This is a genomic window from Providencia rettgeri (assembly GCF_023205015.1).
Classification (GTDB): domain Bacteria; phylum Pseudomonadota; class Gammaproteobacteria; order Enterobacterales; family Enterobacteriaceae; genus Providencia; species Providencia rettgeri_E.
On the sequence record NZ_CP096258.1, the window covers coordinates 2,710,559 to 2,768,229 of the forward strand.

A 57,671-nucleotide genomic window follows, 5' to 3' on the forward strand; every position below is an offset into this window, starting at 1 on the left:
GTGATTAACACATTGATTTTATTTGAACACGGGCAATAACACATTGATCACAAACAAGTGATTCAGAAATAAACGGACAAAAAGAATATAAAAAAACGGCAATCCCAAAATAATTGGAATTGCCGTCAGTACACTAAATCGATTAAATATTATGCTTAATGTAATAAGTTGAATCGATTAAGTTAATTACCTTCTTCGTTGATATCCACCAATTCACTTACTGGGGTTGCAACATAAGGGATTTTTTTGTTTTCAATCGCATCGAATACCGTAAGAACAAAATCTTTTTGCTCATCTGCATTCTTATACAACCAATACTGAATATCAGGTAAACGTGGCAACCCATCAGTTTCATTCAAGATGCGTAAATCCGCATTTTGCATTTCCATAGGCCTTGCTGTTACCCCAACTTCTGCATTTACCGCTGCGCGAACAGCAGGTAAAGAAGCGGCTTCATACGCCACATGCCATGACAAACCTGCGTCATCAAGTGCACTTGTACAAAGTTTACGATATGGGTTAGTTTCGTCCATAACCACTAATGGGACAGGCTCATTAGGACGTAATTGAAAATCTGGTGCACTATGCCACAAAACAGGCACTGTTCTTAAAGCCGTTTTGGGATGATGGCTAATTCTTGCCGTTGTTAAAGCAAGGTCTATCTCATGGTTATCGAGCATTGACTCAATAAACTGAGCCCGTTTAATACGCACCTCAACCGCAATTCTTGGGTAAACAGACGCGATACGATTAAGCAGGAAAGGTAATAAGATATCGACGGTGTCATCAGATGCACCAATACGCAATTCACCATCTGCGTCATTATAAGTTAATGATGCTGTTGCATCATCATTGGCACGCAGTATTTGCCTTGCGTAACCCAGTAATTGTAATCCATGTGCAGTGAGCAACTTATTTCGCCCATGACGAGCAAAAAGCTCACGGCCAACTAATTGCTCTAAGCGTTGCATTTGCTGGCTCACAGCAGATTGTGTTCGACAAACAGCTGCAGCCGCAGCTGCGAATGTGTTAAGATCAGCGACAGCAACGAAAGTACGTAGCAAATCAAGATCTAGGTTCATGATGGGACGATTGGAATTTATCATCGTTCATTCTCTTATATAATTTTATGTTACCTGGTGTTTCTGCTCTCCTCCATGAGAATCAGCGAGTTTATAGCGACTACTAAGCAAGTGCATTTCTAATCCATAGATCTGCAATAACTTCTCATTATTTTACTTTTTTGCACCCTGCTCGTTATTCATTGATAATAAGCCATGTGTACAAATAGCATACTTCCAAAAATCAAATAATCTTAATAAAAAGGCGAGGTTTTACTAAAAACAAGCTAAACGTGCTTTATAAGATTCGCCTAAATAGTAACATATTTAATGTAATCGCAATTATTTTAATGTAAGCACATTATAAAATTCGTTTCACTATTTTATAATAGATATAAATATCAAATAGTTAAAATTTTAAGCAGCACTTTTCGTTAAAAAAAAACACCTCGAAACAATCAATATTACTAACAAAAACACACTAATTATTATAAAAAAAGGCCATTACAGCAAAAAAACCATGTCTGATTTAACCATTCAATGCTTAATATTACATTTTGATACAATTTTTCCTTCTTCAGCATTTTTATGCTTTTTTTTCTTTTTATACTCCAAAACATCAAAGAATATTAAAATTATAGTTCAACTAAACGCACATTTTAAGAACTAATAACCTACTTAAGCGATATAATAAGATACCAAACATTACATTTACGCGTAAACCAACCTTTTACACCAAAAATAACCTTGCATCTTCAAAAGCTTCTGAGGGAAGAGTACAGTAAAGGAATAAAGTCGGTTCGACCAATATAACCCTTAGGGGAATGAGATAACTATGAATAATCTAACTAAATCCAGTAAGCTCGATAATGTTTGCTATGACATTCGTGGGCCCGTATTAAAAGAAGCTAAGCGCCTAGAAGAAGAAGGCAACAAAGTCCTCAAACTCAATATTGGTAACCCGGCCCCGTTTGGTTTTGAAGCCCCGGATGAAATCCTAGTCGATGTCTTACGTAATCTGCCAAGCTCTCAAGGCTATTGTGATTCCAAAGGGCTCTATTCTGCACGTAAAGCTATCGTCCAGCACTACCAAGCTCGTGGTATTCACGAAATGACGGTAGAAGATGTTTACATTGGTAATGGTGTATCTGAACTTATCGTCCAAGCAATGCAAGCACTGCTTAATAATGGCGATGAAATGTTAGTGCCTGCCCCTGATTATCCACTATGGACTGCTGCAGTTTCCCTTTCTGGTGGGAAAGCCGTTCATTATATGTGTGATGAGCAGCAAGGTTGGATGCCTGATATTGAAGATATTCGTAAAAAGATCACCCCAAGAACACGTGGTATTGTAGTTATCAACCCAAATAACCCTACTGGTGCGGTCTACAGTAAAGATCTATTAATGGAAATTGTCGAATTGGCTCGTCAGCACAACCTTATTATTTATGCTGATGAAATTTATGATAAAATTCTTTATGATGATGCCGTACATCACTCGATTGCAGCCCTCGCCCCTGATTTATTAACCATCACCTTTAATGGTTTATCTAAAACGTATCGCGTCGCTGGCTTCCGCCAAGGTTGGATGGTATTAAACGGCCCGAAAAAACATGCTAAAAGCTATATTGAAGGTTTAGAAATGCTGGCCTCGATGCGCCTGTGTGCTAACGTTCCAATGCAGCATGCTATTCAAACTGCACTTGGCGGCTATCAAAGCATTAGCGAATTCATTCAGCCGGGTGGGCGTTTATACGAGCAACGTAATCGTGCATGGGAATTGATCAACCAAATACCGGGCGTTTCATGCGTCAAACCGCAAGGTGCTCTCTATATGTTCCCGAAAATAGATATTAAACGATTTAATATCTATGACGACCAGAAAATGATTTTAGACCTGTTATTACAAGAAAAAGTGCTATTAGTTCAGGGGACCGCATTTAATTGGCCTGAACCCGACCATTTTAGAATTGTCACATTACCTTATGCGGACGACCTTGAAATGGCGATTAGCAAATTTGGCCGTTTCCTTGAAGGTTATCGCCAATAAAATTAGCGTCAATATATAAAATAAAAGCCTCCTATTCTGGAGGCTTTTAATATTCTAAATCTAGCCATCATTAATAGACTGTATTATTCTGATGATTAAAGAATGGAAATAAAATAAATTGCCACCAGGAAAAAACCCAATAATATAAATGGAAAATATTTCATACTGCCTCTTTATTTCTGGATTGAACATTCATTATATTTTTTTGATTATATAATTCAACACAATTAAAATATCAGTTAACTTACAATCTAAATTAGATGTTATTATTAAGATAATCTTAGTTTGATTGATAAATGTTAAAATATAATCTTTGAATAGTAACTTATTAAAAAACAATAAATTTATATCACAGTCACATTATTTCCGTTATAATTTTTGTTGTTTGCAGACACCATAAAAGAGGACTTATGAGCTACTTTTTCGCCCACCTAGCTAGAATGAAGTTAATCCACCGCTGGCCGTTAATGCGCAATGTCCGAATCGAGAATGTCTCTGAACATAGCCTTCAAGTAGCCATGGTGGCCCATGCGCTCGCAATCATTAAAAACCGTAAATTCTCAGGGAATGTCAATGCCGAAAAAATCGCATTGTATGCGATGTACCATGATGCTAGCGAAGTGATTACCGGTGACCTACCAACACCGATTAAATATCATAATCAGCAAATTGCCCATGAATACAAAAAAATAGAGAAATTCGCTCAGCAAAAGCTATTAGATATGCTCCCAGAGGAGTTACAAGAGGATTTTAAAGCGCTGCTGATAGAAGACATACAATCAGAAGAAGAGCATTTTATTGTTAAGCAAGCGGATACGCTGTGTGCCTACTTAAAATGTTTAGAAGAGCTATCCGCAGGCAACAGTGAATTTAAGTTAGCCAAAAGGCGCCTAGAAAAAATGTTAGCGGAAAGAAATAGCCCAGAAATGGAATACTTTATGAAAGTCTTTGTGCCTAGCTTTACACTTTCATTAGATGAAATTAGCAATTAGTAACTATTATAACATGTAGGAATACACTTCTATTCCTACATACATTCATTAGACCAATACTAATGGTGTACTACAGCCTGATGATGATGGGAATGCCACGTAAAGTGTTTTTGCTTCGCCATTAACACCTAATATAACTTTGTTATTATCACTTTCAGATAATGAACAATAGAACCGATTTTGGCTTTTATAGGTTTTGCCACTTTCTGTCGTCATTTTCACCCGCCAATAATCATAATTTTCTGCTATTCCATTAAGATGTGGAAATGATAACGCATGATAAACTTTTGTTTTATCAGCAATGTCCACGATAGTCTTTGAAACACTATATTGTTCTTTTCTATTCAATATACCTGATAAGAAATGAATAATTTCAACTGATACTAATCGCTCTCCCCAATAATTTTCAAAATCACAAATACCCAATTTAAATCTATATAAATCCGTATGTTTATCTTGTTGCATTTTAAATAACCTCTTTTTTATATTTCACAGAGTCAGTTTTAGTCAACTGTAAAAAATATTAGCCATTTATTCCTATTGAATAAAAAAATTCATTAAGAATAACTTGATGCTATCAAAAGAAGTTTTTTTTCCAATCTTAATTGGAGTAATAAATTAATATTTTATAACGCACTCTATAACTGATTAAATAACTCAGTTATAGAGCCGATGTTTATATCGTATTTTAAATTTAGAAAGGAAATAAAATGGGAATGACTGCAATACTAATGAACATCACAATAATGGTAAAAGGCACTCCAATTTTCAGAAAATCAGAAAACTTATAACCACCAGGACCAAGAACTAAGGTATTCACGGGGGAAGACACTGGCGTCATAAAAGCAGCTGATGCCGCAATACCAACAACCATGGCAAATGGCAGCGGTGAAACCTCCATTTGACGTGCTGCGGCAATTGCAATTGGCGCCATCAATACCGCTGTTGCAGTGTTGGAAATAAACAAACCAATCGTGGCGCAAAGAATAAATAAACACAGCAACATAACATGCGGCCCTAACCCCCCAGCTATCTTCATTAATGCATCAACCGCAAGTGCTATCCCGCCCGTTTCTTGCAATGCGAGCGCAAAAGGCATCATCCCAACAATCAATATAATACTCGGCCAGTGAATGGATTTATACGCGCTTTCCATGTCGATACAGCGAAATTTTCCCATAAGCAAACAGGCAATCAGCGCAGCAATAAAATTAGGAATTTCATTGGTCACCATCATCGCGACCATGAGCGCCAAACAAAATAAAGCATGAGGAGCTTGAGAGGCGGCAGGTGCAACAGCCTCGACTTCAGCAGCGAGATTCAGGACAATAAAGTTACGCGGCTTTGTTGATAAAATCCGAATTAATTTCCAGTCACCAATGACTAATAAAATATCCCCCAGCCTAAGCGGTTCATCAACTAACTTTCCATCCAATGCTTTACCATCACGGCGAATACCAACAACGTTCAAACCATAACGAGTACGAAATTTAATATCCTTTAACGATTTACCCAATAGTTCGGAATCTGGGTTCATCGATACTTCAGCCATGCCTACGTCTCGTGATTGCTCTGAAAAATAATCACCTCGTAAAATCATGGGTTCAAGGAGTTGTTCGCTACAAAACTGACGTAAGTCGTCATCACTCACAGAAATATCAATTAATAAGACATCTCGCTCGCGTAACTCCGTTCCCCCCGTAGCGCTGACCATTACACGACGAAATTTACGCCAACGTTCTATCCCTACCACGTTAGCTTCGTAACGAGAACGAAGATGCAGCTCATCAAGAGTATGGCCAATAAGTGGGGAACCTTTGCGGATAGCAAGACGGCGAGCTCTGCCCGTCAGCTTGTAATCTCGAATTAAATCACGGAAAGTACGCTGATATTTAACTGGTTGTTTATCAGTTTCATTACTGCCTAGCCAACGCCTTGTCAGCCACATGTAGGCGATACCCGCAAATAAAATTAAAATACCAATCGGGGTAATAGAGAAAAATTGAAAGCCTTTGATCCCTTCTCGTACCAATTCACTGTTCACCACCATATTAGGTGGCGTTGCTACCAATGTCATCATCCCACTGATTAACCCGGCAAAGCCTAATGGCATCATTAACCGGCTAGGGGATGTTTTCATGCGTGATGCGACACTTAAAACGACGGGGATAAAAATAGCCACCACCCCCGTAGAGCTCATAAAAGCCCCTAGCCCAGCGACGGTAAGCATTAAGAAAACTAACATTTTGCTTTCGCTGCTTCCTGCAACGCGAACAAGCCAGTCTCCCATTTGATAGGCTATCCCTGTGCGAACAAGGCCATCACCGATGACAAATAATGCGGCAATTAGCAAGACGTTAGGGTCAGCAAAACCGGCGGTAGCTTGTTCTAGCGTTAAAGTATCGCTCAATACAAACGCGACAATGACAAGTAACGCTACCACATCCATACGGATCTTATTTGTGGTAAATAAAACTATCGCAATTAATAGGAGGGTCAAGACCCACAGCAATTCTCCGTTCAAAATATCCCCTTTCGACGAAAAAAAACATTGCTAAGAATTTTATTCAGTTAAGCATGTTTTACGGAGAATTTCTTTGATTAAATCACCATTAGGTCAAATTAGACACGAAAAGTTCATAATCACCATTATTGTCAGGCCCCGTAACGGAGATTTGTGCTAATGAACTCACAATTACTTGGATTTCATCACGACGTGGCATGCCTTCTGGCGCATGGACTGCGACCACTTGGCAGCCTGCCGTTAATGCAGAATGGATGCCAGCCTGCGCATCTTCAAAGACAATGCAGGATTTTGCAGGAAGAGAAAGTGCTTGAGCCCCAAGTAAAAACGGCTCGGGATCAGGCTTCCCATTTGTGACTTTCTCAAATGTCACCCAGTGCTTAGGTTCTGGTAGGCCTGCCGCTTGCTGACGACCATGTGCAATTGGCACTGTGCCAGAGGTAACAATGGCCCACGGAGCCCCGATTTCATTTAAACGTGATAGCAAAGCAATAGCGCCGGGCAAAGCAACAACGCCCTCCACATCTTCACTTTCCATTTTTTCTAACCAGCGAAAATACCCCATAATTTCTTCATCATTTGCATCGGGCAGAAAATGACGCAAGCTGGTTAATGCAGGTTTTCCATGAATAAAGTTAATGATTTCTTCAGGGCTTTTCCCTATTCGCTCACCAAATTTACACCAGCAACGCTCAACTACTGCCAGCGAATCCGCCAATGTGCCATCCAAATCAAATAGAAACCCTTTTGCCTTTAATTTCACATCTACCCCTTTAATTTTGCAATTCGCATAACATAAAAAGTTGAATCGATTCTAGCCCACTAGTTAACGCTAAATAGACGCCCATACGCAACCTCAATATTAAAAATAGTTAAGAATTGAGCCTAAGACGTAAACTTGAATGCACGAGGGCTGTTGATCTTTGTGTTTTTTGAATGATTTGAACGACATGTTGATTTCTGTTGTATTTGCTTTTTTACGAAATCATTGTGAAGCGTCTATATTATTCCGAAAACATACAAATTTACAGTTTGCTAAAGTACCTTTCGATATTAATCACTAGTAATTGCGCAGTACCTAGTTAAATACACTATCAAATTAGACCGTTAATTTCATTGATAGTGAAATTAGTTGACGATTTTCATTTTAATTATTTTAAATCAATGCATTACATCAAGCCTATCAGCTGTAATATTTAGTAACATAGTTTATTTCTATGTACATTAGAACTTACTGGGCTTATCGTGGTTTAGTCTGTTTTTTGTCCGATGATTATTCTGTTTTTGCTTATTCAGGGTGTTTTTGTTAGCATTATATAGCGATATTTCAACCAGTTTACGCTAAGTCACTTATCCTAGAGAGATACGTAAGTAGTACGTGTATTTACACGCTATTCATCTGCTTTTATCATCCTTAACTCAAATCTTACCGTGCGCACGGGCTGAGATGACGGAAATTAATCGATAATTATGTCGACTTAACCCAATTTGTCATTCTGGATAAAGGATATCGCTATGCCAACTCCATGTTATATTTCCATTGAAGGAAAAACCCAAGGCAACATCACTGCCGGTGCATTTACTGCGGATTCTGTGGGCAACATCTATGTACAAGGTCATGAAGACCAAATGTTAGTGCAAGAGTTTTCTCACGTCGTGACTGTGCCGACTGACCCACAATCCGGCCAGCCTTCCGGCCAACGTGCGCACAAGCCGTTCCGTTTCACCGTGGCGTTAAACAAAGCCGTTCCGCTGCTGTATAACGCATTAGCGTCTGGCGAAATGTTGCCGAAAGTGGAACTGAAATGGTACCGCACATCCGTTGAAGGCAAGCAAGAGCATTTCTTCACCACCACACTGACCGATGCGACTATCGTTAATATCGATTGCCAAATGCCACACTGCCAAGACCCGGCGAAAGCGGATTTCACGCAGTTAATCGAAGTCTCTCTGTCTTACCGTAAAATCGATTGGGAACATACGGTTGCAGGCACATCCGGTGCCGATGACTGGCGTGCGCCGCTCGAAGCGTAATTGACAATAGCCTGTTCTAATGCGTGAGTGATGACTCTTGTGTGGCTCGCGCATTTTACGTGGGAGGGTTTGCATGGCAAGAACTACTGTGCAAGGAAAAAAAGTCGGGTTACATCAAGACAAAACGACCACAGGAGCAACCTGCCTAGCCAGTATCTCAACGGTTACCAATGATGGCACTCGTGTATTATGGGTTGGTGATAAAGCCACACGTTGCCCACACTGTAAAAAAGAGGGGACGTTGGTAACGGGAGAGGAAAGCATGATATTACACGGACGTCGTGTTGTTGTTGAAGGTTCGATTGTGCAATGTGGCTGTCCCTACGGGGCTAATCGCTTGGTGTGTTGAGTTTTTTCTGTTGAATTTATAAAGGTATTTCGGTATGGATGGATTGGTTTTTACCTGTCAATTTAAAGGTGTGCCACCCGATACGTTTGCGGTGACTGAGTTTCAACTGACAGAGCACTTGTCGGAGTTGTTCACCTTATCGCTAACCGCTGTCAGCGCGCTTCCTTCCATTCCGTTTGATGACATGTTGGGGTTTGCTTGTTCATTAACTGTGACGCGCAATGGTAAACCAGTACGCACTGTACGCGGGTTACTCGCCAGCGCAGAGCAACAAAATACGGACGGTAATCGAACGTGGTATCATTTTATTATTCGTCCTGAAATTTGGGTCATGTCATTAGGGCAAAATAGTCGCATTTTTCGTCGGATGACCGTGCCGGATTTGCTTCAACAGTTGTTGTCAGAATCGCACATTAAAGCAAGTTGCAAGTTTTACGCAAAAACGCCTTACCCGCAACGCGATTACATCACGCAGAAACGCGAATCCAACTACCAATTTTTTTGTCGTTTAGCCGCCGAGGAAGGGATTAGTTTTTGGTTTGAGGATACAGGACGAGAGCCACGGCTGTTTTACAGCGATTCTCATTTAGGGATGACGTCGGGAATTGATTTGGTGTATAACCCCCAGTACGATACCGATACCCAAGACCATACTGCCTATCACTGGCGCTATCGCGAGTCGTTGCTATCTGGCAAAACCCTCTATAAGGATTACAATCCTGAGCGCCCCTCTTACCCATTAGAACATGAATTAAAAGGGGATATCCATGGTCAGCACCCCTTTTACGAAAGTTATGGACGTTTTCAAACCCAAGAGGATGCAGACCGCTTTACGGCGCTTCGTCATGAAGGGAGTCAGCAATTCCGTTGTGTTGGCAGTGCGACCACTAACTGCTTTGCTTTGATGCCGGGCAAAATTTTCTCGTTGTCATCCCACCCTAGCCTTGATATGAACCGCCCTTGGCAAGTGGTGTCGGTTTCTCATCACGGAGTCCAACCTTTAGCAGATAACAGTGGTGGCGAAGGTACGACTTTATCCAATCAACTGACTTTTATTCCGAGTGAGCTAGATTGGCGCCCACCGTTTATTCATAAACCCACCGCTGATGGGGATGAATTGGCGACTGTGGTTGGGCCGGATGGGGAAGAAATTTACACGAACAAAGACGGGGCAGTGAAAATCTATTTTCACTGGGACCGATATCGTGAACCTGATTTAAGCAGCTCTTGCTGGGTACGTGTCGCACAAGGTTGGAATGGGGATGGATATGGGTTTATGGCGATACCCAGAATCGGTCAGGAAGTGCTTGTCAGCTATCTAAATGGGGATATTGATAGGCCGATTATCACGGGATGTACTTATAATGGGCGCAATGTGCCACCGTTAAATCTCCCCAATGAGATGACCCGTACCACGTTTAAAACGAAAACCCACAAAGGGGATGGTTTTAACGAATTGCGTTTTGAAGACAGAGCCGGCCAAGAGGAAATTTATTTCCATGCCCAGCGCGACATGAATGTGCACATTGAACACGATACGCATTGGCATGTTCAGCATGACGCTAAACATCGTATTGATAATGACCGTTTTACAGAAATTGCGGGCAATGAGCACTTAGTCCTTAAAGGCAGCCAAAAAGAAAATATTACAGGCAGCGCCTCTTTGCATATCGAAGGTGACCAGCAGACACAAGTTGACGGGAAAACGGTGCATGAAAGCAGCCAGCAAACTCATTTAGTCAGCGGAGGGAAAATCATACTGGAAGCAAATACGGAAATCACATTGAAAGTGGGTGGCAGTTTTATTCGTATTACCCCCGGCACGATATTTACCTCTAGCGATATGGTGGTCGGCGGTGGCAGTGCAGGTAGTGGCGCCCCAGTTGCGTTGGAATTGCCAGACGGCGTCGCGCCGTTTGAACAGCCACCGTACCCCGTCAAAAAATACTGTGCGATGGCGGCGCAGCAAGCGGGGGGATTAACCGTGAAGCCGAATGAGGACGAGTAATGCCACAGACACTGATGCAACAGCAGACACTCACACAAACATCAATTTCGACCCCATGCTCAACCTGGTTATCCTGGTTAACGGCTACCCCACAAAATGATGTGTATTTTTTGATTAATACCCTATCTGACCCCAATCCGATTAAACGGTTCTATGCCCATGATTGGATTGAGGAAGCCTTCCCGATTTACCACGGAACGGCATTGGCACATTTGGCTGAGGTGAGTCCTTGGCTCGTGAAAGTAAAACGGTCAAAATTATTTCACCTCGGTAAAATGTTAGACAGTGAGCCATTCAGCGACCCCAGTTGGGGCTGGGCGTATCAAAGTCAATTGGATTGGCGTACCCAAATCACCCACTGGCAAAAATACCAGTTCGCTTGGATGGGGGAGGAGAAAATCATTTTTCGCTTCTTTGATGCTCGCATTGCGCGTACGTTGTTACCTAAATTAGGCCGAGGCGACTGGGCATTACTGATGATGCCCGTTGAGAACTGCTTTATTGAAGAGAGTGAAACGAAGGTGATTTATTCACGCCCTCCATATGCAGAGCCGTTCATTAGCCCTGCTGATTATATTCTCAGTGAAGCGTTGATTAAGGTCTGGCGAAATTCAGAACAAGCCTATCTGAATGTGATTGATAATTTTTATATTCAATTTTGGGAAAACCATCCGACCTTAGCTGACCCGTTAGATGAGCCCGAAGGACGGCTAATAGGGCTTATCCGTGAATGGATGGACGAGTGTCAACAAAAGCGCTTAGACACCGCGTATCTCTTTGATGATTTATTTTTGCGTTACCTTGATGAACATGGCTATTTACCCGACATGACAAGGAGTGCCAATGCCGTATCAGTATAATGATCCCTATTGTGCAGATTGTTCTAAGCGCAAGGCATGGATTGAATGCGTGCTGGTTGATGAATTTAACCAACCGTTAGCAGAAATGGCGTATACTTTAAAAGTCCGCAACGGTGTCATTAGAAAAGGTGTTACTGATGCGCAAGGGTATTTGAGGCAAGAAGACTTACCCCGTACGGTGGCAACATTGACCATTGAGTCTCAAAAACTCACCGATGAAATGGAAAAGCGCCCACTGAGAACACTTCGAGGGGAGGATCACTCGACCGTCAAACCGGATGCACTATTACAAGGCTATTCCTATCGGTATGCGGTTATCGGGGAATTATGCGATAAAGCCCCGGATATCGATAAATGGGAATCTGCTCGTTTTGGGCTGCCGTATTATCATTTTCCCAAAGAAGACGAATTTAATGGGTTGAAATTCATGGGAGAAGATTTTAATCAGCGTCATATGATAGAAGTCTGTCCATTTAGAGCATGGTCGCTAATTCTCAATCACTCCCCAAACTATAATATGGTCAATGCTTATAATTTAGGGTTAATGTCATTGCTCGTGTATAAAGATGAGACCATGGTTGACCCAGATGAAGAAGAAAACATGCGGGAATTTATCAACACACCGGATACCACCACGTCTTTTTTCTATCAACAGTGTTTTGATTTATCGACCGCCCCTATCATGGCGGACTTTCACGATTATCCTGCTATTGTGACAGATGTTCCTTTTAAAGAGCGCTATCGCCCTGCAATTTACTTAGACCTTCAACAAGTGAAAGACGCACCCAAGTTTGAACATGACACCCAAATGTTTTTTGTGGAAAACGACACGCAAATTATTGCCGCATGGCGAGGTACCGCTGGTGTAAGAGACGCGCTCACCGATGCAACGTATCGGCCCATTCCCTGCCCGAAAAGCATTCTTTCCGCCGAAAACGCCAAAGTACATAAAGGTTTTTTAGATGCCTACCAATGTGTTGAAAAATATTTCAGTACGCAAATTGAAAAAATTCAAAATATATCAATTCACAAAAAATTATTTATTACCGGTCATAGTTTAGGGGGCGCACTCGCGTTATTGCACGCCAGCGAATTAAGAAACAATAATCCGCTCTTATACACCTATGGTAGCCCGCGTGTTTTTACGGGCAGTGGCGTTAACGCTTTAACATCCGTCACTCATTTTAGGCATGTCAATGATGCGGATACCGTTACCAGTGTACCATTCGATACCAATATGGATAACTGGCTATTTAATCTCTATGGTCCATTGGGCACTGTTTTTGGGTTTGGCTGGACGCTGGCAACATCACCAACTATTCCACTGCAAAAAGCACTCCCTGATATGGGGGAGGTTTATTTCCACCACGGCAACACCGTCAGCTTCTTTGAAGCCAGACAAATCGGTGAAGATCCAAAACATCCCGTCGGGGATGGAGCTGGTACCGTTCGCGCCCGTTGGCGTATGAATGGCAACTACAAATTTTACTTAGTCCCTGATATTGCCAATAAATTAAATGGTCAGTTAGAACAAGACCAAAAAAATTACATTCATGCCATCAAAGCAGACCGGACTCTTATCGATGAAATATTCCCTAAAGGTAACAACCCATCGTTAGACACGATTATGACCATGGCAACCGACCACTTTATGGCCAGTAAATACCAAATGATTATGAATAATCAGTTATTGAGTGTGTTAGAGCCCACAAAAACGCCTAAGTTAAGCGCTTCAAAACAGCGATTTGAAGAACTTATTCATCATAAAGATGCTTATCCGTTAAACGCGCAGCGTAATACGACATTTATCGCGCTTGAAAACGCCCTTAAGAATGAGGTTAAACGAAGTACAGAAAAAGATGATGTATTGAAACAGGCACTTGAACGCTATAAGGATAAAACGCATGAAATTTAAAGTGAATAAAACGGTATTGACTACATTGCTCGGCCTATTTTTTTTACACGGCTGTGCAGCCAATAACAGTGCGTTTTCTCCCCCATTAGGCGGCGAAAATATTCATTTTACCGCCACTGTGCCTAACGAATTAGAAGCCTTACCCATTTCAGCCACTTATCGTTCTGAGACGTGTCGTAAAGAACGGCGAAACTCAAGCATGAAAACCTATACCATTCCCGGATTTCATCATGCCAACTACCCACTGACTATTGGGCAATCAAACCAAGTCGAAACGCTCGTTCCTAAGTCAGGGGGCAGCCAATGCAATTGGAAACTCAGTAATATTAAATTTGAAGTCAAACTCAAAGACCCATCAAAAATTGATCCGTTAATATCAAAAAACTTTGGTATGGAAGCAACGTTTGTACTTGATAACAATGCACCAGCGACTTTTGATGGCGGCTATGAAAAAAAATCGGGGAATTTCAATGAAATATTAACGTTATTCCCTATGATTAGTCAAAGATATCCCAATGAAAACATAAAACAATTTTGGTTAATTGCAAAATATGAAACCATGACGTATAAAGTAAAAGAAGCTAAAGAAATCAACATTAATATCGATTATAAATCTGATTTAAAAAGTTATTGGTATGGGATTAAAAATAAAGGTGACTCTATGGCTACCCTTATTTACCCTAATGGTAAACAAGAAAAAACCAGAGAAATTTTACCCGAATATGAAAAACTGCTTGAAATATCAGAATCCATGATTAAAGAATAAACAAACTAACCGCTATTTTCTATCGATCCAAATTTAAAATATCACTTTTAATTAGGGGAATAGGATATGCCATGATAGAGCCACTATGTAAGGATAAGCCAGAAATTCATCATAAAGATGATTATCCGTTAAACGCGCAGCGTAATACGACGTTTATCGCGCTTGAAAACGCCCTTAAGAATGAGGTTAAACAAAGTACAGAAAAAGATGATGTATTGAAACAGGCACTTGAACGCTATAAGGATAAAACGCATGAAATTTAAAGCGAATAAAACGGTATTGGTTATGCTGCTCGGCCTGTTTTTTTTACATGGCTGTGCAGCCAATAACAGTACGTTTTCACCCCCATTAGACGGTGAAAGCATTCATTTCACCGCCACCGTACCTAGTGAACTAGAGGCCTTACCCATTTTAGCTACCTATCGTTCTGAAATCTGCCGCAAAGAAAACCGAACCTCCAATATGGAGGTCTACACGGTTCCGGGATACTATCGTAAGCAATACCCCCTAACGATGAATGCTTCGAATCAACTGGAAGCGAATATCCCTCAGTCTGGTTGAGGAAAATGTGATTGGAAACTCAGCAATTTTGTTTTTGAAGTCACACTTAAAGATCCGTCAAAAATTGATCCTTTAATATCAGATAATTTAGGTAAAAAAGTTAGCTTTGTATTAGACAATAACTCGCCAGCCACATTTGATGGAGGTTATGAACAAAAATCAGGGGATTTTAATGAAACATTAACACTATTCCCTTTAATTACAGAAAGTTTTATTGGTGGTCACGAGAAGTCATTCTGGCTAATCGCAAAATACGAAACCATGACCTATAAAGTAAAAAACACCAAGAATATCAATGTTAATGTTGATTACAAATCCGACATAAAAACTTATCGGATAGGAATTAAAAATAAAGATAATAATGAAATTGCAACTTTTATTTACTCAAATGGCGAAAAAGAAAAAACCAGATGGCTTTTTCCTGAATACAAAAAATTGATCGCGATATCAGAATCTATGACACAAAAATAAAAAACTAACTGCTATTTTCTGTCGTTTCAAATTTTAAATATCACTTTTAATTTGGGGAATAGGATATGCCATGATAGAGCCACTATGTAAGGATAAGCCAGAAATTCATCATAAAGATGCTTATCCGTCTCATATTACGATGGGGGTTGGGGTGTCGAGTGGTAACGCAGATAACCTTTACAATAATATTGTTATCGGTTATCCCATCACAGTGTGCAACCCCTTGAATATTTGGCTTCACAGCAAACAAAATTTAATGCAGCGTTTGAGGCAGCTTTGCAAGATGCGTTAGCCTGTACGGCACTGCGTGATGGAGAGCTTGTGCTGAGCTTTGAAGTCGAAGCGGGTATTTTTGCAGGTGATCCTCTGGGGCAATCTATTCCATCCATTTATTGGTACTACTTGGTGGATCGTCTGAAAGGCGAAATTGCGCCATTGCGTTACCGAAACGGTGATCCTAATGATAAACTTTATGGCTGTATTGATGAGGAAGGCACCGAATGACGAGTTTATATACGGCAACAAAGCACCCAGAGCAATTAGAAACCACGCCATTGATTGAAGAAAGTCATCACTACGATGATCCGTTGGAGCCTCAAAAGCTGGTATTTTTAGATACGGTCAATAAACAGCGTTGTGTGATTAACTCCCCACAGCGGAATAGCCAACTTACTAATACGATCCCATTTTTTATCGTACTTTTAGTAATGGCTTGTTATACACTCTGGGGCTTTATGGATAGACACTCATCTAAAATGTATACATTTCAGGATACAATTAATTATAACAAAAGCATTTATGACTCATATAATGAACAAGGTAGCAGCCCTCCAAAATATTTAGATAAATATGTTCCATACTTTAACAAAGAAAAAATAAGCATATGGACCTATATTAAAGCATATTATTCTGGTGAACTTAGCCGTAATAGCCAAGCGGAAATATTTTTAATAATCGGCTGGCTAATTTTTTTCCCCGGTTTTTTGTGGCTATTGGGTTATCTCTCTTTCTTCACTCCTCCGGTTTACCTTATTGCGGATAGGCAAAGAGGAATACTGTATAGCTATGGGATGGGGAAAGTACGTTTAACGCGCTATGAAGATGCACAATTCGGCTATGCAGGTAAAATGCTGGCGATTAAACTGTATGGCATTGATGAAAAAACAGGGCAATTGAAAACCATACTTTACAAGCCAAATGTTTCCCATTACTCCAGTTTCCTGACCAGCACCGACAGTGAAAACCATCGTTTTATCACGTTTCTCAATGCTTATATGCAAGAGGGGCGAGATGCCGTTTCGTCTGTCGATTACCAAGCTCGTAAACCCTTTTTGTTTTTTGGTAAAAACCCACTTCCTACTGATTTTGAGCAACAGGTCGAACAGATTTTAGCAAAGCTTGATCAGGAGAAAAAACGCAATGCGTAGTCTTGTGAATGGCAGAAAACTCATTTTAAAAAGTGATACGACGAATACTGGTGGCACGGTTCTAACGGCTTCTTCTCTCGCCAAGCAAACCCAAGGAATCGCCTGTGTGGGCGACTCTGTTTATTGTCCTTCATGTAAAAAAACAGGGACTATCGTTGAAGGCGATAGCTTAATGAAAATTAATGGTATCCCTGTTGCATTAGAAGGTCACAAAGTCGCTTGTGGATGTTCTGGGGGCTGTGTACTTGTTGCTGTAGGCTAAATGTTAATGTGTTTTAACTTGCTCATATAGCTCGCATATCAGTATCACGTGTTGCTGCTTTACTAATGACAAGCAAATATGCTCTAAATATTCACGCTGTAGCTAGGCGACTAGAGAAGATATCTCGGGGAACATACAAATGTATGTGTCCCGCGTCGCCGAATGTAGTCAACAACACTACAGCGCGAAGAATGACGAGTACTAAGCGTTGAAGATTTGAGATATCTCTACTGCTGATAAATGATACTGCCTTGGACATGCATGCCAAATCGCTAACATACGATTATATTTTTCCCACATTGGTGTTTGTGAGTTAAACCCATGCGTTCCGCTGTCAAAGTGGGTATAACGCCCTTCTGTGTTGACCATAAAACGGACATAGCTCAGATAACGCGCTTCTGTTGCGGCATCAAAGCCTAAAAATTGCACACGGCGGCCATCAATGTCTTCTTTGTTAGCCATGTTGCTATAAGAGACTTGCAGCGCATGGTACATTTCCATGATATCAATAACCGTACGGCAGGTGTCTTCACTTAAATGACCAAAGTCTCTGTCTAACTCACGCATTTGTAAACCGAAACCACGTTCAATAATGGTTTGTAAGCGGCGATAACGTTCTGCATTATCGGGGTCAAGCATGGTCATCATTTTATATTGATTAGATAAGATCAAGCGTTGTGCGTTAGTCATTTCCATCAGGGTTCTCCCACTAAAAAGTATGGCTTATCTTCGCATTCAACATCAATCATAGACAGTGAAAACATCGCTTTTATTGATCTAAACACGTTTTTTGCATTACTTATTGTTAAATCTACCTTTTAATGGAAATCATTCCTTAGATATCTTCCAAAAAGGAACGGTCCAACTGCTTAAACGCACGTTTTAGCAAATCAGCTAACGCCATATAATCAGGTTGCTGTTCAACCGGTGCCATGACAATACCCGCTTCGGTAAATTTATCACGGATCTCGTGAAACCAGCTCAACAAGCTCGATGGCAGAGGCGTCGCCGCACGTTTTCCTAACCACCATAAACCTTGCATTGGCAAGCTACAGGCAAACAGTGCCGTAGCAATGGCGGGACCAAGTTGCCCACCTAACGCGATTTGCCATGCTAATGTGAAAATTGCAATGGGCGGCATAAAACGAATACCAAAGCGAACCGCCTTGTTAATGCGAATTTCGGGGAAGATTGGCGACAGTTTTTTCTCCATAGGAAAAGTCTTCAGATAGTGGTTACCTAATCTAAAGCGTTTAAAAAAACCGGGCGGTGTACTTTGCAATGTACTCATGAAACGTTTCCTATCGACTTCTTAAAAACTGGGGCAATAATTTATAAATTGCACGATAGTAAAATGATAGCACATTTAAGATAACGAAATTATTTCATTACATTTACCTTAAGTTAAGTCACTTTACTCAATATCAGCTATTCTAATAGCAATGTAACCCTGTGCTATAATACCACTTTATACGTCACTTATGATTTTAATCAATCAAAGCGCCTATTTTTAAAAAAAACGTATAAAATATAAAATAATTTTAGTAGAATCTACCGCATTTAGAATTGCTGTTGCATTTGTTACTTTTTAGCTTTATCCATCTTCAAAACAGAAGATAGACAACAGTTATATATATTGGGGTTATTGGTCGTTATTTCAACACTAGGTGCAAAGGTTTACTTTTATAGGCTTTTGCTGAAAAAAATAGCGTCTGTTTTATCAACTCCATAGGGATCTCACGATCTTTAACTTTTTCGCCTTTAACATGATATCAATCATGATGTTTCAGGTCATAAATACGCTAGGCTTTAGCTGTATATTTTTAATCTGAGTCTTTTCATGTTGTTTAAAAGGCTTCACAACAACAATTAACGATAGGTATTTCCATGTCAAGTAAGCTGGTACTGGTTCTAAACTGCGGTAGCTCCTCACTGAAATTCGCCATCATCGACCCAACTAATGGCGATGAATTTTTATCTGGATTAGCTGAGTGCTTTAACCTCCCGGAAGCCCGTATTAAGTGGAAAATGGATGGTGCTAAGAAAGAAGCGCCTTTAGGTGCTGGTGCAGCGCATAGCGAAGCATTGGATTTCATTGTTAACACTATTCTTGCTGAAAAACCTGAGCTATCAGAGCAAATCACCTCCATCGGTCACCGTATTGTTCATGGTGGTGAGAAATTTACCTCTTCTGTATTAATCACAGATGATGTGATTGAAGGCATCGAAGCGGCTATTCCATTCGCGCCATTGCATAACCCTGCTCATCTCATCGGTATTGAAGAAGCAAGAAAATCCTTCCCGCATCTGATCAACAAAAATGTCGCTGTCTTTGATACCGCATTCCATCAGACCATGCCGCAGGAAGCTTATCTGTATGCATTGCCATACGAATTATATTCAGAGCATAGTATCCGCCGTTATGGTGCGCACGGTACAAGCCATTACTATGTTTCCCGTGAAGCTGCGAAAAAGCTCAACAAATCGGTTGATGAGCTAAATGTTATCACTTGTCACTTAGGCAACGGTGGTTCTGTTACTGCTATTGTTAATGGTAAATGTGTAGATACGTCAATGGGCTTAACGCCATTAGAAGGTCTGGTAATGGGAACTCGTAGTGGTGATATCGACCCTGCAATTATTTTCCATTTACATGATTCTTTAGGCATGAGCGTTGATCAAATCAACAAAATGCTAACCAAAGAGTCTGGTTTATTAGGTTTAACTGGCGTAACTAGCGACTGCCGCTACGTTGAAGACAACTACGGCACTAAAGAAGATGCCACTCGCGCAATGGATGTTTTCTGCCACCGTTTAGCAAAATACGTTGGTGCATACAGTGCACTGATGGAAGGCCGTCTTGACGCTATCATCTTCACAGGTGGTATTGGTGAAAACTCAGCGCAAGTTCGTGAAATTACTTTGAAGAAACTGGCTATCCTTGGTTTCGAATATGACCATGAACGTAACTTGGCAGCACGCTTCGGTAAAGAAGGTTTAATCACCACCGATAACAGCCGCCCTGCTCTGGTTATCGCAACCAATGAAGAGTTGGTTATCGCCCAAGATACTGCGCGTTTAACCGCATAAGCAACTTCTACCGCCAGCAACCTGCTGGCGGTATCGTTTTGTCATTAGAGTAACCGAAATAAAGAGGTTCCCGTGTCCCGTACAATTATGTTAATACCTACTGGCACCAGCGTTGGCTTAACTAGCGTTAGCCTAGGTGTCGTTCGCTCAATGGAACAAAAAGGTGTTCAATTAAGCGTTTTCAAACCTATCGCACAGCCACGCGTCTCTGGCAATAAAGACCAAACCACTGAAGTCCTGCGCTCTCATTCAAGTATTACCACCATTGTTGAGCCCCTAACAATGGAATACGTTGAATCGCTACTGACCTCTTCCAAAAAAGATGTGTTAATGGAAGAAATTGTCGCTCGCTATCATGACCACACAAAAAATGCGGAAGTAATTTTAATTGAAGGTTTAGTGCCAACGCGTAAACATTCATTTGCTCAATCATTAAACTATGAAATTGCTAAAACATTAGGCGCAGAAATTGTTTTCGTCACTGCACCAGGCAACAGCTCAATCACGCAAATGCAAGAGCGTTTAGAGTTAGTACGCAACGAGTTTGGTGGCCAACGTAATAAAAATATTATTGGTGTTATTATCAACAAGGTGAATGCACCTGTTGATGAGCAAGGTCGTACTCGCCCTGACCTGTCTGAAATCTTTGATGATTCAACGAAAGCGACGGTGGCTAACCTCGATACTAAGCAACTTTCTGCACTAAATCTGCCTGTTCTTGCATCCATTCCGTGGAACTTTGATTTAATTGCCACTCGTGCAATTGACATGGCAAAACACTTAGGTGCGGAAGTTGTTAACGAAGGTGAAATTAAAACTCGCCGTGTTAAATCTGTTACCTTCTGCGCACGTAGTATCCCGCACATGCTTGAGCACTTCCGCCCTGGCTCATTATTAGTGACCTCCGCAGATCGCCCTGATGTGTTAGTTTCTGCATCATTAGCAGCAATGAATGGTGTTGAAATCGGTGCGGTTCTACTAACAGGTGGCTACAACATTGATCCGCCTATTCGCCAACTGTGTGAACAAGCATTCGAAACAGGCCTACCTGTGTTTATGGTGAAAAGCAATACATGGCAAACATCACTGAATCTGCAAAGCTTTAGCTTAGAAGTTCCTGCTGATGACCATGAACGTATTGAAAAAATCCAAAACTACGTGGCCCGTCATATTAGTAGCGATTGGATCGAATCACTGGTTGCAGACTCTGAGCGCCCTAACCGCCTATCACCACCTGCTTTCCGTTATCAGTTAACTGAATTAGCACGTAAAGCTGGCAAACGTATCGTTCTTCCTGAAGGCGACGAGCCACGCACCGTTAAAGCTGCATCTATCTGTGCAGAACGCGGCATCGCAACTTGTGTACTGTTAGGTAACCCAGAAGATATTCGTCGCGTTGCGGCAGCACAAGGTATTGAGCTCGGTACGGGCATTGAAATTGTCGACCCAGTTAAAGTACGCGAAGAGTACGTTGCTCGCCTCGTTGAATTACGCAAGAACAAAGGAATGACCGAGGTTGTTGCTCGAGAGCAACTAGAAGATAACGTCGTATTAGGTACATTAATGCTAGAAAAAGGCGAAGTTGATGGCTTAGTTTCTGGTGCTGTTCATACGACTGCAAATACTATTCGTCCACCGCTGCAATTAATTAAAACAGCACCGGGCAGCTCATTAGTTTCTTCCGTCTTCTTTATGCTATTGCCTGAACAAGTGTTTGTTTATGGTGACTGCGCTATCAACCCAGACCCAACTGCAGAGCAACTATCAGAAATCGCTATCCAATCTGCTGATTCTGCAAAAGCGTTCGGTATTGACCCACGCGTTGCGATGATCTCTTATTCTACTGGTGATTCAGGTGCAGGTAGTGACGTTGAAAAAGTGCGTGAAGCAACACGTTTAGCGAAAGAAAAACGCCCAGACTTAATCATCGATGGCCCATTACAATATGATGCGGCAGTGATGGCTGACGTTGCTAAATCTAAAGCGCCTAACTCGCCAGTTGCAGGTAAAGCGACCGTATTTATCTTCCCTGACTTGAATACCGGTAATACCACTTATAAAGCAGTACAACGTTCTGCTGACTTGGTATCTATTGGTCCAATGCTGCAAGGTATGCGTAAGCCTGTCAATGACTTATCTCGTGGTGCATTAGTTGATGATATCGTTTATACGGTTGCATTAACCGCAATCCAAGCAGTACAAAACGAAAACGCATAATTTATCTCTTTATGCTAAAAAGCGCTCAATAGAGCGCTTTTTTTTATATTTGAAATCAATGGCACAAATAAACAAATTAATTACCATTAAAACTATCATCAAGTTTATTAGTCGCATTTTTTATTAACTATATCAAATTTACCGATGATAGCATTCGCACAAATTTTTTGTGTCACATGATAGCGATGGTAATAATATGAATCACCTAACTAAAAATCTTATAATCATAATCGGGACTTTATTCCTAGCGTCTTGCTCCAGTCGCCTTCCGTCTTCATCAGAACAATCAAATTTTTTGAGTAACTATGAGCGTTTATCTGAAGTCAAAACGCCGTCTGGCAATATAATCAAAGCATGGCGTTCAGACCAACTAAATATAACCCAAAAGAATAAACTTATTTTTACCCCAATAAAATTTAAGCCTCTTAATGAACACAATAAAATAAATGAAAAATTCGCAACGGTTCTACTTAATTACACGAATCAACAGGTCAAAAAAGAGTTAGAAAAGCACTTTGAATTAACTCAAACACCAGGGCCTAATACATTACAATTTTCAGGTGTCATTACCTCTGTTAGCGCAACTGCCGAAGAACTCAAACCCTATGAAGTTTTACCTGTCATGTTAGTGATAGCTGGAACCCAACTTGCGGTAGGAAGCCGAGATGCTGACACGAATATTTATTTCGAATGGAAAGTCACTGACTCACAAACTGAATTACCTTTGTATGAAGCCATTAGGAAAAACAGTGGGAACCAATTAAGCAATACAGAGCAGGTGATTACCTTAGAAGATTTAAAGGACGCTGTTGATATTATCGCGGATGAAGTTGTTCCAAACGCATAATATGCCATTACGGATGGTAAATTAAATTACCATCCGTAATTTAATAGACTATCTTTTACGCGTAAATAATGAAACTACCACTGCAACAATAATATTCAGAATAAATGCCGCAATACCGATATTCATGAAACTTAAACTTTCCCCCAACCAAGGGAACAGTTGTGCTAACGAAATTTTCTCGATATAAGTTACCGCAAGGAATAAAACCCCCGCAGAAATCCCACAAATCGCCCCTGCTGGTGTCATTGGATTTTGTTGTTTAAAGCTCATCAATAACGCAGGGAAAAACTGTGCGACAATATTTACCCCGAGTAACATAATCGCTACGAGAGTATCGTTACTGTGGAAAATAAAATACAAGCTGACTAACGCAACAACTGGCACCATAAAACGCGCATAAACACCCGACTGGCGTTTTTCTTCACTTACACCCATCGCTTTTTGCACAACGCCGGCTAACATATTGGAGGTGGTTAGCAACAACATCGACCCTGGGACTAATGCGGTTAACATCCCTGCTGCACCGATAAAACCGACCACAATCGGTGAGAAGGTGCTTTTAGATATCTCAAACAGCGATAAATCCACCGCGGCCCCTTCAAGATGCGGAATTTGCAATATAGACGCATAACCGACAAAAAAAGCAAATAGCATAATCAAACTATAAGCTGGGATCAGAATACTATTACGTTTCAGTGATTTTTCATCCTTTGCAGTAAACACTGCGGCCATATAATGTGGCCAACAGAAATAGGCAACCACAGATAAGAATATTGTGGAAATATACCAAGGAATATTTAACCCTGTTTCGGAGAAGGTTAAAAAGCTTGGCATCGCCGTATCTATCGCTTTAAACATCTCCCCAAAACTACCGTAATAATGTAGTGGGATATAAATACCGATAAACACCACCACAATTAAAATCATTAAATCTTTCAGGGCAGATGTCCAAGCAGAACCATGAATACCTGAAATCATCACAAACAGCGTCACAGCAATAATTCCAATCCAGATGGCAATATCTGCAGGAATTGCGCCATAAGATGCTTGAGAAACAATAATACCTAACCCTTTGAGCTGCAAAACGAATAAAGGCACCATCGCAGCAATAGAAATTAAGCTAATTAAGAACCCTAAACCTGGGCTTTGATATTTCTTGGTAAACAATTCAGAAATCGTTCTGACATCATTATCTTTAGCAAAGCGCCATACTCTTGGATGTACCCAATATAAAAAGATCCCCATAAACGCATTGACTGCTAAGGTATATAGGATTGCAGGGCCTTTTCCGTAAGCCCAACCGCTCCCTCCGAGGAAGGTAAAGGTGGTATATATTTCCCCTGCACTGAGTAAAAAAACCAGCAGAGCCCCGTAGCTACGACCACCGACAGACCACCCTTCGTGATCCATCGTTTTTCCTTTTTTAGCGCGAATAGCTAAATAAATACTAAAAAAGAAAAATGCAGTGATGATAATTAATGCGGAACTCATGATGTTTCCTTAGTATTTTTATTATCTAATACATTGATTAGTAACATCACCAAAGCTGTAACAATCACCCATGCGACAATCCAAAACATTAAAAATGGCAAGCCCATCACAAAAGGCTCGACTTGGTTAACGAAATAAATGCCCACGGTTAATGCTAGAATTGGGAAAATAACTAAATAATGATACCACTTCATAGAAAATTCCTTATTCCATTACCCTAAAGAAACCAATTCACGGGGTAGATGACTTAGCATTTCAACGCCATCTTCAGTGATGAGTAGCATATCTTCAATCATAATACCGCCCACACCAATCCCGTAATATGGCGTTTCTAAACTCATAACCATCCCGGCTCGAAATACTTCTGTCGTTGCAGCACTCACAAATGGGGCTTCTTCTAACCCGACAAACACCCCATCACCATGGCCTAGGTGCCCACGGTTATAATAAGGCAATCCCGAGGAACGAATAAGTGCCATGGTTTCATTAAAAACATCACTTAATGCGACACCGGGTGCAACTCGGCTTAACATATATTGATGGCCTTTTAAAATGGTTTGATAAATAGCAGCGACTTTTTCATCCGGTTTACCAACCACAAATGTGCGTGCAATATCCGCGCCATAGCCAGCCACATCAACGCCACAGTCAAATTTAATTACATCGCCTTCTTTTGCCGGTTGGTCATCTGGGATCAATTTTGGGGAAAAATCACTGCCAACTGAAATTAAATGGAAACGGCTATAGTTCGTTTCTGGAAATTCCATCACTTTCGCTTTAAAAGCTGCAGTTAATTCTGCTGAAGTACAGCCAACTCGAATTAATTTACTCGCAGCAGCGATACCGGCTTCTGTAATTTGTGCAGACTTTCTGAGGTGAGCAATTTCCCACTCACTTTTAATCATGCGTAATTCATTAAATAGAGGTGAAGAGTCAACCAAATTTAGCCCAGGGATAACCTTATCCAGCCATACTTTCCCAGTATGGGTAATTTGGTTTAATTCAATCGCAACTGGTTTCCCATAAACGCCCGCATCTGACAGCGCCTCTTTCAGTATATTAAAAATCGTTTCTATTGGGCTATTAATTGGCCTTGCCTTCATTACTTTGCCATTTTCAGGATTGTAAGGGTCATCTACATCCACCCAAATTGGAAATGTTTTAATCTTTGCATTAGGCATTTGAAGTGATAAATTCGCCGCTTCAAATTCATTCATAATAACCAATGATTCAATAGAAGGATCACGGAAAATAACTGCGATAGCAGAGCCGGTTTGCCTGAAAGTATACATAAAGAAGCTCGCAAAACCGGTTAAGTGATAAAAATTATCACCCACTGTTGCGATTAATGCTTCAATCCCTTCACGCTCCATAATCTCACGGGCTTTATGAGTTACGTTCTCAAGGTGTTGTTGTTTCAAAAAAGTATTCTGTTTATCAATTGTCATTTTTATTCTCTCGAAGCGTCTATCTACATCACGCAATGCATCATATCGCAAACGATAAATGTTAAGATCTGTCACATTATATCTAGTGTAGAAATGAATACATCGTTTAACATGCAAGTTATTTATAACTAATAGTTATATATTAGCCTGAAATTAACTTTGCTAGAGATTTGATTTTAGGGAAAATAAAGAAAAGGACTAAATAAATTAGCCCTTTAATCATTTAAATCTGAGTAGTTATGAGTTTTCAGCACAAGTGATGGTTTTTTCTAACTCATTATTACGTGTTAACCATAAAGAAAGCGCTTTAAGTGAATCTGGCGTAAATTCGTCACAACGTGCGCTGATCTCTTTCGGAGTCAACCAACTGACCTCAGCCACTTCAGTTTCTTGTAAAGCGAATGGGCCATGGCTTACACAACTAAACAACCCGCCCCATACACGACAATGCGCATCTTCAAAATAAAAATGGCCATGTTCAGCAAAAGGAACACCTGCAATACCCAGCTCTTCTTCCGCTTCGCGCTTTGCAGAATCAAGGATATTTTCACCTTTTGTCACGACGCCTCCTGCTGTTGCATCAAGGAAACCGGGGTGAAAATCTTTAATATCTGTGCGTCGTTGAACCAGTATTTTTCCCATTCCATCATGGACAACGATGTAAGTTGCACGATGGCGTAGGTTTTCTGCTCGCATTTGGCTACGTGTTGCCTGAGCAATCACCGTATTGTCTTCATCAACAATATCGACCCACTCAACGACTTCGGTTGGTTGTTCCATCCTGTAAACCTTTTATTTTTAAGCTAAAACTGCTTATATCATTAGACTGATTATTATTGTGCGCCAAACAATAATAATCTGCATTGATCCACAACTATAGAAACGATCCTAGCTGAATTTGTGATGGGTTGCCATCATAAAAAAGCACTTCTTTCTTTATTACAATGCTAATGAGAGCCAGTTTCTTTAAGGTACTCCAAGCAAATCATACAAATTGTGTTCACAAATGCTATAGTTAAATCATAACTAAGCAACAACGCTGCGGTTTGAGTATATTGACAAGGGGTATCCCCTAAATAGTTCAAATTGCAGCTAGGCGCTAAGAGATGGCATCCTTAGGAGCATACACAAGTATGTGACTAAGGTGACAGAACGTAAGCAACAACGCTGCGGTTTGAAATATGACGGGGATAGCGATGAAGATACTCATAACAGGCGGCACCGGGCTAATCGGAACACCACTTATCCAAAAACTGATCTCTCTAGAGCATCAGGTTACTGTATTAAGCCGCTCTCCACAAAAAGTTTATAGCCATTTTTGCAAGGCTGTTGAGTGCTGGACGACTCTCAATGACCAAACTCACTTAAATGAATTTGATGCTGTCATTAACCTTGCTGGCGAACCCATCGCGGAAAAACGCTGGACAGAGGAACAGAAAAAATTGCTGTGTGACAGCCGCTGGAAATTAACTCAACAGCTTAGTGAATTAATTACGGCCAGTGAAACACCACCTAGCGTATTTTTATCAGGTTCAGCCGTTGGGTATTATGGCAACCAAGGCCAATCAGTCGTCACAGAAGACGAACAGCCCCACGATGAATTTACTCACCAACTCACACAGCATTGGGAAGCTTTAGCCGCTAATGCGCAATCAGAAAAAACACGCGTTTGTTTATTACGCACCGGCTTAGTGTTATCAGCGAATGGCGGTTTACTTGCCAAAATTCTCCCCATTTTTAAAATGGGTGCGGGTGGCCCAATTGGTGACGGGAAACAATACATGCCATGGATACATATCAACGATATGGTGCGTGCGATTTGTTTTCTATTAGACACCCCAACGCTATCAGGTCCCTTTAATATGACCTCACCTTATCCGGTTCATAATGACTTATTTTCTGCCACATTAGGTGATGTTCTCAATCGCCCTTCATTTGTGCGAACACCCGCTTTTGTGATTAAAGCCATTATGGGGGAATCTGCAGCACTGGTCTTGGGTGGCCAACAGGCGATCCCCAAACGATTAGAAGAGGCAGGCTTTCAATTTGAACATATCGAATTAAAAGAAGCGCTTACTGACTTGCTTCTTCCACAGGCTGATCAGTAGATATTATTTCGCCCCCTGCCAACGGTGAAATAGGTCTTGTTCCAGTTCGATATCAAACTGATCAAGAATGCGATTCACCGTTTGGTCAATAATATTTTGGATTGTTTCAGGTTGGTGATAAAACGCAGGCATTGGGGGCATGATCACGGCTCCTATTTCTGCAGCTTGAACCATTAGTTTCAAATGCCCAACGTGCAATGGCGTTTCACGGACACCTAAGAGTAATTTTTTACCTTCTTTCAGCACTACGTCCGCAGCTCTAGTGACCAACGTATCTGTATAACTATGAACAATGCCTGATAACGTCTTCATGGTACAAGGCATGATCACCATACCTGCGGTACGGAACGAGCCCGAAGAGATTGCAGCTGCGATATCACGGCTATCATAGTTATGGTCAGCGAGCTGTTGAACCTGTTTGACACTGTAATCTGTTTCTAATGCTAATGTTTGGCGGGCAGCCGCACTCATCACCAAATGGGTTTCTACCTCTTTGACAGGTTTCAACACTTCAAGCAAGCGGACACCATAAATCGCCCCACTTGCCCCGGTTAACCCAATGATCAGTTTTTTCATTTCGCTGCCCTATTCACGATAACTCACCGTATTATATACAAATCACACTAGAATGGCAGACACCAACGACGCTGTAGCTCTAGCTATGACGAATTTTTTGGCTATCAGCCGCAATCCCAATTATACACGACCCGACTAAAATCACGTTTTTTCAAATCATCAGGGTGAATAAAGAAATTACCCACACCGATATCCCCCCAGAGGATGTCAACTTCATGGTCGCTATCTATTTGTAGGAGTAATTCATATTGTTGAATTTCTTCCTCATACGTCCTCGGATCAGTTTGGGTAAAAAATGGATAACCGCCAATACAGTGAGCACCTGACGCGAATGCATCACTATAAGGTTCAACCCATTCGTCGTAAAAATCTTCACCTTCAAATTGGTCTTCATAATCGTAGAGGTTATCGACCCCTAAAATTTTCTGACCAAATTGGAAATCATCGATACTGATGTACTGTTCCGCGAGCACATATTCAATACGGCATTGACAGTCTACCGGTGTATAATAATCATCGTTGTGTGCCGCAATAACCTCAGAGAAATCTTGGGTTAATTGGTTTGGGTCTTCAATAATATCCTCCCAATAAACGACTCTGAAGTCCTCTTGGTTTTGTCTATCATCGAAATCTGCACCATATAAATCATCACCACCAATAAAAAACTGCAAAATACCTTTTTCTGGGTAATTTTCAAGTTTGGGCATTTGTGCAAAATTAATTTGCGCCAACAACTTTAAAGGCGTTCCTTCACTATTGGTTGGGTATTTTTCATTCAAAGGCAAGTATGGCATACCACCGACTCGGCTCTCCCATAACACATAATTATCAACGGGGGTTAAGGCCATTTTTACAAACTGTTTTTTAGTGGCTTTAATTTTATCTGCGAAAGGTTTAATCACATCAGGAAGGGAATTGAAGTCGACCATATAGCATTCCAAATAGACAGTTAATGTCCCTCTAGACTACTCGATTTTTACGTATTTTAAATCAGATATAACTGTAACTTATTCTTTCGTTTCAAGTCATAGTTAAAAACTATAACTCATTTTCTAAATAGTTTCGGTTACAGCTAGGCGGCGAATGAAGCTATCCCAAGGAGCATACAAAAGTATGTGACTTGGGTAGCTGAATAAAGCCAACAACGCTGTAGCCTACACTATGACGAAAATTGACGAAAATTTAGCCTTCGTTGTAAATCTCCAGATCCTCGACTTCACTCTGATCTTTGAGCTTTAACTCATCGTCTTTACGTAAATTCTCTAGGTAGTCTAAATAACTTTGGTCGATATCTTTTGTCACATAAATACCATCAAATACTGAGCATTCAAACTCCGTGATTTCCGGGTTTTCTTCTTTGACAGCATCCACCAAATCACTTAAATCTTGGAATATTAGGCCATCTGCACCGATAAGCTTGCGGATTTCATCCACTTCACGACCGTGTGCAATCAATTCATTAGCATTTGGCATATCAATACCATATACGTTCGGGAAACGCACTTCGGGTGCCGCTGAGGCAAAGTAAACATTTTTTGCTCCAGCTTCGCGTGCTAGCTCAACAATTTGCTCTGATGTTGTTCCGCGCACAATTGAGTCATCGATGAGTAAGACGTTTTTATCACGAAACTCTGCACGATTCGCATTAAGTTTACGACGCACGGATTTACGACGCTCTTGCTGACCCGGCATGATAAATGTACGGCCTACATAACGGTTTTTCACAAAACCTTGGCGGTAGGGTTTATCAAGAATATGTGCGATTTCTAGCGCAATATCACACGATGTTTCTGGGATAGGGATCACCACATCGATATTTAAATCTTCCCATTCACGGGCAATTTTGGCGCCCAGTTTTTGTCCCATACGTAATCTTGCGTTATATACCGACACTTTATCAATAAAAGAGTCTTGGCGTGCAAAGTAGACATACTCAAAGATACATGGGGTTAATTGTGGGTTGTCAGAACATTGGCGTGTAAATAATTGCCCTTTTTCTGTCACATATACCGCCTCACCCGGAGCCACATCGCGTAAAAATTCGAAGCCTAAAGTGTCGAGTGCAACACTTTCTGAAGCGACCATGTATTCGTGCTCACCACTTTCAGTAATGCGGCGCCCTAGTACTAATGGGCGAATTCCATGAGGGTCACGGAAGGCTAACATGCCATGGCCAATAATTAATGCCACGCATGCATATGCACCGCGTATTTTTTTATGCATGGCAGACACTGCGCTGAAAACATTGTCTGGCTCAAGAGGGAAATGATCAAACCTATCCAACTCATGCGCTAATACGTTCAGTAATATCTCAGAATCAGAGGTGGTGTTAACATGGCGGCGAGCGGTTTCAAATAAGCTTCGCGTTAATTCGTGCGCATTTGTCAGATTACCATTATGTGCAAGGGTAATACCAAAAGGTGAGTTTACATAGAAAGGCTGTGCTTCTGATGCACTCGAACTGCCTGCTGTAGGATAACGAACATGGCCCAACCCCATACAACCTTGTAGTCTGAGCATATGTCGGGTTTCAAAGACGTCTTTTACAAGGCCATTCGCTTTACGTAAACGAATATTATTTTTGCCATCAATTGTGGCAATACCTGCTGCATCTTGCCCACGATGCTGAAGCACCGTGAGAGCATCATAAATTGATTGGTTTACCGGTGTAACACCGGCGATACCGACAATACCGCACATTTAGTCTTTCCTCATCAGCCAGACGGAGAAATGTTCTCCGGTAGGAAACTTGACGCATTTTGCAGGTAGTCAAAAAACCACCTGATTATATGACTGAACTGCGGAATAAGTTCCGAACGTTGCCAATCCTCACTTTGAGGTAATGGTGTAAATGTATCGAGAAAAAACAGCAATGCCGAAACAATCAGTACACCACGCAACGCGCCGAAGCAGATCCCCAGAACCCGATCTGTGCCTGATAACCCGGTTTTTTGTACTAACGAGCTAATCACATAGTTCACCACCGCGCCAACAATTAATGTGGCAATAAACAGTGCGGCGATAGCAATGCCATTCCTAACCAGTACATCCTCAAAGCGAGTAAAATAGCCCGCTAAATAAGGGTAGAATGTACTCGCAACAAAAAAAGCACAGCCCCATGTAACCAATGAGAGCGCCTCTCGTACAAACCCACGGATCAAGCTAACTAGTGCCGAGAAGCCAATAATGGCGATAATTGTGTAATCTATCCAGACCATATTTTATTCCAAAATTCGCACTCACGACATCAGCGAAGTGCATTCTAACAGAAAACGAAAACGTTTGCGTAACCATTTTTCTATCAAATTTAAAAAAATAGCGGCGAAAAGAAAAAATCATAATCGCCGCAGTAAGTTACTAAATCCCCTTACCTTTTAGGGATTATTGAAATTCTATTTTAAGGTTTATAGCTTTGAATTATTCCTTTTGTTCCCGTAATCTTGTTCAATTCAGGTAAAGCTGCTTCTAAGCGCTGCCTTGAGGCTTCTGGCCCTACGTAAATACGTGTGAGTTTATTATTCACCGGTTTTGCGGGAACCGTATACACTTGGTAACCAGACAACCTTAGTTTAGCGACTATCTCCTCAACTTTACTTGCATTGTTCAATGCAATCACTTGCACCACAAATGCTTTGCCCTGCGGCTGAGGTTTTGGCTCGGGCTTAGGTTCTGGCTTGACTGGCTCAACGACGCTCGGTGCAGGGACTGTTGCCGATGGCCGTGTTTCAACCCGTTCATTTTGCTGCTGCGTAATGGCTTCTGACAACATGGCTTCAGAAGCCCCTTCTGAAGAAGCGGTGGTTGTCGTACTCACAATAGGCGCTATTGCCTCAATATCTTCTTCATCACCCGGTTTAGGGATAATAGGAATGGCCGCAAATTCATTTTCATTGTATTTCTTATCGCCATCAAGCAGAGCAGGAAGCACAATGACCCCCACTGCAACAAGCACAATGGCGCCAGCAAGTCGATTCTGAAATTTACTAGCCACCGGCACTATCCTTCTTGATTTTCCAATAACATCATGACGTGAGCGACGGTATGAAATGACCCGCACACCACAATCACATCTTGCTCGTTCGCATCGATGCAAGCTTGTTGCCACGCTTTTTCTACGCTGTCAAACTGGTTAGCCGCTGGTAAATATTGACTAAGTTCGGCCACATCGGCTCCCCTAAACTCAGTGAGTGGCGCGAGGTACCAGTCGGTGACTTGTTGAGACAAGCACTCAAGCGTCCCTTTGATATCTTTATCGCCTAGCATCCCAACCACCGCGCGAATGCGACGGTTTTTAGTTTCTGGTAAGGTAGCTAATTTACTGACTAAGTACCCAGCTGCATGTGGGTTATGAGCGACATCCAATATCATTAACGGTTTTTCACCGATAATTTGGAACCGTCCCGGTAATTGAGCCGATTTCAAGCCTTGATGAATAGCGGGTTCAGTCACTATCTGGGCAATATCAGTGTCAATTTCCAGTAAGCAACTCACCACACCCAGCGCTGTTGCTGCGTTCGCTAAAGGTACATTAGGTAACGGTAAATTATGCCATTCACGCTGTGAACCTTTCCATGACCAACTATTCGCTTGTTCACTGTATTGCCAATCTGTACCTCGGCGAAATAGCTGTGTACCAAGCAGCTCAGCCACTTCGCCAATTGAGGCTGGCATGTCCGGCTCACCGACCACTGCATAGTGACCTTTGCGGAAAATACCGGCTTTTTCATAACCAATATGTTCACGGTCTGCACCTAGCCAATCTGTATGGTCTAAGGCAATACTGGTGATCGCCGCAATATCCGCATCAACGACATTGGTCGCATCTAACCGACCGCCTAAACCGACTTCTAAAATCACAATATCGAGTTTAGCTTGCTTAAATAATTGTAAAGCCGCCAAGGTACCGTATTCAAAATAGGTCAGCGAAATATCTGCACGTTGTGCTTCAATTATGGCAAACGCCTCACAAAAATCAGACTCAGGGAGCTCCTGGCCTTGAATACGAACGCGTTCGGTATAACGAATAAGGTGCGGTGAACTGTAAACCCCAACCTTTAACCCAGAAGCCATAAAAATGGACTCTAGTGTATGGCACGTTGTTCCTTTGCCGTTGGTTCCAGTGACTGTGATAACTTTGGGAGCAGGTTGCGTTAGGTTCATTTTCCTAGCAACTTGACCGACTCGATCCAACCCCATATCAATATTTTGGCTATGTAAGTCGGTGAGATAAGAAAGCCAAGCCTCCAAAGGAGACTTGGCGTTAGGAATGATTAGATTACTCATCATCTTTTTTATGCTTTTCAGAATCCTTTTTTGGCTCTTGGGCATCTAGTTCATCAACGGCATCAATATCGATTTCAACCGTTTCCGCTACAATGATAGGTGTCTCATTAAAGCTCGGTTTATTGGTTAACATCGCCAATATTTCAGCTAAACGGTCACGCATCTCAGGGCGGCGAACTATCATATCAATCGCGCCTTTCTCAAGTAAGAATTCACTGCGTTGGAAGCCTTGTGGTAATTTTTCACGAACCGTTTGTTCGATAACACGCGGCCCAGCAAAACCGATTAATGCTTTCGGCTCTGCCACGTTAATATCACCTAACATCGCTAAACTAGCAGACACTCCCCCCATGGTTGGGTCGGTCAATACTGAAATGTAAGGTAAACCACGTTCTTGCATTTTTGCTAATGCGGCACTGGTTTTTGCCATCTGCATCAATGATAACAAGGCTTCTTGCATACGAGCTCCGCCACTCGAAGAGAAACACACCAATGGGCAGTTATCTTCCAGTGCTTGCTCAACCGCACGTACAAAACGCGCACCGACAACAGAGGCCATTGAACCGCCCATAAAGGCGAATTCAAATGCTGCTGCTACAACAGGCATGCCTTTCAATGTGCCTTTTAGCACGATGATCGCATCTTTTTCACTCGTTTCTTTTTGCGCTGCAGCAATACGGTCTTTGTATTTTTTTGAATCTTTGAACTTAAGAATATCTTTTGGCTCAAGCTCACTGCCTAATTCCGTTGTTGAGTTTTCATCAAGGAAGGTTTCTAAGCGCTGACGTGCGTGAATTCGCATATGGTGGTCACATTTAGGACACACAGATAAATTACGTTCTAATTCAGCACCATATAATACTTGCCCACAGCTATCGCATTTAGTCCAAACCCCTTCTGGGATATTGGCTTTGTGTGATTGGGTCAAGTTACCTTTCTTTAAAATTTTTTCAATCCAGCTCATTAATGGACCTTTTTGTCTGATTCACTCTGGTTATCACCAGTATGTAATTTTTTGCCATTAAACCACAATGATATCTCACTGTAGATAAAAACTTGTTAAACCGCTTAGCGGTTATCGATTTTTTGCGCTGCCGCACGCTTTTCTTTCGCCGCTATTCGACGATGACGAATAATTTCAACCACACCCGGCAGAATTGAAACAAAGATAATCGCGACTATCAGTAATTTCAAATTGTTTTGCACGAACGGTAATTCACCAAAGAAATAACCCGCATAAGTGAATAATAATACCCAAATAAACGCGCCCGTCACATTATAAAAAGCAAAGTGACGATAAGACATTTTCCCCATTCCTGCAACGAATGGTGCAAAAGTTCTGACTATCGGCACAAAGCGTGCCAGTATAATCGCTTTACCGCCATGTTTTTCATAAAAAGCATGGGTTTTATCTAAATAAACACGACGAAAAATCTTCGAGTCTGGATTTTTGAATAATTTTTCACCAAAAATACGCCCGATAGTGTAGTTCACCGCATCACCAATTATTGCCGCAGTGATCATTAAAGCGACCATTAAATGGACATTCAGGTCATTGCTGTCTAATGACGCAATCGCGCCAGCAACAAATAATAACGAATCTCCAGGTAAAAATGGTGTGACCACTAACCCTGTTTCACAAAATAGGATCAGAAATAGGATACCATAGACCCATGTACCATAATCTCTGACCAGTTCAGCAAGATGGACATCGATGTGTAAAATAAAGTCGATAATAAACGTGATAAATTCCATAAAATCCTCATTGATAATAGCATCCATGCTATTTACAAAAATTATGAGATAAATAAAAATTCGCTTTACATCAGTTCATCTGCCAGAAAAAGCGGCCCCATCACATTCTGAGGCAACTCAAATTTCTCTGGGTAATCGACACTCACTAAATACAACCCTTCCGCTTTTGCGGTTGCAGCTGCCTTGGTACGGTCTTTTAACTCAAGAAGATGCGCCATCCAATCAATGTTTTGATTGCCACAACCAATCTCCAACAGACTTCCGACAATATTTCTCACCATATGGTGAACAAACGCATTGGCTTTGATGTCTACCACCACATAATTACCGTGGCGGCTGACATTCACATGCATCACATTACGCCATGGCGACTTCGACTGACACTGGACTGCTCTGAATGAGGTAAAATCACGCTCACCCAATAGCGCCTGTGCCGCTTCATGCATTCTTTTTTCATCGAGTGGGTAATGAAAATGCGTTACGCCATTCGATAAAATTGCAGGCCGATAACGATGATTAAAAATCACATAGCGATATCGACGCGCTGTTGCACTAAAACGTGCATGAAACTCTTCAGCTACAGGTTTACACCAGCGGACAGCGATATCTGCTGGTAAATGGGTATTAGCCCCCATCGTCCAAGCCGCCTCTTTACGGATGGCCGAGGTTTCAAAATGCACCACTTGGCCTGTGGCATGCACACCAGCATCGGTACGCCCTGCGCAAAACACGCTAATTGGCTCCGCAGCAATCTTTGATAAAGCTTCTTCTAAGCAGCCTTGAACACTTTTGACTTCTTGCTGACGTTGCCAACCAAAGTAACGACTGCCGTTGTATTCAATACCTAATGCGATTCGATACAACTGTGTAGACTCAGACATTAGTAAAACAGCTCCTGAGCCAGTTTTTCTGCTGTTTCTACCGCCATCAATGCCCCACCGAAACGCACGTTATCAGCCACTGACCAAAATTGTAAAATTTCAGGTATGCCGTAATCATTGCGTACACAACCAATACTGAGTTGATCATGACCTGACGCTTCAGTTACCTGTGTAGGATAATCTCCCTCTTCTGAGACCTGAATATCGTCAAAACGTTCAAGTTCATTGTTAACTTCTTCTGCACTCATTGGGCGCAATGTTTCTAAATGAACAACTTGTGCATTACCATAAAAAACAGGGGATTGGATAAAACTCACCGCCACTGGCAAACCATCGTCTTGCAGTACCTTACGCACTTGCTCAACCAAACGACGTTCGTGAACCACACTGCCTTCCATGTCAGCCAGTAATGGCAACATATTGAACGCGAGTTGCTTACTAAAACGACCTTCTTCTGCAGGAATACCATTCAATAAACGCGCACTTTGCCCGGCCAGTTCGTCGACGGCAGCTTTACCATAACTGGAAACCGACAGCATATTTGTTAAGGTAATACGCCCTAACCCTGCGGCATCCACCAGCGGTTTAATCGCTGTTAATAGTTGGCTTACCGAGCTATCTGCCAATGAAATAATATTACGGTTGCGGTAATCAGCTAGCACGTGCGGATTCACATTTGGCACGACCAACGGCACATCCGGTTCTTGGGCAAAGACACCGCTAGTATCGATAACAATACACCCTTCTTGCGCTGCCAAATCGGCATATTCTAGGCTCACACCTTCATTGGCAGCAAAAAAGGCTATTTGTGCCTGTGACCAATCAAAATCGGCCACATTTTCAACTTGAATACTTTTACCATTAAAGCGTACGCTCTCCCCTGCACTACGCTCGCTGGCAAGTAAATACAATTCGCCGACTGGGAATTCTCTTTCTTGTAACAGTGAAATAATCGCTTCACCTACAGCACCGGTTGCGCCCAATACTGCAATATTCCAACCTTCAGTCATGGCTATTCCTCTAAAAAATAAAAAAAATCAAACAACCCCCAATTATTAGGGGCTATTTAATTAGATGTTCATTTTAACTACATTTATTATGCGTGGGTTAAACGAGTCTTAAAACCCAGCGCATTCAGCTGCGATGCCGTTTGTTCATTATCACAAATAATTTCAAGGGATGACCATTCACGGCGTTCTTGGTAATTTTTGCGCAGTTTATCAAATTCGCCTTTGCCCCCTGCAACCGCTCTTAACGCAGCGTCATCTCGGCGCACATCATACACGAGATGCACTAACCTTTTGAGCTGGTTTTGCGTTAATTTACCATTGAAAGTCAATTGATTAATATCTGGCTTAGGCAGTAAGGATGAAAGGCAAACTTGTGACGATTTGCCGAGAAACTGACAGTAAGCTTCATAAACTTGCGTGGTTCCTCGCGCTTTGCCTTCTAGCGTATAACCTGCAATATGCGGCGTGCCGATATCCACTAATGCTAAAAGTGCTGTGTCTAAATCAGGCTCTGGCTCCCACACATCTAAGATAACACTGAGCTTTTTTCCGCGGTTAAGTACAGATAATAGTGCTTTATTATCCACTACCTCACCCCGACTTGCGTTAATCAAAATGGTGCCAGCCCGTAATTTTGCTAAACGCGCTTCATCCATTAAATGGAAAGTTTGATATTCCCCTGACATATTCAGCGGAGTATGGAAGGTGATGACATCAGCGCGCTCAAGGAGATCTTCAAAAGAAACAAATGGCTCTTCGTCCCCTTTGGCTGCTCGCGGTGGGTCGCAGAGTAATGTTTTGACGCCCCAAGCCGATAACCTAGCGGCTAAGCGCCCTCCGACATTGCCAACGCCAATAATGCCAACGGTTTTATCACGCAAATCAAAGTTATCGCGTTCCGCTAGCAATAATAGTGAGGAAATCACATATTCAACAACGGCTATCGCATTACAACCCGGCGCTGATGAAAAACCAATATTTGCCGTTGATAACCACTCGGTATCAATATGATCAAAACCGGCTGTCGCGGTTCCAACGAATTTAACTGGCGTATTACCGAGCAGTGATTCATTGACCTTAGTGATAGAACGCACCATTAATGCATCCGCATCAATTAATTCTTGTTCTGGTATAGGACGTCCCGGTACTGCTTTCACTTCACCAAGCTCGCTAAATAAAGTTTGAGCATAGGGCATATTCTCATCGACTAAAATTTTCACGCTGTTGTCCCAATCAATCACTTTTTTGTATTGTGTCGTTATATAGATAGGTGGAACAATATTTTGCCACGGTTTAAGCCAGATGCCTATTAGAGGTTGCCTTCTACGGCAAATTCTTTCACTCGAAAACGGTCTGGTGTCACCCCTGATATTTGCTGGAACATTGCAATAAAAGCGGATGCCGAACTGTATCCAACATCAAGTGCGACTTCATGTACACTCTTCCCTTTTTCTAGCCCTGCAACCGCATGTAGGTATCGCAAGCGTTGGCGCCATTCACTAAATGACATCCCTAGCTCTTGTTGGCAGCGTCTTGATAACGTGCGTTCCGATGTGTAATAGCGTTTCGCCCATTGTGCTAATGTCGTGTTATCGGCTGGGTCGCTTTGTAACTCTAATAAAATGGGGGCAAGAAATTTGTCTTTTGAAACTGGTAAATAGGTGTCTTGGCAGGAAGACAATGGAAATTGGTCAATCAACACATGCGCCAAACGCAGGTCTTGCTCGGTTTCAGGTTGAACAATACCGCGTTGGTACATATCCGTCATAATTGATTGAAATATAGGGCTAAGCTTAATCACACAAGGCCGTTGAGCAAGCACTTGGTTGTATTCATGTGAAAAATCTATGATCCGAAATTTGACACTTTCTTTATTAAAGCTAGCATGGGAGATGTTGGCAGGGATCCAAATGCAAAATTCTGGTGGCGCTAAATAATGTTGGCCTGCCACCTCCATTTCCATGATGCCACAAACCACATACAGCATTTGTCCAAAAGGATGTGAATGGGATTTATACTCAGTGAGAGCCGCTGTTTGCTCGTGACGAAAAGCCACCAATTCGGGCTCTACGATATTACATTCACTAATTTGCCAGATGTCTGATTTTAAGTTTTCCATAGTCCTGTCTGAAAAGCGTTATCGATTGTCTGATTATCAGTATATATAAAAAATCGGACAGATGTATACTAGCGCCCATTCAATATGGGAGAGTGTTTTAATGAAAAATCTTCTTTTTCCGCTCATTGCGGTTTTATTATGGTCAGTTAACGCCATTGTTAACAAAGCGGCGTCAACTGCCATTGACCCTGCGGCAATCTCATTTTACCGGTGGGCACTGGCATTTCTTGTCATGACCCCTTTTGTATTACGTTCTGTGCTTCGAAATTTTAAAATGGTCATGAAACATTGGTGGCAACTCGCCATTTTAGGCGCTTTAGGGATGATGCTATACCAAAGTTTGGCTTATTATGCCGCACACAGTGTGAGCGCCACCTTCATGGGAATTATGAACTCGATGATCCCATTATTGACCGTCATTATTAGTATCTTTGTGCTACGCGTTATTCCTACCGTAGGGATTGTGCTCGGTTCAATTCTCTCATTATGTGGATTAGTGTGGCTAGTGAGCCAAGGAAGCCCAAGTGCGTTATTCTCTCAAGGCTTAGGCCAAGGGGAAGCCATGATGTTGGTTGCCTCTGCAGCATACGCCCTGTACGGTGTTCTGACTAAGCGTTGGTCAATTCAGTTATCGAGTTGGGATGCACTTTACGTTCAAATTTTCTTTGGCGTGATCATGCTACTCCCTAATTTCTTATTCGCTGAAGATGTCTCTCTGAACAGCCAAAATATTGGTTTAGTGATGTTTGCGGGTATTGCCGCTTCCATTATTGCACCTGCTTTATGGATACAAGGTGTCATGCGTCTTGGTGCGAATACAACCTCTATTTTTATGAATCTCGCCCCTGTTTTCACTGCCATTATCGCTATTTTCGCCTTAGGTGAAGAATTAAAAAGCTACCATTTAATCGGTGGTGGAGTGGTATTGCTTGGGGTCATGTTAGCGCAACAATTACGCACTCCACTGACAGAATTATTCCGCCGTGAAAAAAAGGTGGTTCAAGAGGATTCTTGCCAGTAGAATAGAATTATAAAAGCAATAAATGCAATGTCGTCACTCATATGCCCCACACCGTGGGGCTATGTTTGAAATCCCCTCTATTTTTTCTTCATTTTCCCGTTAGTTTTCTTCACCATTCATACTTTGTGACATTTAAAATATCTTCAATTCACCTTTAACTCGCTCATCATTGATATGTTTTATCGGATTACCATGTTCCAGATAAGGGAAAATCCGATTGAATCTTCTAGGATTACAATTAGACTTAAACAAAATCAAATACCTCTTTAGGAGTAGCAACTCCACTCAATAAGCCATGATAACGCGATAAACCTAAATGGAGCGTGGCAAGTAACCACTATAATAAGGAATAACAATGACTAAGGCGTTTAAAGTTGGGTTGTTCATATTGATAATAATTGCTGTAGCCACTGGCATTTATTTTATCAATAACACCAACTCATCCTCTCCCTCCCAATTAGGCTATGATTTATATCAACAAGGTGAGTCTCAAGCTGCATTTGAACAGTTCCAAAAAACAGCAGAGCAAGACGCACAGTCCGCTTTTGCATTAGCCATGATGTATAAAGACGGTATTGGTACAAATGTCGATGATGTGGCAGCTCAACACTGGTTAATTAAGGCAGCAGAAGCTAACAATAAAAATGCATTATATAACCTTGGTTTTTTCCGCTATAAGCACATGATAGAAGACACTTCTACAGATGAAAACGGGTTAACTTCTTTAACGAAAGCCGCTGACCTCGGTGTAAAAGAAGCACAAGAAATGGTTGGTGGTATTTATTTAGCTGATAAATACGAAGAAGTTCCGCAAAATATTGAACTTTCTCGCCAATATTTCACTTTAGCTTCTGACCAAGGCTCAAAACTGGCCAAATTTGCTTTAGGTTATATCGCCCATGACTTTGACAATGACAGTAAGAAAGCCGTTGATATATTAACACCACTTGTCAGCAACGATTTTCCCTTACCCGCTATGCTGCTTGCCTCGATTTATAAGGATGGCGGTAACGGTGTACCACCGAACCCATTACTCGCTAAAAAGTACGAACGCCTCTCTTTCTCCTCTGCATTAGAATACATTTCTGACGCAGATGAATTAGAACCAGGGCCTTTATCATTGTATGGTTCACAAACAGAAGAAGAGAAGCAAGCGGTCATTACTAATTTAGAGGAACGGGCGAGCCGTGGTGATGAGAACGCCATCTATGTGTTGTACCAAAAATACATGACTGGCGATGGTGTTAGGAGAAATAAAAACCGTGCAATGGCTTATATCCGCCCCCTTGTAGACGCAAAACAACCTAAAGCCTTATTTTTAAATTACCAAGCCGACAAAGATCGTATTCAAGATTTAACTGATGCCGCTGATGGTCAATATCCTCCCGCGATGTATCAAGCCTATAACGTGTATTCTGGCCGTACATTTAGCGATGTTAAGCGAAATGATGCTTTAGCTGAAAAATATCTCACCGCTGCCGCAGACCTTGGCGATTTAAACGCACTTGTTACCATCAACCAGAGAGCAATTTCCAGTTACGATTTTCCAAACAAAAAACTGAGTGATATTGTCGCCAAATATACCCCTATTTTAATGGAAAAGTACCCGAACTCCGCAGAAGCGTTAGAGGCGGCAAGTGATGTTTATAGTGTTAAAGGTAGCCCATTATTTTCGCCAGAAAAAGCCTTCGCCGCGTTAGAAAAAGCAAATCGCATTGACCCCAATTATGATGCTCAGATGCAATTAGCGCGTTATTATATTAATGCTTTTGGTACTAAGCAGGATGTGCAGAAAGCCGCTAAATTACTCATCGACAACCTTAATGAAAACGGTTACCCATCAACCGCTGAGCGCTTATTGGTTCAAATATATTATCGCTATGATATTAAAGCACTTATCGATGAAAAAACGATTATTGATATCCTCAAAGAAGATATAATTAAACGCGAAAATTATTCCTTAGCTTATTTATATGCTGACTATTTACTAAAGGAAGATGCTGAGAAAAATAGTGATCAGGCTTTTGATTTATATGAAAAATCAATCAAACAAAATTATAATAGCCAGGTTTATTATGCTGCTGCATTATTAAAATATCGACCAACAGAGATCGATAAAATCGCTAACCTGATTAGCAATGTACTCTATTCATCTCAAGCACAAGCTGAATTACGTCCACATGAGCTACAAACCGCCCAAGATGTTTTATTAAAAGTGGGTTTAAATCGCGCTGATACAAAAGCAATATTGGTAAAAATGGCGTTATACGATAACCATGCCGAAGCACAAAAATTAATTGAACCGCTTATTAATAATGATGCTGATATCACTTATTTATATGGGATAAACAAACTTAATCAATTAACGAATGTTGACACTTTAAGTGATGCTGAAATAAAACCATTGTACGATTATATTTTAAAAGCCGGAGAATTAGGTAGTTCATCAGCTTATTTATATATCGCACAGAACCTTGATGGCGTCACTTACCACAATGATAAGGCATATTATAAATCTCGCTTCCAACAAATTACTGGGCTTACCGTAAAAGATTTAATTCCTCAATATAAAAAATGTGCGGCACTGAAGAACAACCGTTGTTTATATGAATTAGGGGAAATTTATCAAGAAGGTAACTACGGGGAAGATGCCAATTATGATACTGCCCTTTTCTATTACAATCAGATTTCTGATCCTGATTTTAGCTTCTTAAAATCACGTAAAAGAGAAATTGAAAAATCCAAAGCTTCATTTGCCAATATTCTAGAAAAAGTGAAACAGAATGACCCAGATGCGTTACGTACACTCGCAAATGCTTATAAATATGGTAACTATGGGCAGAAAATCGACCAGAAAAAATGGCTTGAATATCTAGAGAAAAGTGCAAAACTCAATCAAGAAAGTGCACTTGAAGAACTTATTGATTATTACCAGCAAGATCAATTTATCAATACAAATAAAGCCAAAATCTTAGGTTATTACGCCCAATTAGCCGCTATTGGTAGTCAAGACTATACCCGTAAACTGGCACACCAATATTTAAAAGGCAGCCAGCTTGTTGATATCAATCGACAAAAAGCACGTGAGTATTACCTGAAAGCAGGAAGTTGGGGCAATGAATTTATCAGGTATATGGATGATTATGATATTGGCATGAAAATGCTCAATGACAGCCCTTCTGCGAAATACAAAGTGGGTCGAGCTTATTTCTATGGGCGAGGTGTCAAAGAAGACTTTTGGGAAGCGGCTAAGTACCTAAAACAAGCGAGTGATGAAGGTAATGACTACGCCATCGCACTCTATAGTGAAATGCGATATATGGGCGTACTGAATGAAGAAAAAAACGCTTGGGTAATGGAACCTGATTGGGATGAAGCTATTGTTTATCTAAGAAAACATTCTAATCCAAAACGGGTTGGTGATTATATTGAAGCCTATGAAACCCTCGTGGTCCCTGCCCAAAAAGGCGATATAAGCGCTTATATTAAACTTGGCGATTGGTATAGTACGCGCGGCCGAGATCTCGCAGCGCAAGATTGGTATAAGAAAAGTATCGACGCTGGCAATTTAGCTGCTTATCAATCTCTTGATTCCGTGACTGAAGATAACCAAACAAAACGCCAAAATTATATTGATGGCACAGCGAAAGGTGACCTTTTCTCTAAAGTTCAATTAGCCGAAACGTATTTATATGATAACAAAATTCTCACGAACTCTCCTGAATATGATTTAGCGATTCAATATCTACAAGAAGGAATGAAATCAAGCGATAATAAGCTTTCGAATGAAGCCTTTAATGCATTGGGGGATTTATACAAAAATGGAATTGAAGATAAAAAAAGGGAGCTCAATCGTCCCAAAGATCAACAAAAATACTTAGCGCTGCTGTTAAGTGAAGAAAATACTCGTACCCAAGCTTTAATTGACCTTTATTACTATTATGTAAATAGTGATAACGCTAAAGCCTTAACCTATTTACAACGGGCTTACGATAAGGGTGATTTAGCGGCAACGAAAAAACTCTATCAAATCTATTATCCCGGCCAATATTGTAGTAACAGCGATAATGTGGATATGGATAAAGCGAGCCGATATTTGAAGGAATGGATTGAAAAAAGCAATTTCCAGAAAAATACCGACAAACATTATATTCATTATCCTGAGAGCCTTTCCGAAGAGATGGGAACCACCTATTTAAAAGGCGATTGTAATGTTGAACAAAATATCGACAAAGCCATCGAATGGTACCAAATTTCGCTAAATTACCATCCTACTCATGCACTTGGTTCGATTTATAAGGCTTATGTCGAAAAAGGCGATGCCAAGCAAGCCTATTACTATGCATTACAACTTGATAAAAAACCAAGTTCTATTGAGCTAATGGATACACTTTCAGCGCAAGATAAACAAGCGGTTGAGCAACAAGTTGCCGATGAAAAAGCCTATGAGAAATATGGCCGCTTTGCCGAGCAAATTGAAAAACAGCGTGTCGAAGCTGAGGCAGGCGATAAAATGTCAGCCTTCTCATTAGGTATCGCCTATGCCCGTGGTGAGCACGTGCCTGAAGATACGCAAAAGATGATCTATTATTATGAATTAGCAGGGAAAAATGGCTATCCTCGCGCTTATAACATTTTAGGTAATCTGTATCGTAAAGATAACGAGCGCGGCATTGAAAAAGACTTCCCGAAAGCGCTTTATTACTTTGATTTAGGCGCACAACAAAATGACAGTAACACGGCCCACCTCGCCGGCGATATGCTCTACTTTGGCCAAGGCATACCAAAAGACTATGTTAAAGCGGCTAAATACTACGATATAACAGACCTAGAACAAGGCACCCACCATGCAATGGCAAAATACAAACTTGCTTATATGTATTATAACGGCTGGGTCGGTAGCAAAAGTAAAGAAGATATCCAAAAAGCCCATGACTACCTTGAACTGGGTGCTAAATACCTCGACAAAGACTCAATCAAAGCATTAAAAGAATGGGACTTTAGTATGTTAAATCAATAAGCCATAACGCTAAGGCGCTAATTAACTTTAGCGCCTTCATCCATCTACAATCATCATTTTTACATCCACCAAAATCGTCTTTTATAGCAGCTACTTATAATATAACTAAAAAATTATTAGCTAATGATTTTGAGTTATATTAATTAAATTTTCATATTAAATAAAAATTAGTCCTCCTCCCATCGTTAGATTATATTTTATTTGCGTCTGCATATCGGCAGATTTAAATAATCTATTAACAAGGAGTGTTTACTATGATTTCAACATTTAATAAATCGCATAAATCATTGGGAAGTATAAAAAGCCAAGATATATATAAGGAGATAGACTATTCAACAATCTTATCTATTAGTAAAAAACCACCCACAAATACCATTTACCTAGAAAAAACATATCAAAGTGTTCGAGAAAACGTAGAACAAAATAGTATAAACATTCGCCACTTAATGAATAAAATTGATTATTTAAAACGTAAATTTAAAACGGCGGGTTCTGATGAATTGAATGAATTAAAAAATATAGAACATACACTTTCCGTACAAGCCGAAAACCAAGAAAAAAACTTCGAAGCGCTACAGTTTTTACACAGTAAACAGACAAACAAGCAAGGCTATTATACGATTTCAGAAATTTCAGAGTCTATGAGTCTCAATAAGTCCCATTTAATTGACCGATATGAAGCCGATTTATTGAGTTTACAGAATGATATGGAAGACCATTTTATTTCACCTGATGAAATTTCACATCAAAAAAATCCTATTATTCTAAATGCCATCAGTTCAGAACTTAACCAAATTAATGCTAACCTAAATAATAGTTACCATTTATCGCGAAAATATCTGCATAAAACCACTGAAAACATGCAGTCTAAGCTTACCTTGATGCAAAAAGCACTCTACGCAGAAGGAGATATACATAATTTATACAATGATGCTAAAGAAAGTAAAAACAACGTAGAAAAATTGCTAAAGAAACTTAATAATGATGGAGTAATGCACTCTGCTAGCAATAATACTATCAATAAATTGATAAAACATACGACAAAATTAAATACTCAATATGCAAAAATTCAATATTTACACCATAGTTTTGATAAAATAAAAAGCTTTGAATACTTGGATGATGTTCATAACCACATTGAACAAGACAACGGTTTTAACAGTAACTACCTTGAAAAGAATTTCAAAAACAATAAGGAGTTTAAGCTACTTACTGAGTTATCAAAATCCATTGATAATTTAAAAACATTAAAAATTAATGCCCAAAAAAAATTAGATAATCATATCTTATCCATTAATGCGCTATTCACATATGGCTCTGACCGACAAACAAAATACCAACAAGACATTCAAAATAAATTAGAAAAGTTGTTCGACAAAATTGAACTACGTATCAACATAGAAATGAAAAAAGACGCCGGTTTATATTACGACCAGTCCACATATTTGATCCATCGGTCTCAGCTAGAAAGAAACATACTAAATATAAAAGAAGATTTAGAAAATTACATCATTGAAAATAGACTGTTAGCTCAGGAGAAAAATACCCGTGATAATATTGAAGAGTTAGCGACCCAGTTTTCTGATGAATTTCTTAGAACAAAAACACTACAAAAATTTATTAATTTAGAGTTTAATAATCATCTACAACAATTTTCTCAGCCAAAAAATAAGCTAGGTTCTTACATTAATAACTTTGGTGAAAATACAGATAATATCTACATGCTAGCCGTGGAAAAGAAGCTATTGAAAAATGAAATAAATAGTTTAATTTCTAACATTCGTATAAAGATCCCCTTAAAATCAGCGTCGTCTACAATTGATGAAAATACATATTATCAAACGGTTCAATATAAAATGTATTCCTTATTAAACTTAACTGAGCAATTAGGCGCGTTATCAAAACTGTACGACTCAAAAGGACATTCAGAAATACGCGAATTCATTAATGATATACATGCTTTAGAAAAACAAATTGCTCAGACCGAGAAAGAGATATCTCTATACATTTATACCCACTCAGAAAATAAAGACAAAAAATCAATTTCTTCAGAAGTTACACCTTTACTTATTGAATTAATTAACAAAAAAACAAAAATCATATCAATTGAAACCACGATTAACAAGAACTCGGATAAAATCAACCTCAACGTCGTTGATAACGATGGAAATGATAAAGACCTAGGAGCGTTATTATCATCGATCATCGCTGAGTTTCCACAAGACACGATTGCGAGTGATGTTAACCACCAACCCTTGCATAATAAATCAATGCCTATATTTGCCCCATCACAATATTAACGCGTATTCTCATTAGATTTACTATTTCACTGCGATTGAAACCACCTACCGTATTGGGTGGTTTTTTTTAAAAAGGCGCTTGGCTAACTTTGAATGCGATTCGAACTAACAATCCATTGAGTAATTTACTTTTTAATAATTGAGGTTCAGAACCATGATAGCGCGCAATATCTTTTACGAGCGCCAATCCAAGCCCCGCGCCTTCCTTCCCTAAGACATTATTTAAACGTGTAAATGCTTCCATTGAACGGTTAATTTTAGGGGGGCATTCCAAATTACAATTCTACTTATACAAGCCGCGGAGCTATCTGAATATTATTGAAATAAAAAACCCATCAAATAAAATCGTTCCACTTTTAAATATATAGTTAGATTTTAAAAATCATCTTTGAATACCAAACAATATTTCAAATGATATCAATAATACTTTCATACCAAATAAAAATTAGTCACATCATTTTAAGTAGGTTATATTAATTAACTACGACCACAGTGATGAAACATTTAAAAACCATTAACATGGAGTGTTTACTATGATTTCAAATTTAACCCTAAATACTAACCAAGAATTACAACAGAGTGAAAATAATACTAATATATCTGAGATATTACGTGAGAAAGAATATCTAACTGCAGTAAGAGATAACTTTATTTCTAACGTATATAATTATATTCCATTAAAATCTGTCACATCTAATGTCAGCGAGGAAAACTATTGTCAAACGATTAAATATGCATTGTTAAATATCACTAATCAACGCTTACAATTAAATAAAATACAAAAATTGAAATCAGAATCTGTTGATACTACATATTTACTAGAAGAAAAGCTTGCTAATACAAAAAATGACCTCGTGACATACATTCAAGACCACTCAGAAAATAATGATTCAAATTTGATTTCCCAAGACATATCAGCTTTGCTCGATGAAATCTACAATACAGATCTAAAAATAGAATCAATAGAGACATTTATTAATAAATTAGAAAATGACACAGCGCTAGCTATAGCTAATATTTTTCTTAATGAAGACAATACGTTAGATTCAGAATCATTATTATCATCCTCAATAGCAAGCCTCGAACAAAACACGATAACCTGTGATTTTAAACACGAACTTTCAAATAACAAACTACCGCAGATACTAATGTCAATGCGCAACTAAACGTATCTAGCTTTTACTGCGTTTAGACTTTGTCACCAGAGAAACGCCTTAGTAAGGGCGCTTTTCTTACCACGGCGCTTGGCTGGCTTTAAATGCGATTCTAACCAATAATCCATTAAGTAATTTACTTTTTAATAATTGAGGTTCAGAACCATGATAGCGCGCAATATCTTTTACGAGCGCCAATCCAAGCCCCGCGCCTTCCTTCCCTAATGCATTATTTAAACGTGTAAATGCTTCCATTGAACGGTTAATTTTAGCATCAGGGATCCCTGGCCCTGAGTCCTCCACTTCCAAGACCCAATGAAAATGGTCGTCACTACTGACCACTCGGACGGTGACCTCCCCATTTTCAGGTGTATATTTGATGGCATTATCAATTAAATTTGCACACATCTCTGCGAGTAAAATCGGTTCTCCTTTGATCCATGCCGTTTCTGCGCCTTCATAGCCTAAGTCAATATTTTGGCTTTCTGCTTGGGATAGCCGAGTAAAACAGACTTGATGAACAATTTCGACCAAATTTATGGCTCGGTACTGTGCAATGGCCTCTTTTTCATGAGCTTTTAATCGCGATAGCTGCAAAAGCCTATCAGTCAGAACAATCGTATTATCGAGTGTTTTTTCAATGGCTTGTAAACTCTGTTGCCGTTGGGTTTCATCTGTACTATTAATCGCCACAGAAACTTGCGTTTTAAGCACCGTAAGTGGAGTTTTAAGCTGATGAGAAGCATCTGCACTGAATCGCTCTTGTCGTCTAACCATCCGCTTTAGGCGGGAAATATACCGGTTTAATGCATCAATAAGCGGTGATAAATCAGACCACGGCAGTAAATCTGGCAATGGCGTTAAATCATTAGCAGAACGCCCTAACATTAAATGAGACAATTTTTTCAACGGTGCCAGTAACTTACTCAATAGGATATAGGCAAGAACCAAGGTTAACAACACCACTGTGCCTTGGCTCATCAAAGCAGAGATTAACAATTGGTTAGCGAGATCTTGTCGTGAATAGACCGTTTCCGCTACACGGATTTCAACCATCCCCGTTATTCCATCTTCATTAATAGGTTGATAAAACGCAGCAATACGGATAGGCAAGCCCTTATACTGCGCATCATAAAAATAAACTAGCGCAGTATAATGCTGTGAACGCATCCAATAAGCGGGAATTGGCGGCAAATCGTCATAACCGGAGATAGTTTCACCGTCAGGGGAGATTACTTGATAAAAAATTCGGTCATTATTATTTAGTTCAAAACTATCAAGCACGACATAAGGCACACTCACAGAGAGGTGCCCATCGATTACTTGCAAACGTTCTGCAACTGTCCGTGCTGAAGCTAATAAGGTTCGGTCATAGGCTAAATTTGCGGCATTTTTTGCACTGTAATAGTGGGTATAAACCGAAAAACTGCCCAATAAAATGAGGGGGATACCGAAAAAGAGCAGCAACTGATGAAAGAGAGAGCGTGGATGAGAGACTAATTTCATACACTACACTGCTCTAATCGGTATCCCAATCCGCGTAAAGTATTGATATTAACATCTGAACCGGCAAGCTTTTTTCTTACACGATGAACATATAATTCAATACTTTGTAAATTGGCTTCATCAGATAACGAAAAGACCTGTTCAAATAATTGCATTTTAGAAACAGGACGTCCTCGCCGATGAAATAATGTGTTTAACACCGCATATTCTCTTGGTGTTAAGCCGAGAGGCTCTTCGCCTAATAAAAAATAGCCATCCTCATGGTAACTCAGTAATCCAAACTGTTGTGACTCATTGACTTTCCCTTGGCTGCGTCGCAATAAAGCACGAAGTCGCGCTTCTAATTCCGCAATGTCAAAAGGTTTTGTCAGGTAGTCATCAGCCCCCGCATTTAGCCCCTGTACACGGTCGGCCACGTCTGAATTCGCCGTTAATAACAAAACAGGGGTTTCTTGATGGCGTTTACGCATTTGCGCTAATACCTCAAGCCCACTCATTCTCGGAAGTGATACATCTAACACGACTAATTCATAGTGCTCAGTCTGCAATAGTTGGTCCGCTATTGCGCCATCACTGGCAACATCAACCGCAAACCCAGATGATGATAACGCTTTTTGTAACCATAATGACAATTCGTCATGGTCTTCAACCAATAAAATTCTCATGCCGCATACTCATTATAATTATTTATCAGTATACGTTGGCATTCCATTGGATGAATGGAAAGCAAATGTGACCATTTTTACTGTGTCCATCACAACTATTGCTAACAAACACTATTAACGTGATTAATTTAACATTAAATTAACATAACAAAAAAGTAAAAATACAAAACAATCTGATATATATCACATAAAAATAATAATATTTGTTAATGAAAGGTAAATGAAAGCTTCATCGGGCAATGATGTCATACGAATACAACAAGAAGTAAGCAATTTTTACCTCTAATTATTGTCTTAGTAAGGAAAAAAGAATGAAAAAATTCACACTGAAGGCCTTAGCAACAGCAATATTTTTAGTTGGCATTAACTCTGCAAACGCCCTACCCGAACGTACAGAATGTATTGCCCCCGCCAAACCTGGCGGTGGTTTTGATTTAACCTGTAAGTTAGTACAAGTATCTCTTCTTGAAACCAAAGAAATTGAAAAACCGATGCGCGTGACCTATATGCCAGGCGGTATTGGCGCGGTCGCTTATAACGCGATTGTTGCTCAGCGCCCTGCGGAACCCGGCACCATCGTTGCGTTCTCCGGGGGGTCATTGCTCAACCTTGCACAAGGTAAATTTGGCCGCTATAACGAAAATGATGTGCGTTGGCTTGCCAGCGTTGGCAGTGACTACGGCATGATTGCCGTTCGAGCTGACTCCCCTTATAAAGATCTCAAAGATTTAATGGATACCTTCAAAAAAGACCCTAATAGCATCGTATTTGGGGCGGGAGGATCTATTGGTAGCCAAGACTGGATGAAAACGGCTTTACTCGCAAAAGCGATAGACATTGACCCTCGCAAAATGCGTTATGTCGCTTTTGAAGGAGGCGGTGAAACCTTAACCGCGCTGCTGGGTAACCATATTCAGGTACTTTCAGGGGATATCAGCGAAATGACGCCATATATCAATGAAGGTAAAATTCGTATCCTTGCCGTCTACGCAGACAAACGCCTTGGTGATGGGTTATCCGATATCCCTACAGCAAAAGAACAAGGGTATGACATTGTCTGGCCAATCATTCGCGGTTTCTATATGGGTCCAAAAGTGTCTGATGCAGATTATAACCAATGGGTTGAAGCCTTCCAAAAATTGCAACAAACCGACGAATTCAAAAAACAACGCGAACTGCGTGGTTTATTTGAATACAACTTAACCGGGCAAGAACTCGATAGCTATGTCAAAAAAGAGATCGAGCAGTATCGTGAACAAGCCCGTGCTTTCGGTTTAGCCAAATAACGGAGTGAACGATGAGCCAACGCATATTTGCCATAGTTTGGCTAATACTGTGTGCTATCGGAATTTATATTGGCTGGGGGATCCAAAGTGAGTTTACCTACGAACCACTGGGCCCCCGCCCTTTTCCGGTTGTCATACTCTCCTTAATGGCGCTTTGTGCTCTTGCCTTATTATTTGGCAAGCAAGAAGCCGTTGAGTGGCCAAAACCCTATGTATTACGCCGTTTAGTTTTATTAGTCGTTGCACTCGTGATCTATGCATGGGCTTTTGAATGGTTAGGATTCCCAATTGCAACCACTTTACTCACCATCAGTATTGCCCTGCTATTTGGTGCGACGCCCATCGCCGCGATTATTTCAGGCCCTATCTTAGGTATCTTTTTGTTCTATGCCTTTGATAAATGGCTAGATGTAACCTTGCCTATTGGCAGCTTGCTAAGTTAAGGAGCGAAATCATGGAAACTTGGATGTATCTATCTCAAGGTTTTGAGGTCGCACTGGTTCCTCAAAATATCTTGATCGCCTTAATCGGCTGCTTTATTGGGACTATCGTGGGGATGCTTCCCGGCCTCGGCCCTATCAATGGCGTCGCAATTTTGCTGCCGTTGGCTTTTGCACTGAAATTACCTGCTGAATCTGCATTAATCTTACTCGCCACAGTTTATTTAGGTTGTGAATATGGCGGACGTATATCATCAATCTTACTCAATGTTCCTGGCGATGCCGCTGCCATCATGACCACGCTAGATGGTTATCCTATGGCAAAACAAGGAAAAGGTGGTGTCGCGCTCTCTATTTCTGCGGTCAGTTCGTTCATTGGTTCAACAATTGCGATTGTAGGGATAATTCTATTCGCTCCCTTGCTTGCGCAATGGTCACTCGCCTTTGGCCCTGCCGAATATTTCGCCTTAATGGTTTTTGCCATTGCCTGCTTAGGTAGCATGATGAGCCAAAACCCAATCAAATCACTATTGGCGGCCTTAATGGGGTTATCACTCGCCACAGTCGGAGTGGATGCCAACTCTGGGGAATATCGTTTTACGTTCGATAGCGTACATTTATCGGATGGTGTGCAGTTTATCGTCGTAGTTATTGGTTTGTTCTCTGTCAGCGAAATTTTATTGATGCTCGAAGGCACAGCGACAGGCCAAGGTCTGATCCGCAAAACAGGCCGAATGCTGTTCAATCGCAAAGAAGCTAAAGCGTGTGCTGGCCCGGCTTTACGTTCTTCTTTTATCGGTTTCTTTGTTGGCGTTCTTCCGGGAGCGGGAGCCACCATTGCCAGCGCTATCACTTATATGACGGAAAAGAAAATCAGTGGTGAGAAAGGGGATTTTGGTAATGGCGATGTTCGCGGTGTCGCAGCACCAGAAGCGGCCAATAATGCCTCTGCCTGTGGCTCATTTATCCCAATGTTAACCCTTGGTGTGCCGGGTTCAGGAACCACAGCGGTCATGATGGGGGCGCTAACGCTCTACAATATCACCCCAGGCCCAGGGATGTTTACTGAACAACCTGATATTGTTTGGGGGTTAATTGCGGCTCTGTTGATTGCTAACGTAGTCCTACTCATCATGAATATTCCATTAATTGGCTTATTCACGCGTATGTTAACGGTGCCATTATGGTTTTTAGTCCCTGCTATTGCTTGCATTTCTGCTGTAGGGGTGTATGCCGTTCACAGTACAACGTTTGATTTGTTACTGATGATGGGGCTAGGTGTATTTGGGTTTATTCTACGAAAAATGAACTTCCCACTTTCACCATTAATTTTAGGGTTTGTACTCGGTGAAATGTTAGAACAAAACTTACGCCGTTCACTGTCCATCAGTAATGGTAATTTCGATATTCTTTGGAGCAGTACGATTTCTCAAAGTTTATTAACACTTGCGGTATTAGTACTAATTCTACCACCGATTATAAAGCGTATTCGTAAACGTAAACAATCCACTGTCTCATCGTAATTAAGTGTTCATACAATCTCTGTAAAACTTTGCCCCAGTGTATTTGGGGCATTTTTTATTAATAAGTAGAGAGTCTTATATAGCTAAGTAAAACCACATTTTCATCACGAGTTCCCTCGCCATAATAGACATACTTTGATGGCGAACTAGTGATAGTACTTGGCCGCTATGGAGCATTTCTATGTAGTGGAAATGGATTCTCAATATTATGTATTTTACTAATCATTTTACTAAATTTACTGCGAATATAACGAGATAATGCCTTGCCTAAAATTTTAAAATCCTGCATCCAAATAGCCGCATGAAACCTTGTTACACTCATATAATTTCCTCTATTCATCTAAAAATTGAGCTAATATCATGTCACTGTTTTGGATAAAAAAATTTAATAAAATGATGTATCTTCACTCAGTCATTAATAAGTCATTGATTAAGATAATGACGATATATTGAATAGCGTCAATCAATTATTTTAGTCATCTCATTTATTAAAACATAAAACACAATGTTCGATAGATTACTTTTCGTCCTTTTTAACATCCAGCCGAAACCGCTAGCGTATACGCGTACCATTGATGTCTATGGCGACCGTTACACTATTCATAGCCAAAAACCCGTAACTATCACGGAAAAAGACAGCGGTTATATCGAAATAAAAGCGCTGGGTAAAATACATATTTTTTGTGGTAAAATTCTGCATATCAGCGTAAAGAAAAATACCACTTTGGTGACTATTGGTTGGTCGAAAGGCAAAAGTCAAATATTTGAAGTGCGTAAAAATGTGAAAGAAACTGCATATCGAGTGAATTCAAATAATTCGAGTTCAAGCTACACGCCCCCTTATTATGACTGCGCATCCAGTGATGATAACCACCGCTCAAGTAGCCATTATTGTTCTAATGATAACTCAATTTCTGATTGTTCATCATCCGATTCAGGGGGAGCTGATGGCGGAGGTAGTGATTAAACAAAAAAACGAGAACCGAAGTTCTCGCTTATTTAATACCTTAGGCTAATACAAATTACGCTTTGTATTTGCTCATCACTAATGTGGCGTTAGTTCCACCGAAACCGAAGCTGTTAGACATGACGGTTTCCAGTGCTTGTTCCGTTGGTTTAGTCACGATGTTCAAGCCAGCAGCTTTCTCGTCTAAGTTTTCGACGTTAATGCTTGGTGCAATAAAGCCGTGCTCTAACATCAGTAAGCTGTAAATCGCTTCGTGTACACCCGCAGCGCCTAATGAGTGACCACTCATCGCTTTCGTTGCAGAAATTGCAGGCGAATGGCTACCAAACACTTCTTGGATAGCTTCTAACTCTTTGGTGTCACCCACTGGCGTTGACGTACCGTGTGTGTTGATATAATCAATTTTATCAACGCCCTGCATTGCCATTTGCATACAACGCACCGCACCTTCACCTGAAGGGGCAACCATGTCTGCACCGTCAGAGGTCGCACCATAGCCGACAATTTCAGCGTAGATATGTGCACCACGCGCTAACGCATGTTCTAATTCCTCGACAACAACGATACCGCCACCACCTGCGATAACGAAACCATCACGGTCTTTATCGTAAGTTCTTGATGCTTTGTCTGGCGTTTCATTGTATTTAGTCGACAATGCGCCCATCGCATCAAACTCACAGGTCATTTCCCAGCTCAGTTCTTCACCGCCACCTGCGAAAACCACATCTTGTTTGCCTAATTGAATTAATTCAACCGCATGACCGATACAGTGCGCTGATGTTGAACAAGCAGAACTGATTGAGTAGTTTACACCTTTGATTTTGAAAGGCGTTGCTAAACAGGCAGAAATACCCGATGCCATTGCACGGGTCACCATATATGGGCCCACACCACGTAAACCTTTCGCACGCATACCGTCAGAACCCGCTACTTGGTTACGTGGAGAACCACCACCCGAGCCTACAACGATACCTGTGCGTAAATTTGAAACTTGTTCTTCAGCTAAACCTGAATCCGCAATCGCTTGTTCCATCGATAAATAAGCATAGGCGGAGCAATCACTCATAAAACGGAAAATCTTACGGTCGATTAAGTCTTTTGGGTCTAAATTTTTGACATTACCCCAGACATGGCTACGTAGCCCTGCCTCTTTGAATTCTTCTGAGAAAGTGATCCCGGAACGACCTTCCTTCAGAGAAGCCAGTACTTCTTCCTGGTTATTACCAAGGCTGGAAACAATACCTAGACCAGTGATGACTGCACGCTTCATTCGTTACCTCATGTCTATAATTATATGATTGCGGGATTACAGGGTGTCACTTTAGCTTACACTTGTACGCTGAACAAGTCCGATCAGGGTAAATATTTGTATTTTTTTCTTTGTGACGCGAATGAGACTTTTTTATGAAGGTAGCCTTACACCGATATCAGCGGTAAAATTTAGGAATTATATAAACAATGTAGGCTTATCGTGAAAAAGAACGCTGTACAAACCGCACGCCTAAGTTGGAATGACGAAGGCACCCCCATGTCTGAACAGTTTGCAGATATCTATTTTTCTAACCAAAATGGCTTAGAAGAAGCTCGCCATGTTTTTTTGCAAGGAAATCATTTTCCTGGCCGTTTTGCTACGCACCCTTCTGCAACCTGTGTAATTGCCGAAACAGGGTTTGGTACCGGTTTG

General features: G+C 40.8%; 51 protein-coding genes and 2 pseudogenes (1 of these 53 cut by a window edge). 27 read left to right on the forward strand and 26 right to left on the reverse strand.

What is annotated here, in order from left to right; all coding sequences use genetic code 11:
• Window positions 1-182 precede the first annotated feature (182 nt).
• The gene (locus M0M83_RS12400; RefSeq protein ID WP_125891291.1) at window positions 183-1,106 is read right to left on the reverse strand and encodes a LysR family transcriptional regulator; all 924 of its coding nucleotides are present in this window, start codon (window positions 1,104-1,106) and stop codon (window positions 183-185) included.
• A gap of 790 nt (window positions 1,107-1,896) precedes the next feature.
• Here M0M83_RS12400 and M0M83_RS12405 point away from each other — a divergent pair.
• Window positions 1,897-3,111 carry a pyridoxal phosphate-dependent aminotransferase gene (locus M0M83_RS12405; protein ID WP_125891292.1) on the forward strand — a complete coding sequence of 405 codons (1,215 nt, stop codon included), beginning with the start codon at window positions 1,897-1,899 and terminating at the stop codon, window positions 3,109-3,111.
• A gap of 410 nt (window positions 3,112-3,521) precedes the next feature.
• Window positions 3,522-4,103 carry a 5'-deoxynucleotidase gene (gene yfbR / locus M0M83_RS12410; RefSeq protein ID WP_125891293.1) on the forward strand — a complete coding sequence of 194 codons (582 nt, stop codon included), beginning with the start codon at window positions 3,522-3,524 and terminating at the stop codon, window positions 4,101-4,103.
• A gap of 48 nt (window positions 4,104-4,151) precedes the next feature.
• Here yfbR and M0M83_RS12415 read toward each other — a convergent pair whose 3' ends face one another.
• The 3 genes from M0M83_RS12415 to M0M83_RS12425 all read right to left on the reverse strand — a co-directional run bounded on the left by M0M83_RS12415 (window position 4,152) and on the right by M0M83_RS12425 (window position 7,390).
• Complete coding sequence (locus M0M83_RS12415) at window positions 4,152-4,568, reverse strand: hypothetical protein (protein ID WP_125891294.1); 417 nt, start codon at window positions 4,566-4,568, stop codon at window positions 4,152-4,154.
• Between the two features lie 229 nt (window positions 4,569-4,797).
• A complete protein-coding gene (locus M0M83_RS12420) occupies window positions 4,798-6,627 on the reverse strand; it encodes an SLC13 family permease (RefSeq protein ID WP_125891295.1) in 1,830 nt (609 codons plus the stop codon).
• An 88-nt stretch (window positions 6,628-6,715) separates the two neighbouring features.
• Window positions 6,716-7,390 (reverse strand): sugar phosphatase, encoded by a 675-nt coding sequence (locus M0M83_RS12425; RefSeq protein WP_248466651.1) that lies wholly within the window; start codon window positions 7,388-7,390, stop codon window positions 6,716-6,718.
• Window positions 7,391-8,142: 752 nt separating this feature from the next.
• Here M0M83_RS12425 and M0M83_RS12430 point away from each other — a divergent pair.
• The 12 genes and pseudogenes from M0M83_RS12430 to M0M83_RS12485 all read left to right on the forward strand — a co-directional run bounded on the left by M0M83_RS12430 (window position 8,143) and on the right by M0M83_RS12485 (window position 17,280).
• The gene (locus M0M83_RS12430; RefSeq protein WP_004246976.1) at window positions 8,143-8,661 is read left to right on the forward strand and encodes an Hcp family type VI secretion system effector; all 519 of its coding nucleotides are present in this window, start codon (window positions 8,143-8,145) and stop codon (window positions 8,659-8,661) included.
• A 73-nt stretch (window positions 8,662-8,734) separates the two neighbouring features.
• The gene (locus M0M83_RS12435) at window positions 8,735-9,010 is read left to right on the forward strand and encodes a PAAR domain-containing protein (RefSeq protein ID WP_248466652.1); all 276 of its coding nucleotides are present in this window, start codon (window positions 8,735-8,737) and stop codon (window positions 9,008-9,010) included.
• 34 nt (window positions 9,011-9,044) lie between these two features.
• On the forward strand, window positions 9,045-11,018 hold the full coding sequence (locus M0M83_RS12440) for a type VI secretion system Vgr family protein (RefSeq protein ID WP_248466653.1): 1,974 nt from the start codon (window positions 9,045-9,047) through the stop codon (window positions 11,016-11,018).
• Window positions 11,018-11,878: a DUF4123 domain-containing protein gene (locus M0M83_RS12445; RefSeq protein WP_248466654.1), complete on the forward strand. Its 861-nt coding sequence runs from the start codon at window positions 11,018-11,020 to the stop codon at window positions 11,876-11,878. Before M0M83_RS12440 ends, M0M83_RS12445 begins: the two co-directional genes overlap by 1 nt.
• Window positions 11,862-13,793: a lipase family protein gene (locus M0M83_RS12450; protein WP_248466655.1), complete on the forward strand. Its 1,932-nt coding sequence runs from the start codon at window positions 11,862-11,864 to the stop codon at window positions 13,791-13,793. Before M0M83_RS12445 ends, M0M83_RS12450 begins: the two co-directional genes overlap by 17 nt.
• Window positions 13,783-14,559, forward strand: a complete 777-nt coding sequence (locus tag M0M83_RS12455; protein ID WP_213912526.1) for a hypothetical protein — start codon at window positions 13,783-13,785, stop codon at window positions 14,557-14,559. Before M0M83_RS12450 ends, M0M83_RS12455 begins: the two co-directional genes overlap by 11 nt.
• Before the next feature lie 71 nt (window positions 14,560-14,630).
• Complete coding sequence (locus M0M83_RS12460) at window positions 14,631-14,822, forward strand: hypothetical protein (RefSeq protein ID WP_248466656.1); 192 nt, start codon at window positions 14,631-14,633, stop codon at window positions 14,820-14,822.
• Window positions 14,812-15,591, forward strand: a pseudogene (locus tag M0M83_RS12465) (hypothetical protein). The gene M0M83_RS12460 and the pseudogene M0M83_RS12465 overlap by 11 nt, the downstream one beginning before the upstream one ends.
• Before the next feature lie 70 nt (window positions 15,592-15,661).
• Complete coding sequence (locus M0M83_RS12470) at window positions 15,662-15,883, forward strand: hypothetical protein (protein WP_213912851.1); 222 nt, start codon at window positions 15,662-15,664, stop codon at window positions 15,881-15,883.
• Window positions 15,868-16,095, forward strand: a complete 228-nt coding sequence (locus M0M83_RS12475) for a hypothetical protein (protein WP_248466657.1) — start codon at window positions 15,868-15,870, stop codon at window positions 16,093-16,095. The genes M0M83_RS12470 and M0M83_RS12475 overlap by 16 nt, the downstream gene beginning before the upstream one ends.
• The gene (locus M0M83_RS12480) at window positions 16,092-17,018 is read left to right on the forward strand and encodes a hypothetical protein (protein ID WP_248466658.1); all 927 of its coding nucleotides are present in this window, start codon (window positions 16,092-16,094) and stop codon (window positions 17,016-17,018) included. Before M0M83_RS12475 ends, M0M83_RS12480 begins: the two co-directional genes overlap by 4 nt.
• Window positions 17,011-17,280 carry a PAAR domain-containing protein gene (locus M0M83_RS12485; protein ID WP_248466659.1) on the forward strand — a complete coding sequence of 90 codons (270 nt, stop codon included), beginning with the start codon at window positions 17,011-17,013 and terminating at the stop codon, window positions 17,278-17,280. The genes M0M83_RS12480 and M0M83_RS12485 overlap by 8 nt, the downstream gene beginning before the upstream one ends.
• Before the next feature lie 201 nt (window positions 17,281-17,481).
• On the opposite strand, the gene M0M83_RS12490 is transcribed toward M0M83_RS12485, so the two are convergent.
• Both M0M83_RS12490 and yfbV read right to left on the reverse strand, forming a co-directional pair.
• Window positions 17,482-17,976: a YfbU family protein gene (locus M0M83_RS12490; protein WP_102137636.1), complete on the reverse strand. Its 495-nt coding sequence runs from the start codon at window positions 17,974-17,976 to the stop codon at window positions 17,482-17,484.
• 139 nt (window positions 17,977-18,115) lie between these two features.
• Entirely contained in the window at window positions 18,116-18,571 is a 456-nt protein-coding gene (yfbV, locus tag M0M83_RS12495; RefSeq protein ID WP_125891311.1) for a terminus macrodomain insulation protein YfbV, read from the reverse strand.
• Window positions 18,572-19,167: 596 nt separating this feature from the next.
• On the opposite strand from yfbV, the gene ackA reads away from it, so the two are divergent.
• From ackA to M0M83_RS12510, 3 genes are all read left to right on the forward strand, one after another.
• Complete coding sequence (gene ackA / locus M0M83_RS12500) at window positions 19,168-20,370, forward strand: acetate kinase (RefSeq protein ID WP_248466660.1); 1,203 nt, start codon at window positions 19,168-19,170, stop codon at window positions 20,368-20,370.
• 87 nt (window positions 20,371-20,457) lie between these two features.
• Complete coding sequence (gene pta / locus M0M83_RS12505; RefSeq protein ID WP_213913237.1) at window positions 20,458-22,587, forward strand: phosphate acetyltransferase; 2,130 nt, start codon at window positions 20,458-20,460, stop codon at window positions 22,585-22,587.
• Between the two features lie 295 nt (window positions 22,588-22,882).
• Window positions 22,883-23,434, forward strand: coding sequence for a DUF3313 domain-containing protein (locus M0M83_RS12510; protein WP_248466661.1), 552 nt, complete (start codon window positions 22,883-22,885; stop codon window positions 23,432-23,434).
• Window positions 23,435-23,482: 48 nt separating this feature from the next.
• Here the strand turns inward: M0M83_RS12510 and M0M83_RS12515 are convergent, their stop codons facing one another.
• From M0M83_RS12515 to yfcD, 4 genes are all read right to left on the reverse strand, one after another.
• A complete protein-coding gene (locus M0M83_RS12515; RefSeq protein ID WP_213913223.1) occupies window positions 23,483-24,925 on the reverse strand; it encodes a sodium:solute symporter family protein in 1,443 nt (480 codons plus the stop codon).
• Window positions 24,922-25,119, reverse strand: coding sequence for a DUF3311 domain-containing protein (locus tag M0M83_RS12520; RefSeq protein ID WP_125891316.1), 198 nt, complete (start codon window positions 25,117-25,119; stop codon window positions 24,922-24,924). The genes M0M83_RS12515 and M0M83_RS12520 overlap by 4 nt, the downstream gene beginning before the upstream one ends.
• Window positions 25,120-25,137: 18 nt before the next feature.
• Complete coding sequence (locus M0M83_RS12525; RefSeq protein ID WP_248466662.1) at window positions 25,138-26,373, reverse strand: M24 family metallopeptidase; 1,236 nt, start codon at window positions 26,371-26,373, stop codon at window positions 25,138-25,140.
• Between the two features lie 237 nt (window positions 26,374-26,610).
• Window positions 26,611-27,153, reverse strand: a complete 543-nt coding sequence (gene yfcD / locus M0M83_RS12530; protein WP_213913222.1) for an NUDIX hydrolase YfcD — start codon at window positions 27,151-27,153, stop codon at window positions 26,611-26,613.
• 416 nt (window positions 27,154-27,569) lie between these two features.
• On the opposite strand from yfcD, the gene M0M83_RS12535 reads away from it, so the two are divergent.
• A complete protein-coding gene (locus tag M0M83_RS12535; RefSeq protein ID WP_248466663.1) occupies window positions 27,570-28,481 on the forward strand; it encodes a TIGR01777 family oxidoreductase in 912 nt (303 codons plus the stop codon).
• A gap of 3 nt (window positions 28,482-28,484) precedes the next feature.
• Here the strand turns inward: M0M83_RS12535 and M0M83_RS12540 are convergent, their stop codons facing one another.
• The 12 genes from M0M83_RS12540 to M0M83_RS12595 all read right to left on the reverse strand — a co-directional run bounded on the left by M0M83_RS12540 (window position 28,485) and on the right by M0M83_RS12595 (window position 40,105).
• On the reverse strand, window positions 28,485-29,057 hold the full coding sequence (locus tag M0M83_RS12540; RefSeq protein ID WP_248466664.1) for a UbiX family flavin prenyltransferase: 573 nt from the start codon (window positions 29,055-29,057) through the stop codon (window positions 28,485-28,487).
• A gap of 104 nt (window positions 29,058-29,161) precedes the next feature.
• On the reverse strand, window positions 29,162-29,986 hold the full coding sequence (locus tag M0M83_RS12545) for a YwqG family protein (RefSeq protein ID WP_248466665.1): 825 nt from the start codon (window positions 29,984-29,986) through the stop codon (window positions 29,162-29,164).
• Window positions 29,987-30,239: 253 nt separating this feature from the next.
• Window positions 30,240-31,757 (reverse strand): amidophosphoribosyltransferase, encoded by a 1,518-nt coding sequence (purF, locus tag M0M83_RS12550; RefSeq protein WP_125891322.1) that lies wholly within the window; start codon window positions 31,755-31,757, stop codon window positions 30,240-30,242.
• 14 nt (window positions 31,758-31,771) lie between these two features.
• The gene (cvpA, locus tag M0M83_RS12555; protein WP_004912301.1) at window positions 31,772-32,275 is read right to left on the reverse strand and encodes a colicin V production protein; all 504 of its coding nucleotides are present in this window, start codon (window positions 32,273-32,275) and stop codon (window positions 31,772-31,774) included.
• Between the two features lie 179 nt (window positions 32,276-32,454).
• A complete protein-coding gene (locus M0M83_RS12560; protein WP_248466666.1) occupies window positions 32,455-33,048 on the reverse strand; it encodes an SPOR domain-containing protein in 594 nt (197 codons plus the stop codon).
• 5 nt (window positions 33,049-33,053) lie between these two features.
• Window positions 33,054-34,343, reverse strand: a complete 1,290-nt coding sequence (gene folC / locus M0M83_RS12565) for a bifunctional tetrahydrofolate synthase/dihydrofolate synthase (protein WP_213913218.1) — start codon at window positions 34,341-34,343, stop codon at window positions 33,054-33,056.
• Window positions 34,333-35,304 (reverse strand): acetyl-CoA carboxylase, carboxyltransferase subunit beta, encoded by a 972-nt coding sequence (accD, locus tag M0M83_RS12570; RefSeq protein ID WP_125891325.1) that lies wholly within the window; start codon window positions 35,302-35,304, stop codon window positions 34,333-34,335. Before accD ends, folC begins: the two co-directional genes overlap by 11 nt.
• A 104-nt stretch (window positions 35,305-35,408) precedes the next feature.
• On the reverse strand, window positions 35,409-36,095 hold the full coding sequence (locus M0M83_RS12575) for a DedA family protein (RefSeq protein ID WP_125891326.1): 687 nt from the start codon (window positions 36,093-36,095) through the stop codon (window positions 35,409-35,411).
• A 65-nt stretch (window positions 36,096-36,160) separates the two neighbouring features.
• Window positions 36,161-36,976, reverse strand: a complete 816-nt coding sequence (gene truA, locus M0M83_RS12580; protein ID WP_125891327.1) for a tRNA pseudouridine(38-40) synthase TruA — start codon at window positions 36,974-36,976, stop codon at window positions 36,161-36,163.
• Window positions 36,976-37,986 (reverse strand): aspartate-semialdehyde dehydrogenase, encoded by a 1,011-nt coding sequence (locus M0M83_RS12585; protein WP_248466667.1) that lies wholly within the window; start codon window positions 37,984-37,986, stop codon window positions 36,976-36,978. Before M0M83_RS12585 ends, truA begins: the two co-directional genes overlap by 1 nt.
• Window positions 37,987-38,072: 86 nt before the next feature.
• Complete coding sequence (gene pdxB / locus M0M83_RS12590; protein WP_125891329.1) at window positions 38,073-39,206, reverse strand: 4-phosphoerythronate dehydrogenase PdxB; 1,134 nt, start codon at window positions 39,204-39,206, stop codon at window positions 38,073-38,075.
• A gap of 89 nt (window positions 39,207-39,295) precedes the next feature.
• A complete protein-coding gene (locus M0M83_RS12595) occupies window positions 39,296-40,105 on the reverse strand; it encodes a helix-turn-helix transcriptional regulator (protein ID WP_213913216.1) in 810 nt (269 codons plus the stop codon).
• 100 nt (window positions 40,106-40,205) lie between these two features.
• Here M0M83_RS12595 and M0M83_RS12600 point away from each other — a divergent pair, with 100 nt between their 5' ends.
• The 3 genes from M0M83_RS12600 (at window position 40,206) to M0M83_RS12610 (ending at window position 48,446) form a co-directional block, all read left to right on the forward strand.
• Window positions 40,206-41,126, forward strand: coding sequence for a DMT family transporter (locus tag M0M83_RS12600; RefSeq protein WP_248466668.1), 921 nt, complete (start codon window positions 40,206-40,208; stop codon window positions 41,124-41,126).
• Window positions 41,127-41,481: 355 nt separating this feature from the next.
• Window positions 41,482-46,146: a tetratricopeptide repeat protein gene (locus M0M83_RS12605; protein ID WP_248466669.1), complete on the forward strand. Its 4,665-nt coding sequence runs from the start codon at window positions 41,482-41,484 to the stop codon at window positions 46,144-46,146.
• 254 nt (window positions 46,147-46,400) lie between these two features.
• Window positions 46,401-48,446, forward strand: a complete 2,046-nt coding sequence (locus M0M83_RS12610) for a hypothetical protein (RefSeq protein WP_248466670.1) — start codon at window positions 46,401-46,403, stop codon at window positions 48,444-48,446.
• 67 nt (window positions 48,447-48,513) lie between these two features.
• Here the strand turns inward: M0M83_RS12610 and M0M83_RS12615 are convergent.
• Window positions 48,514-48,702 (reverse strand): annotated as a pseudogene (locus tag M0M83_RS12615) (histidine kinase); the annotation flags it as partial.
• Between the two features lie 277 nt (window positions 48,703-48,979).
• On the opposite strand from M0M83_RS12615, the gene M0M83_RS12620 reads away from it, so the two are divergent.
• Window positions 48,980-49,612 carry a hypothetical protein gene (locus M0M83_RS12620; protein ID WP_248466672.1) on the forward strand — a complete coding sequence of 211 codons (633 nt, stop codon included), beginning with the start codon at window positions 48,980-48,982 and terminating at the stop codon, window positions 49,610-49,612.
• Between the two features lie 66 nt (window positions 49,613-49,678).
• On the opposite strand, the gene M0M83_RS12625 is transcribed toward M0M83_RS12620, so the two are convergent.
• Both M0M83_RS12625 and tctD read right to left on the reverse strand, forming a co-directional pair.
• A complete protein-coding gene (locus M0M83_RS12625) occupies window positions 49,679-51,106 on the reverse strand; it encodes a sensor histidine kinase (protein ID WP_248466673.1) in 1,428 nt (475 codons plus the stop codon).
• Entirely contained in the window at window positions 51,103-51,771 is a 669-nt protein-coding gene (gene tctD / locus M0M83_RS12630; protein WP_094962689.1) for a transcriptional regulator TctD, read from the reverse strand. The genes M0M83_RS12625 and tctD overlap by 4 nt, the downstream gene beginning before the upstream one ends.
• A 311-nt stretch (window positions 51,772-52,082) precedes the next feature.
• On the opposite strand from tctD, the gene M0M83_RS12635 reads away from it, so the two are divergent.
• From M0M83_RS12635 to M0M83_RS12650, 4 genes are all read left to right on the forward strand, one after another.
• On the forward strand, window positions 52,083-53,057 hold the full coding sequence (locus M0M83_RS12635; RefSeq protein ID WP_125891335.1) for a Bug family tripartite tricarboxylate transporter substrate binding protein: 975 nt from the start codon (window positions 52,083-52,085) through the stop codon (window positions 53,055-53,057).
• Window positions 53,058-53,068: 11 nt separating this feature from the next.
• Window positions 53,069-53,500: a tripartite tricarboxylate transporter TctB family protein gene (locus M0M83_RS12640; protein ID WP_213913212.1), complete on the forward strand. Its 432-nt coding sequence runs from the start codon at window positions 53,069-53,071 to the stop codon at window positions 53,498-53,500.
• 11 nt (window positions 53,501-53,511) lie between these two features.
• Window positions 53,512-55,020: a tripartite tricarboxylate transporter permease gene (locus M0M83_RS12645; protein WP_213913211.1), complete on the forward strand. Its 1,509-nt coding sequence runs from the start codon at window positions 53,512-53,514 to the stop codon at window positions 55,018-55,020.
• Window positions 55,021-55,525: 505 nt separating this feature from the next.
• Window positions 55,526-55,987, forward strand: coding sequence for a hypothetical protein (locus tag M0M83_RS12650; RefSeq protein WP_248466674.1), 462 nt, complete (start codon window positions 55,526-55,528; stop codon window positions 55,985-55,987).
• Window positions 55,988-56,042: 55 nt separating this feature from the next.
• Here the strand turns inward: M0M83_RS12650 and fabB are convergent, their stop codons facing one another.
• Entirely contained in the window at window positions 56,043-57,257 is a 1,215-nt protein-coding gene (gene fabB, locus M0M83_RS12655; RefSeq protein ID WP_125891339.1) for a beta-ketoacyl-ACP synthase I, read from the reverse strand.
• A gap of 201 nt (window positions 57,258-57,458) precedes the next feature.
• On the opposite strand from fabB, the gene mnmC reads away from it, so the two are divergent.
• A protein-coding gene (gene mnmC / locus M0M83_RS12660; protein WP_248466675.1) for a bifunctional tRNA (5-methylaminomethyl-2-thiouridine)(34)-methyltransferase MnmD/FAD-dependent 5-carboxymethylaminomethyl-2-thiouridine(34) oxidoreductase MnmC crosses the window boundary here: on the forward strand, window positions 57,459-57,671 show its 5' end (the start). It continues 1,827 nt past the right edge of the window; only the first 213 of its 2,040 coding nucleotides appear in the window; its start codon is at window positions 57,459-57,461; the stop codon falls past the right edge of the window.

Excerpts from the sequence above, each read along its gene's own strand:
- M0M83_RS12455 (WP_213912526.1), top strand. The coding sequence starts at position 13,783 with ATGAAATTTAAAGTGAATAAAACGGTATTGACTACATTGCTCGGCCTA.
- tctD (WP_094962689.1), bottom strand. The coding sequence starts at position 51,771 with ATGAGAATTTTATTGGTTGAAGACCATGACGAATTGTCATTATGGTTA.
- M0M83_RS12400 (WP_125891291.1), bottom strand. The coding sequence starts at position 1,106 with ATGATAAATTCCAATCGTCCCATCATGAACCTAGATCTTGATTTGCTA.
- M0M83_RS12640 (WP_213913212.1), top strand. The coding sequence starts at position 53,069 with ATGAGCCAACGCATATTTGCCATAGTTTGGCTAATACTGTGTGCTATC.
- yfbR (WP_125891293.1), top strand. The coding sequence starts at position 3,522 with ATGAGCTACTTTTTCGCCCACCTAGCTAGAATGAAGTTAATCCACCGC.
- folC (WP_213913218.1), bottom strand. The coding sequence starts at position 34,343 with ATGATGAGTAATCTAATCATTCCTAACGCCAAGTCTCCTTTGGAGGCT.
- M0M83_RS12520 (WP_125891316.1), bottom strand. The coding sequence starts at position 25,119 with ATGAAGTGGTATCATTATTTAGTTATTTTCCCAATTCTAGCATTAACC.
- M0M83_RS12625 (WP_248466673.1), bottom strand. The coding sequence starts at position 51,106 with ATGAAATTAGTCTCTCATCCACGCTCTCTCTTTCATCAGTTGCTGCTC.
- M0M83_RS12605 (WP_248466669.1), top strand. The coding sequence starts at position 41,482 with ATGACTAAGGCGTTTAAAGTTGGGTTGTTCATATTGATAATAATTGCT.
- M0M83_RS12470 (WP_213912851.1), top strand. The coding sequence starts at position 15,662 with ATGATAGAGCCACTATGTAAGGATAAGCCAGAAATTCATCATAAAGAT.
- pta (WP_213913237.1), top strand. The coding sequence starts at position 20,458 with ATGTTAATACCTACTGGCACCAGCGTTGGCTTAACTAGCGTTAGCCTA.
- M0M83_RS12545 (WP_248466665.1), bottom strand. The coding sequence starts at position 29,986 with ATGGTCGACTTCAATTCCCTTCCTGATGTGATTAAACCTTTCGCAGAT.
- M0M83_RS12435 (WP_248466652.1), top strand. The coding sequence starts at position 8,735 with ATGGCAAGAACTACTGTGCAAGGAAAAAAAGTCGGGTTACATCAAGAC.
- M0M83_RS12485 (WP_248466659.1), top strand. The coding sequence starts at position 17,011 with ATGCGTAGTCTTGTGAATGGCAGAAAACTCATTTTAAAAAGTGATACG.
- M0M83_RS12450 (WP_248466655.1), top strand. The coding sequence starts at position 11,862 with ATGCCGTATCAGTATAATGATCCCTATTGTGCAGATTGTTCTAAGCGC.
- fabB (WP_125891339.1), bottom strand. The coding sequence starts at position 57,257 with ATGAAGCGTGCAGTCATCACTGGTCTAGGTATTGTTTCCAGCCTTGGT.
- yfbV (WP_125891311.1), bottom strand. The coding sequence starts at position 18,571 with ATGAGTACATTGCAAAGTACACCGCCCGGTTTTTTTAAACGCTTTAGA.
- M0M83_RS12430 (WP_004246976.1), top strand. The coding sequence starts at position 8,143 with ATGCCAACTCCATGTTATATTTCCATTGAAGGAAAAACCCAAGGCAAC.
- M0M83_RS12540 (WP_248466664.1), bottom strand. The coding sequence starts at position 29,057 with ATGAAAAAACTGATCATTGGGTTAACCGGGGCAAGTGGGGCGATTTAT.
- M0M83_RS12405 (WP_125891292.1), top strand. The coding sequence starts at position 1,897 with ATGAATAATCTAACTAAATCCAGTAAGCTCGATAATGTTTGCTATGAC.
- M0M83_RS12440 (WP_248466653.1), top strand. The coding sequence starts at position 9,045 with ATGGATGGATTGGTTTTTACCTGTCAATTTAAAGGTGTGCCACCCGAT.
- M0M83_RS12480 (WP_248466658.1), top strand. The coding sequence starts at position 16,092 with ATGACGAGTTTATATACGGCAACAAAGCACCCAGAGCAATTAGAAACC.
- accD (WP_125891325.1), bottom strand. The coding sequence starts at position 35,304 with ATGAGCTGGATTGAAAAAATTTTAAAGAAAGGTAACTTGACCCAATCA.
- M0M83_RS12610 (WP_248466670.1), top strand. The coding sequence starts at position 46,401 with ATGATTTCAACATTTAATAAATCGCATAAATCATTGGGAAGTATAAAA.
- M0M83_RS12515 (WP_213913223.1), bottom strand. The coding sequence starts at position 24,925 with ATGAGTTCCGCATTAATTATCATCACTGCATTTTTCTTTTTTAGTATT.
- ackA (WP_248466660.1), top strand. The coding sequence starts at position 19,168 with ATGTCAAGTAAGCTGGTACTGGTTCTAAACTGCGGTAGCTCCTCACTG.
- M0M83_RS12535 (WP_248466663.1), top strand. The coding sequence starts at position 27,570 with ATGAAGATACTCATAACAGGCGGCACCGGGCTAATCGGAACACCACTT.
- M0M83_RS12575 (WP_125891326.1), bottom strand. The coding sequence starts at position 36,095 with ATGGAATTTATCACGTTTATTATCGACTTTATTTTACACATCGATGTC.
- M0M83_RS12585 (WP_248466667.1), bottom strand. The coding sequence starts at position 37,986 with ATGACTGAAGGTTGGAATATTGCAGTATTGGGCGCAACCGGTGCTGTA.
- M0M83_RS12645 (WP_213913211.1), top strand. The coding sequence starts at position 53,512 with ATGGAAACTTGGATGTATCTATCTCAAGGTTTTGAGGTCGCACTGGTT.
- M0M83_RS12635 (WP_125891335.1), top strand. The coding sequence starts at position 52,083 with ATGAAAAAATTCACACTGAAGGCCTTAGCAACAGCAATATTTTTAGTT.
- M0M83_RS12525 (WP_248466662.1), bottom strand. The coding sequence starts at position 26,373 with ATGACAATTGATAAACAGAATACTTTTTTGAAACAACAACACCTTGAG.
- M0M83_RS12595 (WP_213913216.1), bottom strand. The coding sequence starts at position 40,105 with ATGGAAAACTTAAAATCAGACATCTGGCAAATTAGTGAATGTAATATC.
- M0M83_RS12600 (WP_248466668.1), top strand. The coding sequence starts at position 40,206 with ATGAAAAATCTTCTTTTTCCGCTCATTGCGGTTTTATTATGGTCAGTT.
- M0M83_RS12490 (WP_102137636.1), bottom strand. The coding sequence starts at position 17,976 with ATGGAAATGACTAACGCACAACGCTTGATCTTATCTAATCAATATAAA.
- purF (WP_125891322.1), bottom strand. The coding sequence starts at position 31,757 with ATGTGCGGTATTGTCGGTATCGCCGGTGTTACACCGGTAAACCAATCA.
- M0M83_RS12445 (WP_248466654.1), top strand. The coding sequence starts at position 11,018 with ATGCCACAGACACTGATGCAACAGCAGACACTCACACAAACATCAATT.
- M0M83_RS12620 (WP_248466672.1), top strand. The coding sequence starts at position 48,980 with ATGATTTCAAATTTAACCCTAAATACTAACCAAGAATTACAACAGAGT.
- cvpA (WP_004912301.1), bottom strand. The coding sequence starts at position 32,275 with ATGGTCTGGATAGATTACACAATTATCGCCATTATTGGCTTCTCGGCA.
- truA (WP_125891327.1), bottom strand. The coding sequence starts at position 36,976 with ATGTCTGAGTCTACACAGTTGTATCGAATCGCATTAGGTATTGAATAC.
- M0M83_RS12460 (WP_248466656.1), top strand. The coding sequence starts at position 14,631 with ATGATAGAGCCACTATGTAAGGATAAGCCAGAAATTCATCATAAAGAT.
- yfcD (WP_213913222.1), bottom strand. The coding sequence starts at position 27,153 with ATGGAACAACCAACCGAAGTCGTTGAGTGGGTCGATATTGTTGATGAA.
- M0M83_RS12415 (WP_125891294.1), bottom strand. The coding sequence starts at position 4,568 with ATGCAACAAGATAAACATACGGATTTATATAGATTTAAATTGGGTATT.
- M0M83_RS12650 (WP_248466674.1), top strand. The coding sequence starts at position 55,526 with ATGTTCGATAGATTACTTTTCGTCCTTTTTAACATCCAGCCGAAACCG.